This window comes from Pseudomonas crudilactis (assembly GCF_013433315.1).
Taxonomy (GTDB): domain Bacteria; phylum Pseudomonadota; class Gammaproteobacteria; order Pseudomonadales; family Pseudomonadaceae; genus Aquipseudomonas; species Aquipseudomonas crudilactis.
Genome location: NZ_WXVV01000008.1, coordinates 1 through 57,671, shown reverse-complemented (window position 1 = coordinate 57,671; position 57,671 = coordinate 1). Strand labels below are relative to the sequence as shown.

The following is a 57,671-nucleotide window of genomic DNA, read 5'->3' as shown; positions in this document are numbered from 1 at the left end:
GCTAAAAAATGAGCTATCTTCATGATGTTGCGGTAAAAATTAATTCTTTTTGTTATTTACACAAAGTTAGGTACATACGACAATATCGAAATTTTTTTGTGAATTCTGGGTGCGGAGCGTTGAGTTTTAGCCCAATTCAGAGTTTGAAAAGGGAGTTCGGCGAAGATATAGCTTCTGCGACGGATATCTCTACAAAGTGGAAGAGGTGTTGAAAGGAATGCAGTCTAAAAAAATGATTGCTATAGATCTATTTTGTGGCGCTGGTGGACTAACAGTTGGCTTGAAAGATGCTGGTTTTAATGTTGTAGCTGGTGTTGAATTTAACCCGGTTGCGGCTGAGTCCTACCGGTTGAATCATATGGAGCATCTTCTATATGAGCGGGATATTCGAGGTTTGAGCCCTTTTGATGTAATGAATGATCTGAGTATTAAGCCGGGTGAGTTAGATTTACTTGCAGGGTGCCCTCCATGTCAAGGTTTCTCCTCGCATAGGACTCGAAATAAATCAAGTTCAGTGGTGGACGAAAGAAATGACCTGGTTTTCGAATTTATGAAGTTTGTAAGTGCGATGTTGCCCAAGACTATCATGATGGAAAATGTTCCGGGGCTGGCCAAAGATAATCGCATTGAGCAAGTAAAGAATCAGCTTGAAAAGCTTAATTACTTTATCGACGACAAGACAGTTCAGGTTAAAGACGCTGCATCATTCGGTGTTCCTCAAAGACGTAAACGAATGATTCTAAAAGCATCTTTATTAGGTTGTATCGACGATCCAATTGAAAGCGCCGATGTGGCGACAGTAAGGAGTGCTATCGGGGGGATGAGACCGCCAGGTGATACGGGGGATTATCTACATGATTTGCCTGTAAAAAGAACAGACAAAATCAATAAAATGATAAGTTTAATTCCAGTTGATGGTGGTTCCAGAACGGATCTTCCAATTGAGTATTGGCTTCCCTGTCACATTAGAAAGCCTGATGGCTATTTAGATGTTTATGGTCGAATGGCATGGAATACAGTTTCCCCGACAATTACAGGGGGATGCATCAGCCCATCAAAAGGCAGGTTTATCCATCCTGACCAAAATAGAGCGATAACATTAAGGGAAGCGGCACTACTTCAAACATTTCCTCCTAAATATAGGTTTTCTATGTCGAGGGGAAAAGACGCTGTTGCCCTAATGATAGGGAATGCATTGCCGCCAGAATTTATTAAAAGACACGCAGTAGAATTCAGAAAGCATCTAAGCTTATTTAACTAGGGATGGGGCTGAAATGACCAGTAGTTTTGAAATGAAATTTGACCCGAAAACCATTGAGCACCTTGGCGTAAGGATGTATTCGACGCTTCCACCTGCTCTGGCAGAGCTGATATCTAACGCCTATGACGCTGATGCCTCGACGGTTAGCTTGAAGTTTCATGAGAATAATGGTCGGCCCGTTTCTATTAATGTCATCGATGATGGTCATGGTATGTCATCGTCAGATATCCAAAATAAGTTTCTAGTGATTGGTCGAAATAGAAGAAAGGATGAAGGAGATGAGCCAACCAAGATTTTCTCAAGATTGCCAACGGGAAAAAAAGGTCTAGGAAAGTTGGCGTTGTTTGGGTTGGCCAAAGTCATTACTGTAGATACTGTGAATAATGGTAAAAGAAATAGGTTTGTTCTTGATTGGGATGCGTTGATGAGTGCTGAGGGAAGTTACAACCCTATAGCGGAAATTACCGATGAGCCTACTGATAAACAAAACGGTACAGTAATTAAGCTTTCTAAACTAAAACGTCAGTCTGCTTTTGATGTTGAGGGGTTGGCGGACAGTCTTTCAAAGATATTCATCGTTGATAGTACCTTTAATATTGTCTTGCAGAACTCTAATGGTGAGAGTTTGCTAGTAAACAATGAGCGTCGTTATGCCCAGCTAAATAAACAGTTTGAGTGGGATGTTGATGAGCTTGTTGATGAGGACAGTTTTTACAAGGGGAAGGTTTCGGGAAAGCTATATACAGGTGAAACTCCTATTAAGCCAAACTCTGGGCTCAGGGGAGTCTCAGTCTTTTCTCGGGGTAAATTGGTAAATGCACCCGAGTTTTTTTCAAATAGTACATCTAGTCATTTCTTCCAGTATTTGACTGGTTGGATTCAAGCGGATTTCATTGATTTACTGTCTGAGGATGTTATCTCTACCAATCGGCAGTCGATTAATTGGGATAATGAGGAAATGCAGGAGTTTCGTGAGTTTTTGTCAAATTTGATCTCAAAAGTTAATGCTAGTTGGCGGGATCAGAGAAAAGACAAAAAAGATGAGGATCTGAAAAAAGTTACAGGGATTGATACTAGGAAATGGATCTCAACAATGCCTGCAGATATTCAGTCCCATGCGTCAAAAATTTTGGAATCTCTCAGTGGCGAAGATGCTTTTAGTAAGTTTACTCCAGTGATTGAAGCTCTGCACAAGATCATTCCTGAGTATCCTCAATTACATTGGCGGCATTTAAATGAAAAATTGAGAGAAAGGATAAAGAGCTATTACGAAAATAAACAATACGGTGATGCAGCAGATCAGAGTGTAAAAATCTACTGTGAGCATATTCGGGAGTTGACGGGAATTCTCGAGGATGGAACTGATTTGACAGGTAAGGCATTTTCTGCGAAGTCGCCCCCTTTTCTCCAGATAGGTGATATCTCGACAGTTACTGGTGTTAACTTGCAGAACGGTCAAGACTTTCTTTCGAGAGGTCTTATTACAGGGTTTAGAAATCCGGTGGCTCACGCGCCGTTGGATGCCATCGTTCCAAAGGTTTTCACTGAGTTGGATTGTTTGAATATTTTGAGTTTGACATCTTATTTGTTAGAGAGGGTTGATCGGGCAAAGCTTGTAAAATCCTAATTTTTACTTTCGGACGAAGAAATATTCGTCCGATTTTTTATAAGTTTTTCCAAAAAATATTTTGATTTTTATCGGTACGCTGGAGGTGCTGTGTCGGTTTTTCTATCAGAATTTTTACCGGGGTTTTCGGCAACTGTACTTGGAATTGTCCTTGGGTTTCCTGTTGCGCTGTACGTTAATTATAGATTAACAGTTTTTCAGAATGGCCAAGAGAAGGCCCGTGAATTTCGACTTAGAGCGGATCTGGTGGGAGTGATTGTGCGGTCTCTTGCTTACAATGAAACAATTTTGGGGAGAATGGCTGAGCTATGTGCCGAGGAAAAGGCTATGCGAAATCCAGATCTGCAATTAACTACGTGGGAAATAATTGGTCATTCGTTCTCTAGCCTGTGCAGAGAGCCAGAACTTCTACAGCTTCTCTCGCATCATTGGTTGCGATTGCAAAAATTAGATCAAATGAACAGAGAGATGTTCGATAGGGCGGTCGGGGTTACTGCTGAGTTTGAAGGTGAGGGTATGGCAAGCGCAATTTGGGGGGAGTTCTATGTTCTATCAAGTAGCCTTCAGGCTCATTCACGGATTTTGCTAGATCGTTTAGCGGCAAATGGTGAGGAATAATTTTATTTTTGTGCTTTAGTTATTTAGTTTGTTTATTTCCTTCATGGCAATGTTTAGTCGGATTTCAATGCGACATAAATATGCTTTCAGATGGGATAGTTTTTTTTCAAGAGTCTTAATATCCAGGTTTTGATCGTTCTGAATTATTTTCTGTGCGGATTTTTTTATTGAATTCAACTCTGATATGAGCGTTTTTATTTTCAGTTTTGCTTCGGTGATATCTCTTTTTGCTAGGTGTTGGGCCTTCAATACTATGCCGCTGGCAATTAAGCTGCCTCCCGCTGCAACAACTGTATAGCTGATGAGGCTAGATGATAGTTTGAGATTGCCAAATATTTCTACCATTGTTGAATTTTGAGAGTATACGTCGAAAGCATAGGCCATATACCCGCCAGCGATGGCTAGAATAAGTCCAAATATGCTTAGGTATAGCGGCTTTCTATAAAGCGATCCACTTAGAATCCCCCACGTGCCAATCGTGAAAGTTAATATTGAAATAATTGCGAAGGCTAACATTTTTTAACTTAATAAATGATAAGGAAAAAGAGCCGCCATTCGGCAGCTCTATTTTGTATCGTGTCAATCCCAGCTCAACGCCCCACCAGTCTGATACTCAATAACCCGAGTCTCAAAGAAATTCTTCTCTTTCTTCAAGTCCATAATCTCGCTCATCCAAGGGAACGGGTTAGTCGTCCCTGGATACTCTTCTTTCAAACCAATCTGCGACAAACGACGGTTAGCGATGAACTTCAGGTAGTCCTCCATCATCGCCGCGTTCATACCCAACACCCCGCGAGGCATGGTGTCACGCGCGTATTCGATCTCCAGCTGCGTACCCTGCAGAATCATTTGGGTCGCTTCTTCCTTCATTTCGGCATCCCACAAATGCGGGTTTTCGATTTTGATCTGGTTGATCACGTCGATGCCGAAGTTCAGGTGCATGGATTCGTCGCGCAGGATGTACTGGAACTGCTCGGCGACGCCGGTCATTTTGTTGCGGCGGCCCATGGACAGGATCTGGGTGAAGCCGCAGTAGAAGAAGATGCCTTCCAGAACGCAGTAGTAGGCGATCAGGTTGCGCAGCAGTTCTTTGTCGGTGTCCGGGGTGCCGGTTTCGAACTTCGGATCGGAGATCGAGCGGGTGTACTTCAGGCCCCAGGCGGCTTTTTTAGCGACCGATGGGATCTCGTGGTACATGTTGAAGATTTCGCCTTCATCCATGGCCAGCGATTCGATGCAGTACTGGTAGGCGTGGGTGTGGATCGCTTCTTCGAAAGCCTGGCGCAGGATGTACTGGCGGCATTCCGGGTTGGTGATCAGGCGGTACACGGCCAGTACCAGGTTGTTGGCAACCAGGGAGTCGGCGGTGGAGAAGAAACCGAGGTTGCGCATGACGATGCGGCGCTCGTCGTCGGTCAGGCCTTCCGGGTCTTTCCAGAGGGCGATGTCGGCGGTCATGTTGACTTCTTGCGGCATCCAGTGGTTTGCGCAACCGTCCAGGTATTTCTGCCAGGCCCAGTCGTACTTGAATGGCACGAGTTGGTTGAGGTCGGCGCGGCAGTTGATCATGCGCTTTTCGTCAACGGCGACACGGGCGGAGGCGCCTTCGAGTTCGGCGAGGCCTTCGGCGACGTCGAGGGAGTTCAGTGCAGCCTTGGCGCGGGCGACAGCGGCCGAGTCGTCGGCGGTCACGGCGCGAGCTTCGATCGCGGCGGCACCGCCAGCGTTGTCGAGGCGGTCCATGTTGGCTTCAGTAGCGTGGCCGGCGTTGGCGCCTTTCACGGTTGCTACTTCACTGTCTTCTTTGTCGAATTCGTCCCAGCTCAGCATGACGTGTCGTCTCCTGCGTGAGGGCCTGTGCCCGTGTGAAACCTGATTGGTTGGTTTTTCACACGGTCGTACAGACCGCGTTGGATGTCGTTTTTTGCAGCGATGCACGCAGGCAAATAAACAGAAATTTTGACGGGTTCCGAGAGCCTCTGATGGGCGCAATCAGCGTTGAACGCTGCTGCGGGGCTTCAGAATGGCTTTTGCTCCCTGTAAGGGAATATTGCTGACCCGTATGGGGCGGCATTATAGGGAAAAAAACACGGCTGTGCTGAGGCGAATCCGCGCATGGAGCGGTCGAGGAGGGTGGTTTTTCGATGAGAGTGAGGGTTTACAGGGCTTTGCCAGGGATAGATTTTTTTTCGCAAAAATCTCGCAATTGTCGATTTGCTCAAAAAACGAACAAAAAAACCGGTTTTTCACTACATCTAGTGTTTTGCAAGCATTTTTGCCGGCTTCAAACACAACTGAGCCCGACCGAAGTCGGGCTGGAATCGACCCTCAATGAAGCGCTGAGAGATCCAATTCGGTGCAGTCTCGAATCATCAATTGGTGCAGCCGTTGCCCATGACGCTGTAACGCAGGATGTGGCGCTGGCCCTTGGAGTCGTCGTACTCCATTTTTGCCGGTACTACTTCGCAGACGTTGGGAATTTCACTCATCGATACAACGTTGGCGATGTCCAGGTGAGTGGAGTAAGTGTATTCCTCGATCACCGGTTGTTGCTGTGCGACATCAGTCGGGACCTCGTCTGCCATGGCGGTTGCGCACAGACTGCTGAGGGCCAGAACCAATAAAGCTTTCATTTCAAATTTACCTTTTTGAGGTCGAGTGGGGTCACGCAACCTTTATGGGGTTGCGTGTGTAACTTCATCGTTTGCAGTTATTACTTGGAGAGCTGGATTAACGGCCTTCGTGGGGGCTGTATCGTTGTTAATCGCGTTTGCCTTGTCGGCGAGGTGAATTTTAGGGGGATGGAGCGGGGGTAAACAGAGCGGGTTTTGATAAACACCTTTGGCAGATTTGGTAACAATCCCTTGAGATGGGGATTGATAACCGGGTGTTTTGTCTGTGGGACCGAGTTGTCTGAATCGCTTGCAGGCAAGCTCCCACAGGGTTGTGGGATGTCTGAATAAATGGCGTGGGGCCTGCGTTTGGGGTATCTGGATGTTTTGTAGGGGCTTGTTACTACCATCGTCGAATGGTTCTATGGCCCCCGCCCCGTTACAACAGGGTCATACAAAAACAACTATTACACCGAGGTAGGAAAGATGAGTGCGGCTTCTCTGTATCCCGTTCGTCCCGAGGTTCTGGCTAACACGCTGACTGACGAGGCGACCTACAAAGCCATGTACCAGCAGTCGGTCGTCAACCCTGACGGCTTCTGGCGCGAGCAAGCCAAGCGTCTCGACTGGATCAAACCTTTCACCACGGTGAAACAGACGTCGTTCGACGATCACCATGTCGACATCAAGTGGTTTGCCGACGGCACCCTGAACGTTTCCTACAACTGCCTCGACCGTCATCTGGCCGAGCGCGGCGATCAAGTCGCGATCATCTGGGAAGGCGACGATCCTTCCGAAAGCCGCAACATCACTTACCGCGAACTGCACGAACAAGTGTGCAAACTGGCCAACGCCCTGCGCGGTCAGGACGTGCACCGCGGCGATGTGGTGACCATTTATATGCCGATGATTCCCGAAGCCGTGGTCGCCATGCTGGCCTGCACCCGGATCGGCGCGATTCACTCGGTGGTGTTCGGTGGTTTCTCGCCGGAAGCCCTGGCCGGTCGCATCATCGACTGCAAATCGAAAGTGGTGATCACCGCTGACGAAGGTATCCGCGCTGGCAAGAAGATTTCCCTCAAGGCCAACGTCGACGACGCGCTGACCAATCCGGAAACCAGCAGCATCCAGAAAGTGATCGTGTGCAAGCGCACCGGTGGCGACATCAAGTGGAACCAGCATCGCGACATCTGGTACGAAGATCTGATGAAAGTGGCGGGCACCGTTTGTGCGCCAAAAGAGATGGGCGCGGAAGAAGCGCTGTTCATCCTTTATACCTCCGGTTCGACCGGCAAGCCGAAGGGCGTGCAACACACCACCGGGGGTTATTTGCTGTATGCGGCGATGACCCACGAGCGCGTGTTCGACTACCGCCCGGGCGAAGTCTACTGGTGCACCGCCGACGTCGGCTGGGTCACCGGCCACAGCTACATCGTCTACGGCCCGCTGGCCAATGGCGCGACCACGCTGCTGTTCGAAGGCGTGCCGAACTATCCGGACATCACCCGGGTGGCGAAGATCGTCGACAAGCACAAGGTCAACATCCTCTACACCGCACCGACCGCGATCCGCGCGATGATGGCTTCGGGTCAAGCCGCGGTTGAAGGCGCTGATGGCAGCAGCTTGCGTCTGCTCGGGTCGGTCGGTGAGCCGATCAACCCGGAAGCCTGGGACTGGTACTACAAGAATGTCGGCAAGTCGCGTTGCCCGATCGTTGATACCTGGTGGCAGACCGAAACCGGCGGCAACATGATGAGCCCGTTGCCGGGTGCTCACGCGCTGAAGCCGGGTTCGGCGGCACGTCCGTTCTTTGGTGTGGTGCCGGCGCTGGTCGACAACCTCGGTAACATCATCGAGGGCGAGGCTGAAGGCAATCTGGTGATTCTCGATTCGTGGCCAGGTCAGGCGCGCACGCTGTATGGCGACCATGATCGTTTCGTCGATACCTACTTCAAGACCTTCCGTGGCATGTACTTCACCGGTGACGGCGCGCGCCGTGATGCCGATGGTTACTACTGGATCACCGGGCGTGTCGATGACGTGCTCAACGTGTCCGGCCACCGTATGGGCACGGCCGAGATCGAGAGCGCGATGGTGGCGCATCCGAAAGTTGCCGAGGCGGCGGTGGTGGGTGTGCCGCATGACATCAAGGGGCAGGGCATTTATGTCTATGTCACGTTGAAGAATGGCGAGGAGCCGACCGAGCAACTGCGTCTGGAGTTGAAGAACTGGGTGCGCAAGGAGATCGGGCCGATTGCTTCGCCGGACGTGATCCAGTGGGCACCGGGGCTGCCGAAGACCCGTTCGGGCAAGATCATGCGCCGGATTCTGCGCAAGATTGCTACGGCGGAATACGATGGCTTGGGGGATATCTCGACGCTGGCGGATCCTGGTGTGGTGCAGCATTTGATTGATACGCACAAGACCATGAATGTGGCTTAAGCGTTAGAAGCATAGGAGCCCTGTCCGGTTTTGCCGGGCGGGGCTTTTTTGTGTCTGGAGGTTTTGTGGTGACTGGGCGGGCCTCTTCGCGAGCAAGCTCGCTCCCACAGTTTGACCGAGTACCTTCAGACAAAATGCAGATCCCTGTGGGAGCGAGCTTGCTCGCGAAAGCAATTTGTCAGACGCCGGTGTAGTCCCTCGTCGGAACCCAGATCCACCCAACCAATAATTATCGATCTCCCCCGTAAGACATTTCCCGCTGTTACCCGCTGCCTTTCACGTAACCGAATGTGTAACCGCCCGCCTCGCGACGGGGCAAAGGGAAACGCATCGCCCCGTTTTAGAGCCTTAAAAGCCCCGGTGAAAAATAAGACACCACGCTGCGCTTGCCGGATTAGAAGGGTTTGCGAATAATAGGCCCGCAATTTGCAACATGGATCGGTTCACTGTCTTTCGCTCCTGCATGAAATTGCAGGGCTGTCAATGTGCCAAAGTCGCTTTCTCTGTGCATCTGTAATTAGTTGTCGCATTGAAGAAATATCGGCTTCGGGCCTGTCGTTAGAATGCCGATCACTCGCTCATCGTGGCCGAGGTTGAAATCTCTGACGGTTTCAATCGGAAATTTCCCACCGATGCAGCAACCGATTTCCTGATTCACCCATTCGCATATTGGGCTGTCGCTCACTCTGCCGTTTTTGCCCTTTACCGATGGAGTCCCAAGATGAAGAAACTTGTGCTGCTTGGCGCCCTGGCACTGTCCGTGCTGTCGCTGAATGCCTTCGCTGACGAAAAACCTCTGAAGATCGGTATCGAAGCGGCTTACCCTCCGTTCGCTTCTAAAGCACCGGATGGCAGCATCGTTGGTTTCGACTACGACATCGGCAACGCTCTGTGCGAGCAGATGCAGGTCAAGTGTGTGTGGGTCGAGCAAGAGTTCGACGGTCTGATCCCAGCACTGAAAGTGCGCAAGATCGACGCGATCCTGTCGTCCATGTCGATCACCGAAGATCGCAAGAAGTCGGTCGACTTCACCAACAAGTACTACAACACCCCGGCACGCCTGGTCATGAAGGCCGGCACTCAGGTCAGCGAAGGTCTGGCTGAGCTGAAGGGCAAGAACATCGGCGTACAACGTGGTTCGATCCACGAGCGTTTCGCCCGCGAAGTTCTGGCTCCGCTGGGCGCCGAGATCAAGCCGTACGGCTCGCAGAACGAAATCTACCTCGACGTGGCCGCCGGTCGCCTCGACGGTACCGTGGCTGACGCCACCCTGCTGCAAGACGGTTTCCTCAACACCGACGCCGGCAAAGGCTTCGCGTTCGCAGGTCCTGCGTTCACCGACGTCAAATACTTCGGCGACGGCGTAGGCATCGCAGTGCGTAAGGGCGATGCCCTGAAAGACAAGATCAACGCTGCCATCGCGGCCATCCGCGAAAACGGCAAATACAAGGCAATCCAGGACAAGTACTTCGCCTTCGATATCTACGGCAAGTAATACGTCTCTGCGACAAGTCCGAAATGGCGCAAGCAACAGGATCTCTGCGGTTTGCGCCATTTTTTCATCCCAACTTTCGAGGACCTGAATCATGTTGAAAGGCTACGGGGCTGTCATCCTCGATGGCGCATGGCTGACGCTTCAGCTCGCCTTGTCGTCCATGGCTCTGGCCATCGTTCTCGGGCTGATCGGTGTCGCGTTGCGCCTGTCGCCAGTGCGATGGCTGGCCTGGCTGGGCGATCTGTATTCCACGGTGATTCGCGGGATTCCCGATCTGGTGCTGATCCTGCTGATCTTCTACGGCGGTCAGGACTTGCTCAACCGCGTCGCACCGATGCTCGGCTATGACGACTACATCGACCTGAATCCATTGGCCGCCGGTATCGGCACCCTCGGTTTCATCTTCGGTGCGTACCTGTCGGAAACCTTCCGTGGCGCGTTCATGGCCATTCCCAAAGGTCAGGCCGAAGCCGGCATGGCGTACGGCATGAGCAGTTTTCAGGTGTTCTTCCGGGTGATGGTGCCGCAGATGATTCGCCTGGCGATTCCGGGCTTCACCAACAACTGGCTGGTACTCACCAAGGCGACCGCGCTGATTTCCGTGGTCGGTCTGCAAGACATGATGTTCAAGGCCAAGCAGGCGGCAGATGCCACCCGCGAGCCTTTCACCTTCTTCCTCGCAGTGGCGGCGATGTACCTGGTGATCACCAGTGTTTCGTTGCTGATCCTGCGTCAACTTGAGAAGCGCTACTCGGTAGGCGTAAGGGCGGCTGATCTATGATCTTCGACTACAACGTCATTTGGGAGGCCATGCCGCTGTACCTCGGCGGCCTGCTGACCACCCTCAAACTGCTCGCGCTGTCGCTGTTTTTCGGTCTGCTCGCGGCCCTGCCGCTGGGGCTGATGCGCGTCTCGAAGAACCCGGTCGTCAACGGCGCCGCGTGGCTTTACACCTACGTGATCCGTGGCACGCCGATGCTGGTGCAACTGTTCCTGATCTACTACGGTCTGGCGCAGTTCGAAGCGGTCCGCGAAAGCTTCCTGTGGCCGTGGCTGTCCAGCGCAACGTTCTGTGCCTGCCTGGCCTTCGCGGTCAACACCAGCGCCTATACCGCGGAAATCATCGCCGGCAGCCTCAAGGCTACGCCGAACGGTGAGATCGAGGCGGCCAAGGCCATGGGCATGTCGCGCTTCAAACTGTACAAACGCATCCTGCTGCCATCGGCCCTGCGCCGGGCACTGCCTCAGTACAGCAACGAAGTGATCATGATGCTGCAGACCACCAGTCTGGCGTCCATCGTGACGTTGATCGACATCACTGGCGCGGCACGTACCGTCAACGCGCAGTTCTATCTGCCGTTCGAGGCGTACATCACCGCTGGCGTGTTCTACCTGTGCCTGACGTTCATTCTGGTCAAGCTGTTCAAACTGGCCGAGCGTCGCTGGTTGAGCTACCTGGCCCCGCGGAAGCATTGATATGGAACGCATCGACCACGTATTGCCGTGGAGCCACTTGGGCAGCGAGCGCAAGATTTCGGTCTTTCGCTTCGGCCATGGCGAGCGCAAGGCCTACATTCAGGCCAGCCTCCATGCTGACGAATTGCCGGGCATGCGCACCGCTTGGGAGCTGAAAAAGCGCCTCGGCGAACTCGAAGCCAAAGGCTTGCTCAACGGTGTCATCGAACTGGTGCCGGTCGCCAACCCGTTGGGTCTCGGGCAATTGCTGCAAGGCAATCACCAGGGCCGTTTCGAGGCGGGTAGCGGCAAGAATTTCAACCGCGACTTCGTCGAACTGAGCGCGCCGGTTGCAGCCGCTTTGGCCGACAGCCTCGGTGATGATCCGCACGCCAATGTGCGCCTGATTCGTCAGGCGATGGCTGATCATCTGGCCGCGTTGCCGGAGGCGAGCAGCCAGTTGCAAGGCATGCAGCGTGTGTTGCTCAGCCATGCTTGCACCGCCGATGTGGTGCTCGACTTGCACTGCGATGCCGAAGCCGCGCTGCACATGTACGCGTTGCCGCAGCACTGGCCGCAGTGGCGTTCGCTGGCCGCGCACCTGAATGTGAAGGTGGGGCTGCTCGCGGAAGATTCCGGCGGCAGCTCGTTCGATGAAGCCTGCTCGCTGCCGTGGCTGCGTCTGTCGCGGCAGTTCCCCGATGCGCAGATTCCGTTGGCATGTCTGGCGACCACCATTGAGTTGGGCGGTCAGGCCGACACTGGTCGCGCCGAAGCCGAGGCGTATGCTGAAGGCATTCTCGCCTTCCTCGCTGAGCAAGGTTTGATTACCGGCGAGTGGCCGAATCCAGCACACGAAGCCTGTGAAGGCATGCCGTTCGAAGGCACCGAGTTGCTGTTCGCGCCGCATCCGGGCGTCGTGAGTTTTCTGCGCAAGCCCGGCGAGTGGGTCGAGGCGGGCGACGAGATTTTTGAAGTGATTGATCCTCTGTCCGATCGGGTCAGCACGGTGTGTGCTGGTACCTCCGGGGTGCTGTTTGCCATTGAACGGCTGCGTTATGCCCAACCCGGTTTCTGGCTGGCCAAGGTGGCGGGGCGCGAAGCGCTGCGTCACGGGCGCTTGCTCAACGACTGACTGACTGTTTTTGTGAGAACCGACCGCATGTACAAACTTGAAGTCCAAGACCTGCATAAACGCTATGGCAGTCACGAAGTGCTCAAGGGCGTGTCCCTGAAAGCGGCAGCCGGCGATGTGATCAGCATCATCGGCTCCAGTGGCTCCGGCAAAAGTACTTTCCTGCGCTGCATCAACCTGCTCGAGCAGCCGCACGCGGGCAAGATTCTGCTCAATAACGAAGAGCTGAAACTGGTGGCGAACAAGGACGGCGCGCTGAAAGCCGCTGATCCGAAGCAGCTGCAACGCATGCGTTCGCGCCTGTCGATGGTGTTCCAGCATTTCAACCTGTGGTCGCACATGACTGCTATTGAAAACATCATGGAAGCGCCGGTTCACGTGCTCGGCGTACCCAAGTACGAAGCGCGCGAAAAAGCCGAGTACTACCTGAACAAGGTCGGCGTGGCCCATCGTAAAGACGCCTTCCCGGGGCACATGTCCGGTGGCGAGCAGCAGCGCGTGGCGATCGCTCGTGCACTGGCGATGGAGCCAGAGGTGATGCTGTTCGACGAACCGACCTCGGCGCTCGACCCGGAACTGGTGGGCGACGTGCTGAAAGTCATGCAAGCGCTGGCTCAGGAAGGTCGCACCATGGTTGTGGTAACCCACGAAATGGGCTTCGCCCGTGAAGTGTCGAACCAGTTGGTGTTCCTGCACAAAGGTGTGGTGGAAGAAAGCGGCAACCCGCGTGAAGTGCTGGTTAATCCGCAATCGGAACGTTTGCAACAATTCCTCTCGGGCAGCCTCAAGTAATCGCTGCCGTTATGCACCAGATTAGGTCATGCTTCGCGACCTAGAGACTGACCAAAATCCCCTGTGGGAGCGAGCTTGCTCGCGAAAGCGGTAGTTCAGATAGCAACGATGTTGACTGATACACCGCCTTCGCGAGCAAGCTCGCTCCCACAATGGATCTCGGTTGGTTTCAAGATTTGTGTTCATTTACGGGCTAGCATTGGCCCATGCCTTCATCACTGTTCTTCGCTTCGGATTGCCCGCCCATGACTGCCCATCGAATTGGTTTCCTGATTTGGCCCAGCACTAAAGCGTTGACGCTGGCGCTGGCGGAGGAAGCCTTGCGTGTTGCTCAGCGGGTGCACCCGGACGTGGTTTACGAACTGTCGTTCCTGCAAGCAGAACCTCCGACCGAAGGTGCCTGGCAACTGCCCGGTGAAGCGTGGGCGGGCAAGCTCGAAAACTTCCAGAAACTGTTCCTGCTCGCTGACGAACCGCCGACCACACTGGCGCCGGCACTCAGCAGTGCGCTCAAGCAACTGGTACGCGCAGGTACGGTCATCGGTGGTCTGTCCGCAGGTGTTTATCCGTTGGCGCAACTCGGTTTGCTCGACGGTTATCGCGCCGCCGTGCACTGGCGCTGGCAGGACGATTTCGCCGAACGCTTCCCGAAAGTCATCGCCACCAGCCATCTGTTCGACTGGGATCGCGATCGCCTGACCGCGTGTGGCGGCATGTCCGTGCTCGATCTGTTGCTGGCGGTGCTGGCTCGCGATCACGGTGCAGAACTGGCCGGCGCGGTCTCGGAAGAGCTGGTCGTTGAACGCATCCGCGAGGGTGGTGAGCGTCAGCGCATCCCGTTGCAGAACCGTCTCGGTTCCAGTCATCCGAAGCTCACCCAGGCGGTGTTGCTGATGGAAGCCAATATCGAAGAACCGCTGACCACCGACGAAATCGCCCAACACGTGTGCGTATCCCGTCGTCAGTTGGAACGGATCTTCAAGCAATACCTCAACCGTGTGCCGAGCCAGTACTACCTGGAACTGCGCCTGAACAAGGCCCGGCAGATGTTGATGCAGACCAGCAAGTCGATCATCCAGATCGGCCTGTCTTGTGGTTTCTCTTCGGGGCCGCATTTCTCCAGCGCCTATCGCAATTTCTTCGGTGCCACGCCGCGGGAAGATCGCAACCAGCGGCGCAGCAGCAGCCCGTTCGAGTTGTCGTCGGTGCCGCCTGAGCGCGGCTAACCCTTAGTCGACGACGAGGTCAGCGGAGCTTCCCGAAGAGTCGATGTACGGCCTGGCTTCGGCGCCACTGGAAAACGAGTCGTCTTCGAACGCGTCGAATTCCTGTCGGGTTCTTCGCGTCAGCGCCAATCGCGCAGCCCTTCTGCTGTGGTAAACATTGAGGGTTTGCTGACTGGTCGGGGATAGCGGATTGCCGTTGAAGTCGAAATCGGTAGTGTCGGCGTCCATGATTTCGATGGGCAATTCGCTGATGCCGTTGTTGCCCAGGTTGGCATTATCAAGGCGCGCGCTACTGAATAAACCCGGCGGTATGTCTGTCAGTCCCGTGTTGTTCAGATCCAGTCTGGCCAGTGCGGTCATCTGACTGAGGTCGGGGACTCGGCCCAGCGTGTTGTTTCTCAAGTTGAGTCGATTGAGATTGATCATGTTGCGCAATGCATTCGCGGTGTCCTCGGTAAGGGTGACACGGCAGTCGATCAGGCTCAGTTCCGTCAGGTTTTCCATGGCTGCAACCGCGTAGGGAATGTCCCCCAGTTGGTAGCCTTCTATGGCAAGTGCGTGCAGGTTGGCAAAACGCTCGAGGAATCGACCGAGACGAGGCGATGTGAAGCTGCTGCTCGTCAGGTTCAGTGCAAGTATGTGGCTGAAGTCAGCGGACAGCGTCGGCAGCTCACCGATGATCGGCAGGTTCGAGGTGAAACTGATTTCGCTTTGACCCGCGGTGACGATTCGGCGCCAGCAATACTCCAGGCTTGTCTTGAATTGTTCCCGGCGTTCGCGCTCCTGCAGCAAGGTTTCGGGGGGCAGCGGGGCATTGCTGACGGGATCGACTGGAGTCTGTGTGGTCCAGGTTTCGAGATCACTGATCAGGGACGTCAGCTCGCCGCGCCGGCGTATCAGTTCAAGGTGCCCGTCGGCCAGTGTGCCGGGCAGGCTGTAAACCAGTTCGTCGAGCCGCGAATCGGTCAGATGCGGATACAACTCGCGGGCCAACAGGCTGTTTTCCTGCGGGACGGAAACGCCAAAATTAATGCCCTGTGCTTGCCAGTGGGTTTTTATCCGCTCGCGTATGGCCGGCAACAGTGGGTTCTGATTCAAGTCAAAACCATTGCTGGCGTCCGGGGACAGCTGAAAAAGTGCCTCTGGCAGCACGCTGATGCGGTTTTGATGAAGGATCGCGGTTTCCAGTACCGGCAATTCGAGCAGGCCGGGGGGAATCTGCTCGATCCCGGTTCTGGAGAGATCGATGAACGTCAGTGCTCTCAATGCAGAAACGTCAGGGGCGTCACCCAGTGGGTTGTTGTACATATCCAGCATGGTCAGTCGGGACAGCGAGGACAACGCAGCTTGCCCGGCTTCTTCCAGAGCAACGCCACAGTTGCTCAATACCAGTGTTTTCAGTTTGGGCATGCGAGACAGGGCTTGGGGTACTTGACCCAAGGCAAAACCGCGCATTTCCAGTGCCTCAAGTCCGCTAAAGCAGCTCAGGAACCCCTCGGTGCCGGACAGCGCTTCGTTGCCCTGCAAGGTTAGTTGGGTGACATGGCTGAAGTCGGCCGCCAGCGTCGGCAGATCGCCGATCACCCGCAGATTGGCGTCGAACGCATTGAGCCTGAGTTCTGTTTTGCTGTTTTGTCGACTACGCCAGAAGTGTTCCAGTTGCCGACTGAACGCTCGGCGCTCAAACCGTTGCGTGGCTCGGTCAGCCGCGATCATGTTCAGCCCCAAAGGGCCTGCCGGAGCACGGTCGGACCATTCGGCAAGGTCGCTGACCATCTGCGTGATTTCCATCTCCCAGTGCGCCAGTTGAGCGCTGCCGTCTGCCAGTGTTCCGGGCAATTCATAGATCACATGAGTGATATCTTCGATGTCCAGGTCAGGAAACAATTCCTTTGCGGTGGTGATGTCGGCGAGATCGGGAAGTACGCCGAAGTCGTAACCAATGGCCGCGTAGTGCGCCTTGATACGGTCACGCGTAGTGGTGGACAACGGGTTTGTGGCCAGATTGATGCCGTCAGCCAGATCGATGTCCATCATGAAAAAGGATTCCGGCAGATCCGTGATCGCGTTGTCGTTGAGCAGCGCAGTGCGCAGGTTGGAGTGAGTGGCCAGGCCATTGGGCACGTTGGCCAGGCCGGTGTTGATCAAGCGAATATCATTGAGCATCGGCAGCCCCGCCAGATCGGGAATCTGCACCAGCGTGTTATGGCTCAGATTCAGCCGTTCAAGTTCACTCAACGATTGCAGCAACGTCTGGGCTTCAGGTGTGAAGGTGATACCGCAACCGGACAGTGTCAGCTCCCTGAGCTCTGACAGGCGCGCAAGGTTGGCCGGGATCTGCCCCAGTGCGAAGTTGCGCATTTCCAGAACGTGCAGGTTGGGAAACCGGTCAATGAAGGAGGCGATCTCACCAATGGCTGGCGTGCCTATCAGGTTCAGCGTTGACACATGGCTGAAGTCCGCCGTCAGCCGTGGCATGTTTCCGCTGAAGGCCAGATTGGTAAAGAAATGATCCTCGCGCATGCTCGATGTGCTCGATCGGCTCTGCCAGAAATTTTGCAGTCGTTGAGCGAATTCCGATCGTGCCGTGTAGTTGTTGTACATCTCGATGGCATCGATCGCCGCACCGGTCACGGGATCGTGTTGCGGTACCTGAAGGGCCCATGCGCGAAGGTCGCGTTTGAGCCCTTCCAGCTCTGTTTTCCAGGTGTAGAGCTGAGTCCTGCCGTCTGCCAGGGTGCCGGGCAGGTCATAGATCACTTCACTGGCCTCGACGGTGTCGAGCGCCGGGAACAGTTCGCGCGCCAGGGTGATGTCTGCAGGATTCGCGAGTACGTCGAAATCCTGCCCGGTTCGGCGGTAGTAGGTTTTTATCCGCTCACGGGTGGCCAGCGAGAGTTGCGGATTATCGGCCAGATCAATGCCGTCGCTGCGGTCGGCCGGGAGATCGAACAGGGCGTCGGGCATTTCGCTGATGTTGTTTTCGCTGAACAGTGCCGATCTCAGGCGGGGATGGTCGGTGATGCCGGGTGGAAGCTCGCGCAGGCCTGTATCGGAGACGTCCAGATATTTGAGCGAGGGCAGCAGATTCAGATCAAAAAGGGTTCCGAGGGGGTTGCCGCGCAATTCGAGTGTCTGCAACTGGTTCATGGCGGTCAGCGCTGCCTGATTTTGCGGGGTGTTCACCACCCCGCAATCCTTCAGCCGCAATATGACCAGTTGCTGCGCATCGATGGAGGACAATGTGCCGGATTCCAGGTCAAAAAAACTCAGTTCCAGCTGGGTCAGATTCTGAAAACGTTGCAGGAAGGGCTGCAGGGCCGAAACGTTCTTGTTGCCATCGAGCAACAATTCGCCAACGTGAGCGAAGTCTGCTTCGAGCACCGGCATATCGCCGATGAACTCGATGCTCGCTTGCAGACGACTGTTGCGCAGGCTCGGGGCTGCCGGAGATCTTTCGCGCCAGAACTGTTCCAGTTTGATGCTGAATCCTTGTCGGGCCAGGCGCTCATTTACCCGCTCGCTCATGGTCAACGCCAGGCCGGTTTCGGGGTGAACGTCAGGAACGCCATTGGTCCATTGCGCGAGGTCGTTTTGCATCTGGTGGAGTTCGGTTTCCCAGCGGGCGAGCCGGGCGCGGCCGTCAACCAGTGTTCCGGGCAATCGATAGAGCAGTTCAGTGGCGCGCTCGGTGTCGAGTACGGGAAAGAGGTTCATGGCCCGATTCAAATCGGCTCGTTCCGGCAAGATGCCGAAGTGTTTTGAGGTTCGCTGGTAGTAGATTTTCGCCCGCTCGCGGCTGACGGCAGACAAGGGATTGTTGGCAAAGCTGAAGCCATCGCTCAACACCGCAGACAGCTCGAAATAAGCCTCGGGAATGTCGACGATCCGATTGCTGTCGAACCTGCCGGTAGCCAGTCGTGGATGATTGAGCAGACCGTCCGGCAGCGTGGTGATGTTCGTGTTGTCGAGATTGATGTAGCGCAATGAAGGTATGGCGTGCACATCGGGCGTGGCGCCCAGTCGGTTGCCCTGCAGGTCCAGCACCTGCAGTTCGGACAGCGGCGAAAACAGCGAGCGGCTGTCGGCCGGCAGCGCTATGCCGCAGTTACGCACGGTCAGATTTCGCAGGCTCGACATCGTGCTGATGGCGGGCGGCAGGTTCGGCACGTTCAGGTTCTGGATGTCCAGATACATCAGTCGCGGGAATCGCTGCAGAAACCCGTCGACGGCACCGGTGCGGGCGCTGCCGTTGATGCTCAGCAAGATGACATGGCTGAAATCGGCGTTCAGCACCGGCAGATCGCCAATGATCGGGTCCCTGATCTGCAGGATGTAACCGGCAGAGCTGCGTAACTCTCTGCGCCAGCAGCGTTCGAGGTCGATCCTCAGATTCGTTCGGCTTTGCCTTGCCGCTCGCCGTTCAATCGCCGTCAAAGGAAGGCCGGTGGCGGGGTTGTTCGCCGGCACCTGCTGCTCCCACAGGCGCAGATCATCTTGAAGCTGGCCGAGTTCGCCTCTCAGGCGCGCCAGTTCGTTTCTGATGGCGACCCGATCCTGGTTGAAACTGAGCGCAAAGTCCTCGGCCTCCTGGGCGGTGTAGCCGCGATAGATCACCTGAACAGGTTCCAGCGGAGCGGGTTCTGCGAGGCCGCCGGGCGGCAGATAGGCTTCAGGCAGACCAAACGTTGGCTGATGACCGCCGCGTCCCACCAGGCGCAGGGTTTCCAGTTGTGTCTCTGGCGCGGGGGGCAGTGCAATCGCCACGCGCAGATTCGCGCGATCGAGCGGTCGGGCACGTATTGCACTTTTCAATTGTGGCGCCTGGTCAATCTGCAGGTTCAGCGCCTGGCGTTCAGTGTCCGGCAGGGCGTAGAGGATGCTCGAGTAAATATCCGCGACCGCGTGCAATTGCTGGCCGCGGTCATCGAACGGCTGGTAGCGACCATCGGTCTGCCTGACCAGGACTTTTTGCGACGGGGCATCGACACGCCCGGTGCTGTCGAGCAGTGCGCCTGCGTAGTGCTTATCGCGGATCTCGAGGCGCACGTCACCGCTCCAGCCGGGCAAGTTCCTGAGGCTGTGCAGGACCAGCGTGTCGGTGTCCGGATTGCTCATCGAGTCCAGCTCCAGTCCTTCATAAGCGCGGGTGATGCGTACTTGGGCAGTGGCGATCTGGATCAGGTCTTGCTGACGCTGTGGCAACTGACCTTCGCTGATCTGCAGCAGCTCATCGCCGGTGGCGCTGTTGAGCAGTTCCTGGGTGACGGGCAGGGGCAGTGTCGATTGATGTTGCGTGATGCAGGTGATCAATGGGTCTTCGGGTGTTTCGATGGCCTGGTAGCGAGCATCGAACAACACCCCGCGCTGCGCTTTGGCGACTTGCAGCAGTTGCTGGCGCAAATTGCGGGTGCGCACCTCCAGCGACAGATCCGGCCCGGCGAATGTTTCGCCCGATAACGCTTTGGCATCCTGTTCGTTGAGCGTTTGCAGCAGCGTTTTGAGAACGTCGCCGTCGCGCAGATTGTTCAAGTGAATATCGGTCAGTGGCAAGGTCTCGTCGGCTGTAGACTGCCAAATGACGAGACCTTGCTGATCGGTCAGGCGCAGGCGTTTGCCGGCAGGCCAGCGACCGTATTCACTGAGCAGTTGCAACTGTGTCAGCGGGTCGGCGGTACGTTGCTGTTCAGGCAGTTCGCTGGCCATCTGTTCGATGAACAGTTGAAGATCCTGGTCGATCCTGAAGCGTGTAATGCTGTCGGCCAGCAATGGCGGCAACGGCGCCTGATCGACATGCATCAGGCGCAGGGCGTCATGGTCAACGCCGCTGACCTGAAGGATGCGCTCGCGTTGAGCGGGAGTGAACGCTTCGACCGTGTGGCCGATTCGTCGCAATGCCGTAGGCGGATCCCACTCCAGCGGCTGTTCGAGCTCGGTATGCCACGCGCCGTCGCCGTTATGGCGAAGTAGCGGTTTGTAGGCATCGGGGCGGGTGGGATGGTCAATTCGATACTGGCCGGGAATCTGGCTTTCGGTCACGGCGAAATGTGCTTCATCCAGTGACAGCACTTGCTTCCCTTGATGCTGATGCAACCCGAGTCCATTCGGCGTGGACGAGTGGTCAGGTGCGGTTTTTTGTTCGTAGCGGGCCAGATCCGGTGCCCAATAGCGGGTTTGGCCGTCGGGCATCTTCACCGGTTTGAAGCGGTCGATGAAGGCGACAATTTCTTTGGGCAACACATTGCGAAACTCGCTCACGGCAATGCCGCCACCGACGGCAAATGCGCCGAGCTGGACCGCCGACTCCAGGCAACCGAACAGATGTTCCGCCGCTTCCGTGTTTTGGCCGTGTGCCCATTCGACGATGCCTTCAAACACTTCGTCGAGAAACTGATAGGCCATGTACGCCATCATCAGTTCTCCCAGATACGGCACGAACGGCGCAATGATGAACGCAGCGGTCTGTATAACGGCCGAAGCGATGCCGACGAACGAATCCCATAGCGCCCAGCGCGCTTTTGAATCCACCGCAGCGGTGGCGACGGCAATGACTGCGGCGTCGTTAAGGATCTTGTTCAACTTGCCTTGATAGAGGTGTTCCCATAATTCGCCGCTGATCGGTGTCGGGTTCAATTGAAGTTTCGGTTTGTCCAACGGTTCGTCTCGCCAGGGCGCTTCAGAACTGCCGGCTTGCGGTGGGTGCCACGTGACCCGGCTCAGCCGCGCGTTCAGGCTGGAGAAAAAAAAGCCGCGCTGTTCATGATTGATGAAACGACTGAAGAAGTTCTGGTAGTCGGCGGAGCGCAACTGGCGGGTCAGCTCGACTTCAAAGGCTGCCGATGAGACGTACTCCTTGATTGGGTGCTCGGGGTCGTTCGGCACATAGACCACCACTCGGGCCGCACTGCGCGGCTCATAGGTTGGCGGCGCAAAAAGCACAATGTCGGCCAGCGGCGCGGCCATCATCGTCAGGCTGTGGCATAACACGGAATGGCCGTTGATCCGCATATGCGGGATGCCATCGACCAATGCGCTGATCGTGCGAAACCAGCTGTCACTGATGTCGCCGCTCATGCGCGCAAATTGCAGGGCGGCTTTCAGTCCGGCCTGCTGGCTTTTGTCGACTTGCTGGCGCAAGGCCGCAGCGGTTTGCCCGTCGCTGATTCCGAGGTTGTCTTCCAGATAGGTCATGTATTGCGCGCCGATATCCAGCGTGCGACAGAGCTGGGTGAACGCCGGGATGCTCATCTGTTGCTTGATCCCGGGCAGGGTGTCGAACACGTCACTCAGCGAGGGTTGAGCGGGGAGCGTCGAGTCGACACCCTCCTCACCGAGGGGGCGGCCATTCCGGGTGGGGAAGGTGATGTAGGTGGAGTCGGCCTCGTAGGCATCGTCCACGGTTTCCTTTTCCTCGAAGTTATGCAAAGCGGCGTCCAGCAACGACACTTTCCAGGTACGGGCGCCGGTCCTGATCGAAAACACCGGGGTGGTCACCGGGATGTACAGGTGCAGGAACGTGGTTCTGACATCCAGATCCAGATTGAACCGGGCCTTGAGCGCGGCTTTGAGCAATGGCTCGGCGAAGGCTCGGGCATCCTGCAAGTGGGCCAGCCGTTGGTCGACAGCGTTTTGTGCCGACCAGTGGGCTGCATTGAGTGCCTTAAGCGCCTGATGCTGAGCGACCGGCAAAGTCTGCAGTTTGGGCGGCATCACCGGAAGTGTGTTCTTGAGGGCGTTGCGTCGGGTTGGCGAGGCGTTGCCCAGCCATTCGGGCAGGCTGTCTTTCAGATGCAGGTAATGAGCATCGGGCTGTCGGGAGTCGACGATTTGGCGGGGGGTGGCGTGCTGCTCTGCGGTCGGGTACATCGGGCCAATCCTTGGCGGTGGAAAGTGCCAAGCAAAACAGAGCAACGCACAGCGAGTGCGGTACATATTTATACCGGTGAAAAGGTATTGAGTTGATATCCTTCCCGACCTGCCGCAAATCGGCAGCGCCAGTTTAAACTGCGCCTTTGCGACGCTATATGTCGCATTGCCGTAAACCCGTGAAAATCCGGGGTTTGCGCTATAAGAAGTTGTCGCTTGGCGACAAGGCCGGGCAGAAAACTGTCCTTACAATCCCCCCATCGCTCGCCAGTTTCAGGCGGGTGGCCCTCATCAGGAGACTCCGATGTCCGTTGAGCACGCTGCGGTACAACGCGCCGATTTCGACCAGGTAATGGTTCCCAACTACGCGCCTGCCGCTTTTATTCCGGTGCGTGGCGCCGGTTCCCGCGTCTGGGATCAGGCCGGCCGCGAGCTGATCGACTTCGCCGGCGGGATTGCCGTTAACGTATTGGGCCACGCGCACCCGGCGCTGGTCGGTGCACTGACCGAGCAAGCGAACAAGCTGTGGCACGTGTCCAACGTGTTCACCAACGAACCAGCGCTGCGCCTGGCGCACAAGCTGATCGACGCCACATTCGCCGAGCGCGTGTTCTTCTGCAACTCGGGCGCCGAAGCCAACGAGGCCGCGTTCAAGCTGGCCCGTCGTGTGGCGTTCGACCGTTTCGGCACTGAGAAATACGAAATCATTGCCGCGCTGAACAGCTTCCACGGCCGTACCCTGTTCACCGTCAACGTCGGTGGTCAGTCGAAGTACTCCGACGGTTTCGGCCCGAAAATCACCGGCATCACCCACGTGCCTTACAACGACCTGGCCGCGCTGAAAGCCGCCGTTTCCGACAAGACCTGTGCGGTCGTGCTGGAACCGATCCAGGGTGAAGGCGGCGTACTGCCGGCCGAACTGGCTTACCTGCAAGGTGCCCGCGAACTGTGCGACGCGAACGACGCGCTGCTGGTGTTCGACGAAGTGCAGACCGGCATGGGCCGCAGCGGCAAGCTGTTCGCCTACCAGCATTACGGCGTGACCCCGGACATCCTCACCAGCGCCAAGAGCCTAGGCGGCGGTTTCCCGATCGCAGCGATGCTGACCACCGAAGCGCTGGCCAAACATCTGGTCGTCGGTACTCACGGCACCACGTACGGCGGCAACCCGCTGGCGTGCGCGGTCGCTGAAGCGGTAATCGACGTGATCAACACCCCTGAAGTGCTGAACGGCGTGAACGCCAAGCACGACAAGTTCAAGGCGCGCCTTGAGCAGATCGGCGAAAAATACGGCCTGTTCACTCAGGTGCGTGGCCTCGGTCTGCTGATCGGTTGTGTGCTGAGCGATGCCTGGAAAGGCAAAGCCAAAGACATCTTCAACGCCGCTGAAAAAGAAGGCCTGATGATTCTGCAGGCCGGCCCGGACGTGATCCGTTTCGCCCCGAGCCTGGTAGTGGAAGACGCCGATATCGATGCCGGTCTCGACCGCTTCGAACGCGCTGCTGCAGCACTGACGCAAGCCTGATAGACCCTTCGGCGCCTGGAGCTTTTCAGGCGTCGATCAAAATTTTATGCCGGACCAGATCAACTGTAGGAGTGAGCCTGCTCGCGATTGCGGTATGTCAGTCAACTCATTGGTTTCTGACAGACAGCAATCGCGAGCAGGCTCACTCCTACATTGATCTCCATGTAGGCCCGGTTATTTCTTCTGTGGATTGATAAGAGAAAAGGAGTGACACCATGCTGGTGATGCGCCCCGCGCAAATGGCTGATCTGGGCGAGGTACAGCGTCTGGCTGCGGACAGCCCGATTGGTGTCACTTCCTTGCCGGATGACGTGGAACGTCTGAGCGACAAGATCGCGGCGAGCGAAGCTTCGTTTGCCGCCGAAGTGAGCTTCAACGGTGAAGAGAGTTACTTCTTCGTCCTCGAAGATTCCGCCACCGGCAAACTGGTCGGTTGCTCGGCCATCGTCGCTTCGGCCGGTTATTCGGAACCGTTCTACAGCTTCCGCAATGAGACGTTCGTGCATGCCTCCCGTGAGCTGAAGATCCACAACAAGATCCACGTGCTCTCGCAGTGCCACGACCTGACCGGCAACAGCTTGCTGACCAGTTTCTACGTGCAGCGCGAGTTGGTCGGTTCGCCGTGGTCCGAGCTCAACTCCCGCGGTCGTCTGTTGTTCGTTGCCAGCCACCCGGAGCGTTTTGCCGATTCGGTGGTGACCGAGATCGTCGGTTACAGCGATGAGAACGGCGACTCGCCATTCTGGGATGCGATCGGTCGCAACTTCTTCGACCTCAATTACGCCGAAGCCGAGCGTCTGTGTGGGCTGAAAAGCCGTACGTTCCTCGCCGAATTGATGCCGCATTACCCGATCTACGTACCGCTGCTGCCGGACTCCGCCCAAGAGGCGATGGGCCAGGTGCACCCGCGTGCGCAGATCACCTTCGACATCCTGATGCGCGAAGGCTTCGAGACCGATCACTACATCGACATTTTCGACGGTGGCCCGACCCTGCATGCACGTGTTTCGGGGATCCGTTCGATCGCCCAGAGCCGTGTGGTGCCAGTGAAGATCGGCGAGCCGGTGAAAGGTGCCGGTCGCCAGTATCTGGTGGCCAATGCGCAGTTGCAGGATTACCGCGCGGTGCTGCTGGAGCTGGATTACGCGCCGGGCAAACCGGTGACTCTGGATCTGGAAGCGGCCGAAGCCCTGGGCGTCGGTGAAGGTGCCAGCGTGCGCCTGGTGGCGGTTTAACGCCTTAGCGAGTTTCACGGGTGGCGAAAGCGGCCCGTTTGAGGAGATAGCATGATTGTTCGTCCCGTACGCAGCAGCGATTTAGCCGCTCTGATCGACCTGGCCCGCAGCACCGGCACCGGCCTGACCACATTGCCGGCCAACGAAGAACGTCTGGCCCATCGGGTCGGCTGGGCCGAGAAGACCTTTCGCGGCGAAGCCGGTCGTGGCGATGCGGACTACCTGTTCGTGCTTGAAGACGATGACGGCCGCGTGGTGGGGATTTCCGCCATTGCTGGCGCGGTCGGCATGCGTGAGCCTTGGTACAACTTCCGTGTCGGCCTCACTGTCAGCGCTTCGCAAGAGCTGAACATCTATCGCGAGATTCCGACGCTGTTTCTGGCCAACGACCTGACCGGTAATTCCGAATTGTGCTCGCTGTTCCTGCACGCCGATTACCGCAGCGGTCTGAACGGTCGCATGCTGTCGAAGGCGCGGATGTTGTTCATTGCCGAATTCCCGGAATTGTTCGGCAACAAGATCATTGCCGAGATGCGCGGCGTCTCCGATGACGCCGGCCGTTCGCCGTTCTGGGAAAGTCTGGGTCGGCACTTCTTCAAAATGGAATTCAGCCAGGCCGATTACCTCACCGGTGTCGGCAACAAGGCGTTCATCGCTGAACTGATGCCGAAATTTCCGCTGTACACCTGCTTCCTCTCCGAAGGCGCGCGCAGTGTCATCGGTCAGGTTCACCCGGACACCGAGCCAGCCCTGGCGATGCTCAAGGGCGAAGGTTTCAGCTATCAGGGCTACGTCGACATCTTCGACGCCGGCCCTGCGATCGAATGCGAAACCGGCAAGATCCGCGCGGTGCGTGACAGTGAAGCGCTGGTGCTGGCCGTCGGCACACCGGGCGACGACGCGACGCCGTTCATCATCCATAACCGCAAGCGCGAAGACTGCCGCATCACCGCTGCGCCGGCGCGTCTCGCTGCCGGCACGCTGGTGGTTGATCCGCAGACCGCCAAACGTCTTCAACTCAACGCTGGCGACCAAGTGCGCGCCGTAGCGTTGTCCGCTGCACGGGAGTCGAAATAATGAATTCGCTATACATCGCAGGTGAGTGGCTGGCCGGTCAGGGCGAAGCTTTTCAATCGCTGAATCCGGTGACCCAGCAAGTGCTGTGGTCGGGGGAGGGCGCCACCACTGCTCAGGTTGAGTCGGCTGTGCAGGCTGCGCGTCAGGCGTTTCCGGAGTGGGCGCGTCGTTCGCTGGACGAGCGCATCACTGTGCTTGAAGCGTTCGCCGCTGCGCTGAAAAACCACGCTGACGAACTGGCTCGTACCATCGGTGAAGAGACCGGCAAACCGTTGTGGGAATCCGCGACCGAAGTCACCAGCATGGTCAACAAGATCGCTATTTCGGTGCAGAGCTACCGCGAGCGTACCGGCGAGAAGAGTGGCCCGTTGGGCGACGCCACCGCCGTATTGCGCCACAAGCCACACGGCGTGGTTGCGGTGTTCGGCCCTTACAACTTCCCCGGTCACTTGCCGAACGGTCATATCGTGCCGGCGTTGCTGGCCGGTAACAGTGTGCTGTTCAAGCCGAGCGAACTGACCCCGAAAGTCGCCGAGCTGACGGTGAAGTGCTGGATCGAAGCGGGTCTGCCGGCAGGCGTTTTGAACCTGCTGCAAGGCGCTCGCGAAACCGGCATCGCGCTGGCGGCGAATCCGGGCATCGACGGTCTGTTCTTCACCGGTTCGAGCCGCACCGGCAATCATCTGCACCAGCAATTTGCCGGTCGTCCGGACAAGATTCTGGCGCTGGAAATGGGCGGCAACAATCCGCTGGTGGTCGATCAGGTCGCGGATCTGGATGCGGCGGTTTACACGATCATTCAGTCGGCGTTCATCTCTGCCGGCCAGCGTTGCACCTGTGCACGCCGTCTGCTGGTGCCGCAAGGCGCGTGGGGCGACAGCCTGTTGAAGCGTCTGGTGGAAGTCAGCGCGACTATTGAAGTCGGCGCGTTCGATCAACAACCGGCGCCGTTCATGGGTTCGGTGATTTCCCTTGGCGCGGCGAAAGCGCTGATGGACGCTCAAGCACATCTGTTGGCCAATGGCGCGGTGTCGTTGCTGGCGATGACTCAGCCACAGGCACAAGCCGCGTTGCTGACCCCGGGCATTCTCGATGTGACGGCGGTTGCTGAGCGTCCGGACGAAGAACTGTTTGGCCCGTTACTGCAAGTAATCCGCTATACCGATTTCGAAGCGGCGATCACTGAGGCGAACGACACTGCGTATGGTCTGGCCGCTGGTTTGTTGTCGGATTCCGAGGCGCGTTATCAGCAGTTCTGGCTGGAAAGCCGCGCCGGCATCGTCAACTGGAACAAACAGCTGACCGGTGCTGCGAGCAGCGCGCCGTTCGGCGGTGTGGGTGCTTCGGGCAACCATCGCGCCAGCGCCTATTACGCAGCGGATTACTGCGCGTACCCGGTGGCGTCGCTGGAAACCCCGAGCCTGGTGTTGCCTGCCTCTCTGACACCCGGCGTGAAGATGGCGTGATGCCCCTTCGCGAGCAGGCTCGCTCCTACATTGGAATGCATTTCCCTGTGGGAGCGAGCTTGCTCGCGAAGGCCGCGCCTCGGTCGTACTGAATTGTTACCTGAAGCCTATAACAACAGATTCTCGTGGAGCCTCGCTGATGAAATCCTATGAAGTCAATTTTGACGGTCTAGTGGGGCCGACCCATAACTACGGTGGTCTGTCCTACGGCAACGTTGCCTCCCAGAGCAACAGCCAGCAATCCTCGAACCCGAAGGAAGCGGCGCTGCAAGGTCTGGCGAAGATGAAAGCGCTGATGGAGATGGGCTTTCAGCAAGGCGTGCTGGCGCCACAGGAACGTCCGGACGTGGCCGCTCTGCGCCGTCTGGGTTTCAGCGGCACCGACGCGCAAGTGATCGAGCGCGCCGCCAAAGAAGCCATGCCGCTGCTGGTCGCCAGTTGCTCGGCGTCGAGCATGTGGGTGGCCAACGCCGCCACGGTCAGCCCGAGTGCCGACACCGCAGACGGTCGCGTGCATTTCACCGCTGCCAACCTCAACTGCAAATATCACCGCAGCATCGAGCACCCGACCACCAGCCGCGTGCTCGGCGCAATGTTCGCCAATCAGCAACACTTTGCCCATCACGCCGCTCTGCCGGCAGTGGCGCAGTTCGGTGACGAAGGCGCGGCTAACCACACACGTTTCTGTCGTGAATATGGCGAGGCGGGCGTCGAGTTCTTCGTGTTCGGTCGCAGTGCCTTCGACAATCGTTTCCCAGCGCCGCAAAAGTACCCGGCGCGCCAGACCCTCGAAGCGTCGCAAGCGGTAGCGCGTCTGCACGGTCTGCGTGATGAAGGCGTGGTTTACGCTCAGCAGAACCCGAACGTGATCGATCAAGGCGTGTTCCACAACGACGTGATCGCCGTGGGTAACGGTGAGGTGCTGTTCTATCACGAGGATGCATTCCTCGACACCGAGTCGATGCTGGCCGAACTGCAAAGCAAACTGGCCAAGGTTGGCGGCAACTTCCAGTCCGTGTGTGTGCCGCGTTCGGCAGTCACCGTGGATGACGCCGTGCGCTCTTACCTGTTCAACAGCCAGTTGCTGTCGCGTCCTGATGGCTCGATGTTGCTGATCGTGCCGCAAGAGTGTCAGGCCAACGAGCGCGTCTGGGCTTACCTGCAAAGCTTGACCAGCTCCGGCGGTCTGATCCGCGAAGTAAAAGTCTTCGACCTCAAGCAAAGCATGCAGAACGGCGGTGGCCCGGCGTGCCTGCGTCTGCGCGTCGCGCTTAACGAAACCGAACTGGCGGCGGTCAACCCAGGCGTTATCATGACGCCACCGTTGTACGGTTCGTTGACCGCATGGGTTGAAAAGCACTACCGCGACCGCTTGAGCGAAACCGATCTGGCGGATCCGCAATTGCTGCTTGAATGCCGGACGGCACTGGATGAACTGACGCAAATCCTTAAACTGGGCGCGGTTTATCCATTCCAGATCAATTGATGGCCGGCGCGTCGCCTGATCGCGGCGCGCGGCTTGTCTCCCCAAGAGAGTAAAAACATGAGCGATTCCCTGCAGCTGATCCTTGAAGACACCGACGGCACGCAACTGCAAACCTCGTGCACCCGCGTCGCGGTCATGTGGCAAGGCAAAGAGCTGTGGATCCAGCAGGACGGCCGTGGCCAACTGCTGATCGGCGTGGACGTTGAAGAAGGTGACGCCGAGTACGCCAACCTGCTGCTGCGCCCATTGGCGACTAATCTGGTAAGTCTGCAACTGGAAATGGAACCGGCTGACGTCGGCGACGACGAAGACCACGTGCACGGCCCGGATTGCAACCACGACCACTAAGGAAACCGCTCTATGCTCGCCCTCGGCAAACTGCTTGAACTGACCCTCGCCGGCCGCGAACCGGCGGAGAAGACTCAACTGACTGTCGAAGGCGTGCGTATGCGCTGGTTGAGCGAAGGTGCGCTGGAAGTCCGGCCGCCCGAAGCACGCGACAATGGCCTGGACCTGCTGCTGTCGGCAGGCATCCACGGCAACGAAACAGCGCCGATCGAGTTGCTTGATCGGCTGCTGCACGACATCGCACGCGGCGATCTGAAACCGCGCGCACGTATTCTGTTCCTGTTCGGCAACCCGGAAGCGATTCGCAAAGGCGAGCGTTTCGTCGAGCAGGACGTCAATCGGCTGTTCAACGGCCGTCATGAACAAAGCAGTGGTTCGGAAGCGCTGCGTGCCTGTGAGCTGGAGCGGTTGGCGGCGAGCTTTTTCAGCAAGCCGGATCGTCAGCGTCTGCACTACGACCTGCACACCGCCATTCGCGGTTCGAAGATCGAACAGTTTGCGCTGTATCCGTGGAAGGAAGGCCGCCAGCATTCGCGCCTTGAGCTGGCGCGCCTGCGCGCTGCCGGGATGGAAGCGGTGCTGCTGCAGAACAAACCGTCGATCGTGTTCAGCTCGTATACCTACGACAAGCTCGGTGCCGAGGCTTTCACGCTGGAACTGGGCAAGGCGCGGCCGTTCGGGCAGAACGACGGGGTTAACGTCTCGCTGCTGGAAACCCGTCTGAAGCAGATCATTGAAGGCAACGAACCGGAGATGGCAGAGCAGGGGCTGGACGGTTTGCAGCTGTTCAGCGTCGCCCGGGAAATCATCAAGCACAGCGATGCGTTCCGCCTGAACCTGCCGCAGGACATCGAAAACTTTTCCGAATTGGAGGTGGGTTACGTGCTGGCCGAGGATCTGGCCAATACCCGCTGGATCATTGAGGAGGAGGGCGCACGCATCATCTTCCCTAATCCCAAGGTCAAGAACGGCTTGCGCGCAGGCATCCTGATCGTCCCGACCACCGACGAAAACCTCGCCTGACCCCAGTTTCGGTTTCGACATATAACCCTGTGGGAGCGAGCTTGCTCGCGAATGCAATCTGACATTCAACATTTGAGTTGGCTGTCAGTCCGCTTTCGCGAGCAAGCTCGCTCCCACAGTGGAAAGAGTGAGGCCCAAGGCCTCACCCATGGGCTATCAGACCGCTACAGCACGCGGCTCTGTACGACGCAACGCCCGAACTTTCTGCAGCGTATCCGCGCAAGTCCGCGCCGCTTCCTGACCCTTGTGCACAAAGTGCTCAAAGAAGAACTTCTGATGCTCGTCGCCAGCATGGAAGTGATGCGGCGTCAGGGATACCGAGAACACCGGCACTTCGGTTTCCAGCTGCACCTGCATCAGACCACTGACCACCGATTGGGCAACGAACTCGTGACGGTAGATGCCGCCATCCACCACCAAGGCTGCGGCGACGATGCCGGCATAACGACCGGTCTTGGCCAGCAACTTGGCGTGCAGAGGCATTTCAAAAGCGCCGCCGACTTCGAAGATGTCGATGTCCGATTCCTGATAACCCAGGGCAATCATTTCAGCGACGAAGCCTTTACGGCTCTGGTCGACGATTTCCTTGTGCCAGCAGGCCTGAATGAACGCGACGCGCTCGCCGTGAGGGTGTTTGCTTTTGCTGTCGATAGCGGTGGGTTGCATGTTCTGACTCCTGTTTGTGTGAAAAACAGGGCGTTATGAATCGAAAGGGATTCAAGGGTACGCACACGCACAACATCGCGCGGACGGCCCTTTGGCGTTAATCCCGTTCTCTCTTCATCCGGACTATGACCGTCGGCCTCGGGATCACACCGGGTCTGCTGACCTTGCCGCCGCTCACAACCGAAGTCGCATTCGTCGCCAAGCGCTCGCGGGCTATGCGCATTGCGCGCAATTACCGCCGGTGGGGAATTGCACCCCGCCCTGAGAACGTTTTCGCCGCCCTTTCTCGGGCAGCGCAGCGTTTTTAACACAGATTGTGGCTCTGTGCATTGCGCCTTTCTGATGATTGCCATCGAATTTTCTGGCGGTTCGAAACGATTTTTCCTTGCGCAAGGGTTGATTAATCCACGCGATGACCGCAGTAATTCCACTTCGTAAAGGGATTTCCCCTGCTGACTTGAGGCCAGGTTCATGAGCGTTATCGATCTTCGCAGCGACACCGTCACCCAACCGACTCCGGCCATGCTCGACGCGATGACAGCGGCGGACACCGGCGATGACGTGTACGGCGAAGATCCGACGGTCAATCGTCTGGAAGCAGAATTGGCCAAGCGTCTGGGGTTCGCCGCCGCGTTGTTCGTGCCGACGGGCACCATGAGCAACCTGTTGGGGTTGATGGCGCACTGCGAGCGCGGCGACGAATACGTCGTGGGTCAGCAGGCGCATACCTACAAGTACGAGGGCGGCGGCGCGGCGGTGCTCGGTTCGATCCAGCCGCAGCCGCTGGAAGTGCAGGCTGACGGTTCACTGGATCTGGATCAGGTCGCGGCAGCGATCAAACCGGACGACTTCCACTTCGCTCGCACTCGATTGCTGGCGCTGGAAAACACCATGCAGGGCAAAGTGCTGCCGCTGGAATATCTCGCCCGGGCGCGCCGCTTCACTCAAGACAATGGCTTGCAACTGCACCTCGATGGCGCGCGCCTGTACAACGCGGCGGTCAAGCTGGGTGTCGATGCCCGGGAAATCACTCAGTACTTTGATTCGGTATCGGTGTGCCTGTCCAAAGGTCTTGGCGCGCCGGTTGGCTCGGTGTTGTGTGGTTCTGAGCAACTGATCGGCAAGGCTCGCCGTCTGCGCAAAATGGTCGGCGGCGGCATGCGTCAGGCCGGAGTATTGGCGGCGGCGGGGCTGTATGCGCTGGATCACAACGTCGAGCGTCTGGCAGACGACCACGCCAATGCGCAATTGCTCGCCGAGGGCTTGCGTGAAGCGGGTTTCATCGTCGAACCGGTGCAAACCAACATGGTTTATGTGCAAATGGGCGACAAAGCCGAAGCGATCAAGGCCTTTGCCGGCGAACGCGGGATCAAGTTGAGCGCCGCCGCGCGTCTGCGCATGGTCACGCACATGGACGTCAATCGCTCGCAAATTGAGCAAGTGATCGCGACATTCGTCGAGTTTTCGCGCAAGTGACAGCGTTAGCCGTCCAATTGACCGTTTCTATCGTATAAACACGCTGTACCCCGCGCGCAGGGCCGATATAATGCGGCCCTTTGCCGTCGCTTCGTCTGTTGACGTTTCGAACAGGCCTTTGGCCGCAGCCTCCGTGGAAGAACCTAATGAAAAGCGCAGAAATCCGTGAAGCCTTCCTTCGCTTCTTCGAAGAGCAAGGCCACACCCGTGTAGCCTCCAGCTCTTTGATTCCGGGCAACGACCCAACCCTGCTGTTCACTAACGCGGGGATGAACCAGTTCAAGGACTGCTTCCTGGGCCAGGAAAAACGTGCGTACACCCGTGCGACCAGCAGCCAGAAATGCGTGCGTGCCGGTGGCAAGAACAGCGACCTGGAAAACGTCGGTTATACCGCTCGTCACCATACGTTCTTCGAAATGCTCGGTAACTTCAGCTTCGGTGACTATTTCAAGAAGGACGCGATTACCTACGCGTGGACCTTCCTGACCGGCGTTCTGCAACTGCCGAAGGAAAAACTCTGGGTCACCGTCTACGCCTCCGACGACGAAGCGTATGACATCTGGACCAAACAAATCGGTGTGCCGGTCGAGCGCATGATTCGCATCGGCGACAACAAAGGCGCGCCGTACGCCTCCGACAACTTCTGGACCATGGGCGATACCGGCCCGTGCGGCCCATGCACCGAGATTTTCTACGATCACGGCGACCACATCTGGGGCGGCCCACCGGGCTCGCCGGAAGAAGACGGCGACCGTTACATCGAGATCTGGAACAACGTGTTCATGCAGTTCAACCGCACCGCCGATGGCGTGTTGCATCCGTTGCCAGCACCGTCGGTCGACACCGGCATGGGTCTGGAGCGGATCAGTGCGGTGATGCAGCACGTCAATTCCAACTACGACATCGATCTGTTCAAGAACCTGCTGAAAGCTTCGGCTGAGGCAATCGGTTGCGAAAATGGCGATCAGTCTTCGCTGAAAGTGGTGTCCGACCACATCCGTTCGTGCGGTTTCCTGATCGCCGACGGCGTGTTGCCGTCCAACGAAGGTCGCGGTTATGTGCTGCGCCGGATCATTCGTCGCGCCTGCCGTCACGGTAACAAGCTGGGCGCCACCGGCAGCTTCTTCTACAAGATCGTTGCTGCACTGGTTGCCGAGATGGGCGAAGCCTTCCCGGAACTGAAGAAGCAGCAGAGCAACATCGAGCGCGTGCTCAAGGCTGAAGAAGAGCAGTTCTCCAAGACTCTGGAGCACGGCCTGAAGATTCTTGAGCAGGATCTGCTGGAACTCAAAGGCACCGTGGTGCCGGGCGACGTAGTGTTCAAACTCTACGACACCTACGGTTTCCCGATGGACCTGACCGCCGACATCGCCCGCGAGCGTAGCCTGACCGTCGACGAAGCCGGTTTCGAACGTGAGATGGAAGCTCAGCGTGTGCGTGCGCGTTCGGCCAGCTCGTTCGGTCTGGACTACAACACCTTGGTCAAGGTTGATGTGGCCACCGAGTTCACCGGTTACAAAGACACCAGCGGTTCGGCAAAAATCGTCGCTATCTATAAAGATGGCCAGTCGGTCGACGTCTTGAATGAAGGCGAAGAGGCGGTGATCGTGCTGAACCAGACGCCGTTCTACGCTGAATCCGGCGGCCAGATCGGCGACTGTGGTTATCTGCAGGCCGGCAGCGCACGTTTCGACGTACGTGACACCACCAAGACCGGCGGCGCGTTCCTGCACCACGGTGTGCTGGATTCGGGCAGCCTGACCATCGGCGCGCCAGTGGAAACTCACGTTGATGCCGAAGTACGTCACGCCACTTCGTTGAACCACTCGGCCACCCACTTGCTGCACGCTGCTTTGCGTCAGGTGCTGGGCGAACACGTTCAGCAGAAAGGTTCGTTGGTGGATAGCCAGCGCCTGCGTTTCGACTTCAGCCATTTTGAAGCGATCAAGCCTGAGCAGATCAAAGCGCTGGAAGAAATCGTCAACGCCGAGATTCGCAAGAACTCCGCCGTTGAAACCGAAGAAACCGACATCGAAACCGCGAAGAACAAAGGCGCGATGGCGCTGTTCGGCGAGAAGTACGGCGACAACGTGCGCGTGCTGAGCATGGGCGGCGATTTCTCCGTCGAGCTGTGCGGCGGTATCCACGCCAACCGTACCGGCGACATCGGCCTGCTGAAAATCATCAGCGAAGGCGGTGTGGCATCGGGCGTGCGTCGTATCGAGGCGGTCACTGGTGCTGCGGCACTGGCGTACTTGAATGCGGCAGAAGAACAACTCAAGGAAGCGGCCAGCCTGGTCAAGGGCAGCCGCGACAACCTGATCGACAAGCTGTCGGCTGTGCTGGAGCGCAACCGCCAACTGGAGAAGCAACTCGAACAGTTGCAAGCCAAGGCGGCGAGCGCGGCGGGCGACGATCTGTCGTCCTCGGCACTGGACGTCAAGGGCGTGAAGGTTTTGGCCGCACGTCTGGATGGTCAGGATGCCAAGGCGCTGCTGGCGCTGGTAGATCAGTTGAAGAACAAACTCGGCCGCGCAGTGATCCTGCTCGGCAGTGTCCATGAGGAAAAGGTCGTTCTGGTTGCAGGCGTAACCAAGGACCTGACTGGCCAACTCAAAGCCGGTGATTTGATGAAACAGGCTGCTGCGGCAGTGGGCGGGAAGGGCGGTGGTCGTCCGGACATGGCGCAGGGCGGCGGTGTTGATGCCGGCGCGCTGGATGGCGCATTGGCGCTGACCGTTCCATTCGTCGAGCAGGGTTTATAAGACAGTCCGTGCGGCCCGCAGTCTAGTGGCGGGCCGGGCGGCTGTTCGAGTAATTATTGGGCGCCCTTCATGGGCAGAGGCGGCTTTGAAATGGCTTTGATCGTACAGAAATTTGGAGGCACCTCGGTCGGCACTGTCGAGAGAATCGAGCAGGTCGCCGACAAGGTTAAGAAATTCCGCGATGCCGGCGATGACCTGGTGGTCGTGCTGTCTGCAATGAGCGGCGAAACCAACCGTCTGATCGATCTGGCCAAGCAAATCAGTGGCGACGGCCAGCCGGTTCCACGTGAGCTGGACGTGATCGTGTCCACGGGTGAGCAGGTGACGATTGCCCTGTTGGCCATGGCGCTGATCAAGCGCGGTGTGCCAGCGGTGTCGTACACCGGTAATCAGGTGCGGATCCTGACCGACAGTGCGCACAATAAAGCGCGTATCTTGCAGATTGATGACCAGAAGATTCGTGGTGATCTGAAAGCGGGTCGCGTGGTGGTTGTCGCCGGTTTCCAGGGCGTCGACGAGCACGGCAACATCACCACCCTCGGTCGTGGCGGTTCGGATACCACCGGCGTGGCACTGGCGGCAGCGTTGAAAGCTGACGAATGCCAGATATACACCGACGTTGATGGTGTTTACACCACCGACCCGCGCGTTGTACCGGTCGCTCAGCGCCTGGACAAGATCACCTTTGAAGAGATGCTGGAAATGGCCAGCCTCGGTTCCAAGGTGTTGCAGATCCGTGCGGTTGAATTCGCCGGCAAGTACAACGTTCCGCTGCGCGTACTGCACAGCTTCAAGGAGGGTCCGGGCACCCTCATTACTATTGATGAAGAGGAAACCATGGAACAGCCGATCATTTCCGGCATCGCTTTCAACCGCGATGAAGCCAAGCTGACCATCCGTGGCGTGCCAGACACCCCGGGCGTGGCGTTCAAGATTCTCGGCCCGATCAGTGCCGCGAACATCGAAGTCGACATGATCGTGCAGAACGTTGCGCACGATAACACCACCGACTTCACCTTCACCGTGCACCGCAACGACTACCAGGCCGCACAGACCGTGCTGGAAAACACTGCTCGCGAGATCGGTGCCCGTGAAGTGGTTGGCGACACCAAGATTGCCAAGGTCTCGATCGTCGGCGTCGGCATGCGTTCCCACGCAGGCGTGGCCAGCCGCATGTTCGAATCCCTGGCTAAAGAAAGCATCAACATCCAGATGATCTCGACCTCGGAAATCAAGGTTTCCGTGGTGATTGAAGAGAAGTACCTGGAACTGGCCGTGCGCGCCCTGCACACGGCTTTCGAACTGGATGCTCCAGCCCGTCAGGGCGAGTAAATTCCGTTTCTTGAAGGGCGCGGTCTGACCGCGCCCTTTATTTTTTGAATGGCGCGAGCCCTGAACTGTTCTTTTGCTCGCGCTGGTCAATACTCAGGCATGTAGGGCTACGATCGCTCCGGTTGTAGGTCGGGTGCCTTTTTTTTGCAGACTGTTGTCCCTGAAGTGAATTGCGTAAGGAGAAAGGTATGCTGATTCTGACTCGTCGGTGCGCAGAAAGCCTGATTATCGGTGATGGCGAAATCACCGTGACCGTGCTCGGCGTTAAAGGAAACCAAGTGCGTATCGGCGTCAACGCCCCGAAAGAGGTTGCCGTGCACCGTGAGGAAATTTACCTGCGTATAAAGAAAGAGAAGGACGAAGAACCAAGCCATTAATTTTTATCGATTTTTATGTTTGCAAACGGGGAAAAGGTTGGTTAAGATACGCCCCGTGTTGCGGAGAGCTGGCCGAGTGGCCGAAGGCGCTCCCCTGCTAAGGGAGTACACCTCAAAAGGGTGTCGGGGGTTCGAATCCCCCGTTCTCCGCCATTATTTGCTTAGTACGTCGTAATCTGGCTTTTTCTGTAAGTTGTTGAAATTAATAGAAAAAGTGGTTGGAATAGAGATTAGACGGGCTATAATGCGGCGCAACAAATGCACTCGTAGCTCAGCTGGATAGAGTACTCGGCTACGAACCGAGCGGTCACAGGTTCGAATCCTGTCGAGTGCACCATTTAAGAGTTAGTTACAGCAATGTAAATAACTTGGCTTCAACCAGGTGTGATCTGGTCTAACAAACACAAATGCACTCGTAGCTCAGCTGGATAGAGTACTCGGCTACGAACCGAGCGGTCACAGGTTCGAATCCTGTCGAGTGCACCATTTAAGAGTTAGTTGCAGCGATGCAGATAACTTGGCTTCATCCAGTTGTGGTCTGGGCTAAAAACACAAAATGCACTCGTAGCTCAGCTGGATAGAGTACTCGGCTACGAACCGAGCGGTCACAGGTTCGAATCCTGTCGAGTGCACCATATACCGAAAAGCCCGCGTTTAACGCGGGCTTTTTGCTGTCCGGGATTTGGCTTTTCCTTTCACGCAGCCCCTCTCATCAAAATCGACTTGAGCACTTCTGCCTCGCTTGAGGTCATAGCGATAGCTCGTCGTCGATGTCCGAATATTCACCTTGTCCGGCTTGCCCAGCGCGCTTTCGACATCCTGCTGGCTCATTCCGGCAATCACGCGTTGATTGATGATCGCTTCGCGACGTTGTCTGGCATCGATCAGGTTTCCACACGGGTCTTCGGCGGTGCCAACAACGCCAGGTTCGCGTCCTTTGATTTTCATGCCGGATATTTCTTCGTGGTTGTGTTCCGGCATCACTGCCACAACTGACCCGGGCATATAAGGATGGACTTCCTGCACGGACAGCTGTTCGCCGCTCGCGCAGCTCATGCTGGTGAAGGTGATGCTGCCGTCGGTAGCTTCGCAGCGATGAAGGGTGGTAGCGCCCCCGGCAGGCGGGAGGAAAAGCAGGCAGGTGAGTAATAAAGGCAGCGCTGATTTCAATGGCATTCGACGTCCTCCATGACGATCTACGCTGAAGGGTAGTCGCTACATTTTTCATTGCCGGTGTGTTTTCTTTTCAGGATGAGTCGTCGCATTTGCAAGGATCAGGACAGTGCTCAGGTTTGTTTCGCAAGCGCTTGTTTCGGCCGTGATTTTTTAACGTTTAAAACCGTCAGGCGGTGTATCATTGCGCCCGTCAGCCCCGCCGGGGCTTGTGGAAAACCTCCATGGACTTACCCAGTAGTTACTCAGTACCCCGTTTCACCAATCATGAATTGACTGATTGATCCTTCCGGCGTGCCCCGCTGCTGGGAGTGGAGTTCGCCTATGTCTGAAATCGAAGTAAAGAAAACACAGGAAAGCCTGCAGGATCGACTGGCGCAAGTCGTCGAGCTGCTGCAGCGTCAGCGCGTCGTTGAAGACCTGACTCATCGCCAGGAAGGCGCGCATCACGACCGGGTTGAAAACCTGGTTCACCGGCAAAATCTCGTCGAGTTGCAACGCAAGCTCGATGATCTGCACTCCGCCGACGTCGCCTACATTCTTGAAGCCTTGCCGCTGGACGATCGTCTGACGCTCTGGCAACTGGTCAAGGCCGATCGCGACGGCGACATTCTTCTCGAAGTATCCGATTCGGTTCGTGAAACGCTGATCGCCGACATGGACGATCACGAGCTCCTGGCTGCCGCCAAGGACATGGACGCCGACGAACTTGCTGACCTGGCCTCCGAGCTGCCGCGAGACGTCGTCCATGAGCTGATGGAGAGCCTCGATAACCAGCAGCGCGAACGTGTCCGTTCGGCCTTGTCGTATGACGAGGAGCAGGTCGGTGCGCTGATGGACTTCGAGATGGTGACGATCCGTGAGGATGTCAGTCTCGAAGTGGTTCTGCGTTATCTGCGGCGTCTCAAAGAGCTACCCGGTCATACCGACAAGCTGTTCGTAGTTGATTACGACGGTGTGCTCAAAGGCGTGCTGCCGATCAAGCGTTTGCTGGTCAACGACCCGGAGAAGCAGGTGGCCGATGTCATGGCCAGCGATCCGGTGAGTTTTCACCCGGACGAAGACGCCTACGACGCCGCTCAGGCGTTCGAACGTTACGACTTGATCTCGGCCCCGGTGGTCGACAAGAACGGCAAGCTGATCGGCCGTCTGACCATCGATGAAATGGTCGACTTGATCCGTGAGGAGAGTGAAAGCGAAGTCCTCAACATGGCGGGTCTGCGTGAAGAGGAAGATATTTTCGCTTCAGTATGGAAATCCTTGCGCAACCGTTGGGCGTGGCTGGCGATCAATCTGATCACCGCGTTCGTCGCGTCACGTGTGATTGGCCTGTTTGAAGGCTCGATCGAGAAGCTGGTAGCGCTCGCCGCATTGATGCCCATTGTGGCGGGTATTGGCGGTAACTCCGGTAACCAGACGATCACCATGATTGTTCGCGCCATGGCGCTCGACCAGGTCAGCACCGGTAATACTTCACGTCTGATGCGTAAGGAACTGGCAGTCGGGTTGATCAACGGTCTGGTCTGGGGTGGCGTGATCGGCGTGGTCGCTTATCTGCTTTACGGCAGTTGGTCGCTGGGCGTGGTCATGACGGCCGCGATGACGCTCAACCTGTTGCTCGCGGCGTTGATGGGGGTGTTGATCCCGATGACTCTGGCCAAGATGGGCCGCGACCCGGCCATGGGTGCCAGCGTGATGATCACGGCAATGACCGACAGTGGTGGCTTCTTCATCTTCCTGGGGTTGGCGACAATCTTCCTGCTCTGATCCGCTTAAATGAAAAGCCCGCCGATTGGCGGGCTTTTTTATGCGTGTAGCTTTATCTGTGCAGCCCTCAAATCGCAGGCAAAAAAAAGCCAGCAATCATGCTGGCTTGAGGTGTTCGGTACGGCTCAGGACGCGTCTGCGGCCATTTCAGCGTCGTGGGCGATCAAGGACACCAACGCGTTCTGCTGACGGTGGGACAGCTGACGGAAGCGTTGCAGCAGCTCGCGCTCGTGAAGCGACAGCTCCGGGCTGTCCAGGCGCATGCTCAGCTCTTCGCCCAATGCACCTTCCTGAATAAGACTCTGCTCAAGGCGCGCAATGATCTCGGAGTTCATGCTGCGATGATGATTGCGAGCCACCTCGGCAATGCGTTCACGCATTCCGTCTGGCAGACGTACGACGAACTTGTCAGCCGTACGGCTGGAATAAATTGCCTGTTTCAATGGGCGCATATATTTAACCGGTTAGTTCAGGGGAGCGGTTCTCGGGATTGGCCGCAGGATGTGTGGTAGGACAAGCATCCGCGCCAAATGGTTCAACCTGAATTGTTAAGAGGCCGGCATCATGCCTCAAAATTGCCAGATCATTGGCGTCAATTCTGTGACAAATATTGATCCGGGTAAAGGCGTAATGCCAGCACCAATTATCAGAAATGCGGACTGGTTGGAAAACTTTACCTTGGCCGGCATCTCTGACCGCTTCTTCATGCAGATCAATTGATGTCCGAAGACCTCGGAACGTGCATGCTATGCGGGTTTCATTCCTTTGTTCCTTACCTGTACAGGATAGTGGCAATTTGCCGATTTACTAGGGGCAGACACGTCCCCGAGGGCTTTTTCAGGATGGATGGCAGGCTTATTTATCTGATGGGACCGTCCGGTTCAGGCAAGGACAGCCTGATCGAGGCCGCGCGTGAGCCATTGCGGGCGAGGCATTGCGAGATCATGCGTCGGGTGATTACCCGATCAGCGGAGTCGGTGGGTGAGGATGCCATCGGCGTCACGCCTGAAGAGTTCGAACGACGTCAGTGCGCCGGCGAGTTTTCCCTGGCGTGGCAAGCCAATGGCCTGGCCTATGGCATTCCCGGAGAAATGGACGAATGGTTGCGTGCGGGGCGCGATGTGCTGGTGAACGGCTCGCGCGCCAATCTGCGTCAGGCGATGGAAAGCTACCCGACGCTGTTGCCGGTTCTGCTGACAGTCAAGGATGAGGTCTTGCGCGAACGCTTGTTGCGCCGTGGGCGAGAGACGCTGGAGCAGATCGACGCCAGGCTCGCGCGCAACGCGCTCTTCAAGGACAGGCGATCAAGCGACGCACCGGTGCACTTGATCGATAACTCCGGCGACCTGACGGCCGCCGTTCATCAATTGCTTGAGCTGATCCGACTCAACGCAACACCGGATCAAACTTGATCCGGCGGCCGGCAACCAGTGCCAATACGAACAACACCGCAAACACACCACAGCCAATCAACGGCAGGGTGATTTCGGTTTCCTCGAACAGCGCAAAATGCACAACGCCACTCAATAAGGCGAGGATCAGAAATCCTGCAGCTGACTTGGACATGCTGTACTCCTGAAGATATTTCAAAAAACCAGACGTTCGCCAGCGTCCGCCGGCAGTGCCTGCCCAGGTTCACTGACGGTTTTACGGGTGATGCCGCCCTGATCATTCAGCACTGCCAACTGCGGCGCCTTCTGCACCTGCAAGTAATGCGGCATGCGCTGCGCCACCGATTCCGGCGCAGCACCCTGTGGGGCAAAGTGGAAACCCAGCAGAACCGCCAAGGCGGCTGCGTTTGCGAGCAAGAGGGTGCTGTTCATGGGGCGCTGCTCCGATTGTTCTTCTATGGAACAGGCAAAGCAGCTGTCGTGCCAACAGTCTAACCGCTGTTAAGTCCTTTAAAAACAAGCATTTGGAAGGGTTTTTCTAAGGCGTCGGGTTGCAATCTGCAATGATGGCTTTTTGGGGGAGTGCAAAATGCACGGTAAATCTTCCCACAGCATTGCAGGACGCCTGCCTACACTTAAAAAGCCCTACGGATGACATGACAAATCAGGGCCCGGCCGTTAACATGCACGCCGTCCGTCGCGCCGTCTCTGGCCTCGACAACTCAGTGTCTCAGTAGCTCAATTGGATAGAGCATCCCCCTCCTAAGGGGAAGGTTGGCAGTTCGAACCTGCCCTGGGACACCATCATTCAGAGCATTGCAAATGCTCGCAAAAAAGCCCCGTGCAGAACGATCTGCCGGGGCTTTTTTATTTCAATCATCGCTGGCTAGTTTGCCGCGCCACCCTCAGCCTTGCCTATCGAAGTACTGATTTGGGTGATGTGGCGGCGGCCATTGACCGTGTAACTTTGTGCCTGTTCTTCAGACCCCGGTTTACGCAGGGTCAGTTGAGCAAACAGCCCGTCTTTTTCATCGTAGGTGCCATACCAGTTGATCAGTCTGGCGATAAAGCAGTCATCGCCAAGGATCACCGGAACATCAGCGACCGGTTCAATCGCGTAATAACTTGCACCGTAACTGTAATAGTCCTCGTCCCCGGGACCTGACGGAGGGATTGGGCAGATCGGTTTGGAACTCGTTGTTTCGTTCTTGCCTACCTTGGTCAGGCCTTGCATGAGCGCCTTTTGCACCGCAGGTTCAAGTTCATAGGCCGTCGGATTGTCCTGATTCGCCTGCGTGCGAGGCACGTTCAGTTGATAACGATACTGCACCGTTATCGTCGGGACCTGACGGTTGATCTGCAGGGGATTGAGCAGATAGACCTTATCAACACCATAGGCGCTGTCTCGGTAGGCGGCGTAGATTTTTCCATGCACTTTGATCCAGTTGACCGCTTGGTTGGCGCCGCGATCATTGGTGTAGAAAAGGGTTGTCTCGGCGTTGGCTTCGGGAGCCGCTTCGGCGCCCCGTCTGGTGAACCTGTTGCCCATGCCGCGCCAGGTTTCGGTATACGAGAACAACCCTGTACCGCCGGAATACGTTTCAACGATCAGGTCGCGCAGCCCATCGCCATCCAGATCAGTGAGGATATAAGTCGTCTGGCCTGTGTCGGCGGCCCCGGTGATGTTGGACGCAGTTAATGCCTTCCATTCATCCTGACTCACCCCATTCGGAATCGTCTCGGGAAAGTGTGTTTGCTCATCGTCATCGGGGATTCCGGCAAACGACGTTTTATCGAGGCCTACCGTGAATGCATCAAGGGTCTTTTCCAGGGCAAACTCGGGATCAACCTTGCGCGCTGCCTCAATACGCTGCTGCAGTTGCGCCATCACCTGTTTGTCCATCTCGTCGGGCGAATACGCCAGCGTATCGATCCATTGCGCTTGCAGCGATTCAAGGCGTTCGCGATAACGCTGATTCAGGCAGCTGACATCTTCAGCACATTGGTTGCGGTCCTTTAGCCAAAGGCGTTGAGTGCTTTTCAGCTCGGCCTTTTTATCTGGCATGGACCTCATGAGTTTGCTGTAGGTAGCGCCCATCTGCGTATCCAGCGCATACAACCCTTTATCCGCACAAACAGCGTTCTCAACTGCACTCACCGCTTTCGCACAATCCATTCCAGCCGCCATTGCCTGCTGGAAAAACAGCAGCGCACAGGCGGACACGATGCAACGTCCTTTGATGTACACGAGAGCAACCTTGTAGTGGAAAGCCAAGAAGCTGCGCAGAGTAATCGCAGAACGAGGAATCTTGAAGCGCCGGCTTCAGAGAACGCCACTGGTGGCCGATAACCCACTCGGTGACTTAAAAGTCGCGCGAAATCGCTTGATAGCATTTGGCCGCCAGCTATCATCTGCGCGCCTGAAATTGCCGCGATTCATCCTCTTCAATTGCCTGGAAATCTTCGATGCTGTCGTATCACCAAAAGAGTTTTCTGATCGTCGATGATTTCTCGGATTTCCGCAGTTCCGTGCGTTCGATGCTGCGCGAACTTGGGGTCAAGGACGTCGACACTGCGGATACCGGTGAGCAGGCGCTGAAGATGTGTGCGCAGAAGTCCTACGATTTCATCCTGCAGGATTTCCATCTCGGCGACGGCAAGAAGAACGGCCAGCAGGTGCTCGAAGACCTGATGCTGGAAAAGCTGATCAGCCATGAAGCGGTGTTCGTCATGGTCACTGCCGAGACCAGTCAGGCGATGGTGCTCAGTGCGCTGGAGCACGAGCCGGATGCGTACCTGACCAAACCGTTCAACCGTTCCGGGCTGGCGCAGCGCCTGGAGCGTCTGGAGCAGCGCAAGACGTTGCTCAAACCGATTCTGCAAGCCCTTGATCGCGGCAAACCGGTCGAGGTGCTCAATGCCTGTATTGCCCTGTGCAAGCAGGACATTCGTTATTCGCCGCTGTGCCTGCGCTACCGCGCTGATGCGCTGCGCGACATGAACCAGAACGAAGCGCTGGAACGGCTTTACGACAGCATCATCGCCGACCGGCCGTTGCCATGGGCGTTCGCCGGACTAGGCAAGTTGCTGTTCAAGCGCGGTCAGGTGGCGCAAGCCAAAGGCGTTTATGAGAAAGCGCTGAAGGTGTTCCCGATGATGCCGTCGTTGTACGACGGTATGGCCGACGTGCTGGTTGCCGAAGGCGACACCAAAGGCGCGCAGCAGGTGCTGGAAGAGGCGATTCGCTTGTCGCCGCTGGCCGTGCGTCGTCAGGCCTTGCTCGGCAAACTGGCGATGACCAACGAGGATTTCGACACCGCTTCGCGCGCCTATCGTCAAGCGGTGTCGCAAGGCGCGCAGTCACGCTTCAAGGATCCGGAAAGCAACCTCGGTCTCGCCCATGCGCTGATCAGCAAGGGCAGTGAGCGCGGTCTCGACACGCGCACGCGGCTGGAGATCAACACCACCCTCAGCGCCGTGGCCAAAGAGAACCCGACCGATCCGGGCCTGCAGATTCGTGCACGCCTGATGAAGGCAACCAGCCTGCTGCTCAACGATGCCGAGACTGCCGACAAGCTCACCGAGCAAGCCATGATGCGCCTCGACGGTATGGAGCAATTCATGAGTCCGGAGGCGGCGCTGTTGGTCGCCAAACAGTTGCAGATGCTTGGTCAGGCCGAGGCGGGCACTTCGATGCTCAAGAGCTGTGCGGAAATCTACGGCGACGATCCGGCGGTGATGAAAGACATCGCCAAGCTCACCGATGATCCGACGATCCTCAGTTCCAGCAACGCCGCCGCCGACCTCAACCGTCAGGGCGTGCGTGTGTACAAGACCGGCAATCTGGTGGAGGCCCGCGAGGTGTTCCGCAAGGCGCTGAAGATGCAACCGAAGAACATCAGTATCGCGCTGAACATGGCCCAGTCGCTGCTCCACGGCACCGACACCAGTGTGCCGTCGGCGGAGCTGGAAGAATGTCGGGCCTGCCTGAAAATGGTTGGCCTGATGCCCGACACCGACGCGCGTTTTGCGCGTTATCAGAAGCTGAAAAGCAAGGCGTTTGGCGAATGAACCAAGACGAGCAATCTCTGGATTTTTCCACGGTGATCGCCTCCACCGTCCACGACATGAAGAACTCGCTGGCCATGCTCATGCAGGCCCACAGCCAATGGCTGGCGCGGTTGCCGCAAGAGCTGCGCGAAGGCACGGAGCCGGGCGTGATCGACTTCGAGTTCGCCCACCTCAACGGCATGCTGGTGCAGTTGCTCGGGTTGTACAAACTCGGCGTCAACCAGCTGCCGCTGCAACCGGCCTATCACGAACTCGACGATTTCATCGAGGCGCAACTGGCGGCGCATCAAGAAGTATTTGCCAGTCGTGGGATCATCGCCACCTATGAAGTCGACCCGCTGAGCCCGCTGGGTTTCTTCGATCGCGAGCTGATCGCTTCGGTGCTGGGCAACTGCATCAACAATGCGATTCGTTATGCGCGCGAATCGTTGCTGATCACCGTCAGCGACGAAGCCGGGCAACTGGTGCTGAGCATCAATGATGACGGCGACGGCTATCCGGTCGAGATGCTCGAACGTCAGGCCGATTATGTGCAGGGCATCAATCACAGCAGCGGCAGCACTGGGCTTGGCCTGTACTTCGCCAATCGCATCGCCGCGCTGCATCAGCGTAATGGCGTCGAAGGTCGCACCGAAATCAGCAACGGCGGACCGCTCGGCGGCGGGGTGTTCAGCCTTTATCTGCCGTGACACGGGTTTTTGTTTGACGCTGCTTGATATTCCGAACAGCCGGAGCCTATTTTGTACGGGTCGCCGTTCGCGGCTCGCACAATAACAAGGATTGCGTCATGACAACCGATGGCCAGCGTTCACTCGCGCAGCGACTGACGGGCATTGATGAGATTGAATGTGTCACGCCGGATTTGAACGGCGTACCACGGGGCAAGGTGATGACCGCCGAGGGTTTTCTCGAAGGGCGGCGTCTGCAACTGGCGCGGGGTGTGCTGCTGCAATGCATCATGGGCGGTTACCCTGCCGCGCGGTTTTACGGCAGTGATGACGGCGATCTTGCGCTGATTGCCGAACCGACCCAGATCCATCGTTTGCCATGGAGTGACGACCCGCGTGCCTTGGCCATTTGCGACGCCGATGAACTGACCGGCGAAAGCTCCAATCTGTCGACCCGGGGGCAACTCAAAGCGGTCATCGCTCGGTATGCGGCACGCGGTCTGGCGCCGGTGGTGGCCACAGAACTGGAATTCTTCGTGTTCGCGCCGAACAGCGATCCGACTCAGCCGTTCCGTCCACCGGTTGGCCTCGATGGTCGTCGCGAGGATGGCCAGTCGGCGTTCAGCGTCAGTTCCAATAACGGTCTGCGGCCGTTCTTCAATGAAGTCTATAAATGCATGGCGGCCCTCGGCCTGCCGCGCGATACCTTCATGCATGAGATGGGCGTCAGCCAGTTCGAGATCAATCTGCTGCACGGCGATCCGCTGTTGCTCGCCGACCAGACATTCCTGTTCAAGCACCTGCTCAAGGAAGTCGCGCTCAAGCACGGCCTGAGCGTGGTGTGCATGGCCAAGCCGCTGGCGCACACGCCGGGCAGTTCGATGCACATTCACCAGAGCATCGTCGACAGCCGCAGCGGCAAGAATGTCTTCAGTGACGAGCAGGGTGAGCCGACGGCGATGTTCCGCCACTTCATTGGTGGGCAGCAGGCAGGCATGGCTGATTTCACCGCGTTGTTTGCCCCAAACGTGAACTCCTATCAGCGTCTGTGCCATCCGTACGCATCACCGAATAACGCGTGCTGGTCCCATGACAACCGTGCGGCGGGTCTGCGAATTCCGGCGAGTTCGCCGGTTGCTCGACGGGTCGAGAACCGCTTGCCGGGTGCCGATGCCAACCCGTATCTGGCAATCGCTGCCAGTCTGGCCGCCGGTTTGCATGGCATCGAGCACGAGTTGGAACCGACCGAGGCGATACAGGGCGAGTTCGAGGTGCCGGACAATCTTTCGCTGCCGTGTACCTTACACGCCGCGCTCGAACGTCTGAAACGTAGCCAATTGGCGAGGGAACTGTTCGGACAGGAGTTCATCGAAGGCTACATCGCTTCGAAGACCATGGAGTTGACCAGCTTCTTTGATGAAATCACTCCCTGGGAACGGCGTGTTCTAGCAGCCCAGGCCTGACGAACTGTCGCCATCGGGCTATCGTTTGATAGCCCGGTATTTACTGCAAGGAGCCGCTCGGAACGCCGATGCGCCAAATCTGGAAATCCTTTCGAGCGCTGTATTTCGCCTCGCTGATGATGTTGATCGGCTCGGGCCTTCTATCCACTTATCTGGCCTTGCGTCTGGCCGCTGACAACGTCGACGGCCTCTGGGTCGGTGCGCTGATGGCGGCCAACTATTTCGGCCTGGTGCTGGGCGGCAAGATCGGTCACCGGCTGATCGCCCGGGTCGGGCATATCCGTGCTTATTCAGCGTGTGCCGGGATCGTCGGTGCGGCGGTGCTTGGCCATGGTCTGGTCGATTGGCTGCCGGCGTGGCTGGTGCTGCGGACCATCGTCGGTCTGGGCATGATGTGCCAATACATGGTGATCGAGAGCTGGCTCAACGAGCAGGCGGACGCCAATCAGCGTGGCCTGGTGTTCAGCGGTTACATGATCGCTTCATACCTTGGTCTGGTGCTCGGTCAACTGATTCTGGTCATGCACCCGGGCTTGGGTCTTGAACTGCTGATGCTGGTCGCGCTGTGCTTCGCGCTGTGTCTGGTGCCTGTGACATTGACTCGAAGGATTCACCCGGCGCCGCTGCATCCGGCGCCGATGGAGCCGCGCTTCTTTATCAAGCGGGTGCCGCAGTCGTTGAGTACGGTGCTGGGCGCTGGTTTGATCATCGGCTCGTTCTACGGTCTGGCGCCGTTGTATGCCTCGCAACAGGGGCTGTCGACCGAGCAGGTCGGTCTGTTCATGGGTAGCTGCATCTTTGCCGGTTTGCTGGTGCAGTGGCCGTTGGGCTGGCTGTCTGACCGCTATGACCGGGCGCTGCTGATTCGCTGCTTTGCCGGGTTCCTGGCGGTGGCGGCATTGCCGTTGGCGGTGTTGCCGCAGGTGCCGCTTGAGGTGCTGTTCGGGGTTGGCTTTCTCTGTTCGCTGGTGCAGTTCTGTCTGTATCCACTGGCGGTGGCATTCTCCAATGACCACGTGGAAGGGGATCGCCGGGTGTCGCTGACAGCAATGTTGTTGGTGACCTATGGGGTCGGCGCGAGCATCGGGCCGTTGCTGGCGGGTGTGCTGATGAAGCTGTTCGGCAGCCAGAGCCTGTATGCGTTCTTCAGCTTCTTCGCGCTGGTGCTGGTGTGGCGGATCCGGCCGAAAGCCGTGACCAATCTGCATCAGGTCGACGACGCGCCGCTGCATCACGTGGCCATGCCGGACAGCATGTCCAGCTCGCCACTGGTGGCTGCCCTCGACCCTCGGGTCGACGAGCAGGTGGTGCAGGAGCAGATGGTGCAGGACCCTGTGCAGACGCCGGCAAATCCCGAGCCTGAACCTGCTACTCAGGCAGAGCCTGCGGCAGAAGTCGAACCGGATACCGATAATCCTGCGCCTGATCTCAGCGGTGGCAGACCCTGAACTGAACAAAACACAGCGCGCGTAAAAAAGGGCAGCCCCGCTAGGGACTGCCCTTTTTATTGTCGCTAAGAATCACATATCGTCTTTATCGAAACGGCGTGCTTCACGTTGCAACTGATAAACGAAACGCTCAACGTTGCGCGCGGCCTGACCACTGATGTTGTGGAAGCGCAGGCCGGCAAAGGTGATGTTGAGTTTTTCTTCGAAGTGCAGATAGCGCAGTTCGACGGAGGTCGGCTGGTTGCCGAACAGCGGCGGGGCGATCAGACGGTCATAGACCTGACCCAATTGCAGACGATCAGTGATATCGCCTTCGAAGCGCAGCTTGCAGCCGGTCGCGGAGATATCCAGCAGTTTGCCGTTGATCGGCGCCTTGAGCTTTTCGCCGCCCAGTTCAACGCTGACCAGATCAGTCAGTTTCAGCGCGGCGCGGAAAGCATTGCGGCGCTGGTGGTAAACCACTTCGGTCGGCAGTTCGCCGGTGTAGAAACGATCACCTTCGGACTCTTCGATGTTCAGTGTGCCGGTGCATTCCCAGGCAATGCGCACACCGTCATGAAAACCTTCGACCTTGAACGGCTCGCCGGCCAGCAGAAAGCGTTCGCCATCACGCGGGATCATCTCGTCCAGTGCGATCGAAGCGCTGTCGCGGTCAACTTTGATCAGGTAGCTCTGGAAGCGCTGGCTGCGCTCATGAAAGGTGATGATCAGCGGATCGTGGCTTTCTTGCAGCTGGCGCAGGTTGCTGGAGATTTCCAGTGGCGTGGTAAGCACCTTAGGGGGCTGCGGAGCATCATCCGCGCTGAGGGCGTTGGACACGGTTTATCAATCTCCAGACAAAATATGACGACTAGCCAGCATTTTGCCAGCATGTTCCGCGGGTTGATAGAGCTGGCGCATCAACGGCTCATGCCTGGCTGAGCGGACGCGGTGTGGCGGGTTTGGCAAAAGTACCGCTGGCGTTATACAGCGCCGGCGCTTCACCACCCGTGAGGATCTTCAGCTGATTGGCCGTGGCGGCCTGCTGGATCTGGATCGACTGACCATTCTTGAGGTTGGCGGCCTGGCATTGAGCGATCAGATCGGTCAATGCGTCGCCTTGCGTCAACAACTGCTCGCCAATGCTCGACTGGCCAGCCAATTGCTCAAGACCTGTACGATCAGTCGGCAGATTGAGGCTGGCGAGGATTTCACTGCGCTTGCGGCCATGCTGTTCAAGCAGAATGATCAACGCCTGTTTGTGCGCCAGAATTTCTTCCAGCAGGGGCATGTCGCGACCGTGCAACGCGAGGGATTCGGTTTGCAACAACTCCAGCAATTGTTGAGCTGGAGCAAAGTCGTCGTTGATCAATTGCAATAAATTAGTGTCGTGCATGGCTGGCCTTGGGTTTTAAGCGTCCAAAAGCCTGGCGCAGGCAAAGGCCTAGCGCTGGGCTTCGAAGTTGAGCAGTTTGCTGGCTACACGGTTGCTGTCGACTTTATAGCTGCCATCGGCAATCGCGGCTTTCAACTCGGCCACACGGGCTTTGTCGACAGCAGGTTGATCGCGCAGCTTGTCAGTGACCTTCTGCAACTGTTGAGCCTCATTGCTGAGGTGTACCGATTCCCCGCTTTTTGCGGTACTGGCCTGTTCGGCCGGGGTATTCAGCGGCGCGGAGGTGCCGGTTTCGGCGGTTTCCTTGGCGTTGCTGGTACGTGTACTGCCCGTAAGTGACGAGGAGCTGTTCAAACGGCTGAAATCGATGACCATGATAAAAACCTCTGGGAATTTGGACGCTTGCCATGTTTTCGGCCATCCCCTGGAAAACTTTAGGCACATTTACAATGAGCCTTGCATGCGCCGGCGCGTGTCCTGCTGCGGCACAGTTTAGGGAACAGCCGAGGTCAGCGCCAGTTTTCTACATCGCCACTTCCACTTGGCCCGGCGCGGTGACTTGCGCCTTGATGACCCGTTGCGAGTTGAGGTTTTTCACGCGGATCTGCTCTTTCAAACCGCCATTGGCCAGCGCTTCACCGGGCATGCGCACGGCGAGCGTGCCGCTGCGGGCGGTGATGACCACTTGATCACCTTTGCGAATGACTTCCGCCTGTTCCAGATGAACCAGGGTAATGACCTGATCGGCTACCGTTGGTCGGGTCAATTTCTGCCCGATCGCTTCGTCTACCGAGGTCAGAAAGCCTTGGTTGATCGTGCTCACGTCGCGCTCACGCAGGGTCACGTCCTGTGGTTCGATAATCCCTGCGCGTTTCAGCGGTCGCGTGGTGGTCACAATCTCGCGAAACAGGCGGACTTGAGCGGGCACGAACACGGTCCATGGCGAGGCGCCTTCGCAGCGAACCTTCACGGTAACCCGGCCCAGCGGGCGTGCCGGACTCTCCAGCGTGGCTGTCAATTCCTTGTCGCACATAGGCATGCGCATACGGGGGTCGAGCTGGTTTACTTCGATTTCGTAGCGGCCTTCCGTTTGACTGGTAGCCAGATAGTCTTCTACGGTGAACTCAAGAAAGCCCTGAGTGACGCCGATAAGCATGTCAGGCAAGGTAACCGCATCAGCAATGGCAGGGCTGCCAGCGAAAAAGCAGCAGACGGCTGACATCGCGCAAAGGCTTTTGCGAGCGCGGGAGGTCAGGTGTCGGAAAAATGTCGTTTGAGCGTTCATACGAGTTAAAAAGCAAGCGCCGTGCCGTTTAGCAATGAATGTGCGTCGCAACAACACTTGGCGTTGGTGTAGGAGTCTGGGCATGGCTGGTGTAATGGATTCGGTGAACCAGCGCACGCAACTGGTAGGGCAGAATCGCCTGGAGCTGTTGTTGTTCCGTCTTGACGGTCAGCAGCTCTATGGAATCAACGTGTTCAAGGTACGGGAAGTGTTGCAATGCCCGTCGCTGACGTTGATGCCCAAGTCCAGTCCTGTCGTGTGCGGGGTGGCAAATATCCGGGGGGCAACCATTCCGATCCTTGATCTGGCAATGGCCACCGGTTCCGGAGCGTTGAAAGACAAGAACAACCCGTTCGTGATCATCACGGAGTACAACACCAAGACCCAGGGTTTCCTGGTCCGCTCGGTGGAGCGCATCGTCAACATGAACTGGGAAGAGATTCATCCACCGCCCAAGGGCACGGGTCGCGATCACTACCTGACCGCTGTGACTCGAGTGGACAATCAGTTAGTCGAAATCATCGACGTCGAGAAAGTGCTGGCGGAAGTTGCGCCGACACCGGAAGCGATTTCGGTGGGCGTGGTCGATGTCGAGACCCAGACCAAGGCACTGTCGTTGCGTGTCTTGACGGTCGATGACTCGTCGGTGGCGCGCAAGCAGGTCACGCGTTGTCTACAGACGATCGGTGTCGAAGTGGTGGCGCTGAACGACGGCAAGCAGGCGCTGGATTACCTGCGCAAGCTGGTCGATGAAGGCAAGAAGCCGGAAGAAGAGTTCCTGATGATGATTTCCGACATCGAGATGCCGGAGATGGACGGGTACACCCTGACGGCGGAAATCCGCGGCGACGCGCGCATGCAAAAGCTTCACATCATCCTGCATACTTCGTTGTCCGGGGTATTCAATCAGGCGATGGTCAAGAAAGTCGGTGCCGATGACTTTTTAGCCAAATTCCGCCCTGATGACCTGGCATCCCGGGTAGTCGACCGGATCAAAGCAGCAGATATCAGCTAGGGGCGTTTTGTCCCTGGCAGTCAACACGATTTAAGAGGCGGCATCATTGTCTACGGGTAATTTGGATTTCGAACAGTTCCGGGTCTTCCTGGAAAAAGCCTGTGGCATTTTGCTCGGTGAAAACAAGCAGTACCTGGTCTCGAGCCGTCTCAACAAACTGATGGAGCAGCAAGGCATCAAATCCCTGGGTGAGCTGGTTCAGCGCATCCAGACCCAGCCGCGCAGCGGTTTGCGCGAGCAGGTGGTCGATGCCATGACGACCAACGAAACCTTGTGGTTTCGTGATACCTATCCGTTTGAAGTCTTGAAGAACAAGGTGCTGCCTGAAGCGATCAAGGCCAGCCCCAACCAGCGTCTGCGGATCTGGTCGGCGGCGTGCTCGTCGGGCCAGGAACCGTACTCGCTGTCGATGTCGATCGACGAGTTCGAGCGCACCAACCTCGGTCAGTTGAAGATGGGCGTGCAGATCGTTGCCACTGATCTGTCTGGCCTGATGCTGACCAACTGCAAGACCGGCGAGTACGACAGCCTGGCGATCGGTCGTGGTTTGTCGCCGGAACGTTTGCAGCGTTACTTCGACCCGAAAGGGCCGGGGCGCTGGGTGATCAAGGCGCCGATCAAGAATCGCGTGGAGTTCCGCTCGTTCAACCTGCTCGACAGCTATGCCGCGCTGGGCAAGTTTGACATCGTGTTCTGCCGCAACGTGTTGATCTACTTCTCTGCCGAAGTGAAGAAAGACATCCTGTTGCGCATTCACAGCACGTTGAAGCCGGGCGGTTATCTGTTCCTTGGCGCTTCCGAAGCGCTGAACGGGTTGCCGGACCATTACCAGATGGTGCAGTGCAGCCCGGGGATCATTTACCAGGCGAAGTGATTGCATCGGCAACATAAAAAACGGCAGGCCCGCAAAGGCCTGCCGTTTTTTTATGCCCGAAGAAATTCTCCTTAACACCAAAAATCCCTGTGGGAGCGAGCTTGCTCGCGAAGAGGCCGTCACATTCTGCATTTGCATCGGCTGACACACCGCCTTCGCGAGCAAGCTCGCTCCCACAGTTGTCCGGCGGTGATAGTGATGGGACGGCAAGCGGCAGAAAAGCGGCATCCGGCGGAAACCGGTTGCCGCTTTTCTGGCATTGCCGCTTTGCCGACTTCCGGCAAAGCCCCGGTTTATGGGGGTTTTGTGGCTTGGCACGGCGCTTGCTAAAGCTCAGTTACGAAAAACCGGTCACCTGAAGGTTCCCGACATGAGCATCAGCTTCGATAAAGCGCTCGGCATTCACGAAAAGGCATTGGGCTTCCGCGCCCAGCGTGCCGAAGTGCTGGCCAACAACATCGCCAACGCCGATACCCCGAACTACAAGGCGCGGGATCTGGACTTCTCCAAAGTGCTTGAAGCACAGACCCAGAAAAACGCCAACGGCACCATCGCCCTGAACATGACCAACAGCCGTCACATCGAAGCTGAAGGCCTGGGCAACGGCGACGAATCGCTGATGTATCGCACGCCGATGCAACCTTCGATCGACCAGAACACCGTGGACGCCCAACTGGAACAGTCGAACTACGCGGAAAACGCCGTCGGCTTCCAGGCCAGCTTCACCCTGCTCAACAGCAAATTCAAAGGGCTGGTGTCAGCCCTGCGCGGAGAGTAATCCATGTCCCTGTCCAGCGTTTTCAACATTGCCGGCAGCGGCATGAGCGCACAGACCACGCGTCTGAACACCGTTGCGTCGAACATCGCCAACGCCGAAACCGTCTCGTCGAGCATCGACCAGACCTACCGCGCCCGTCACCCGGTATTCGCCACCATGTTCCAGGGCGGCCAGAACAGCGGCAGCAACTCGCTGTTCCAGAGCCAGGACGCGGCGGGTCAAGGCGTACAAGTGCTCGGTGTGGTCGAAGATCAAAGCAACCTCGAAGCGCGCTACGAGCCGAATCATCCGGCGGCTGACGCCAAAGGCTATGTCTACTACCCGAACGTCAACGTGGTGGAAGAAATGGCTGACATGATTTCCGCGAGCCGTTCGTTCCAGACCAACGCCGAAATGATGAACACCGCCAAAACCATGATGCAGAAGGTACTGACCCTCGGTCAGTAATAAGGGGCGACTGCCATGAGTGTTTCCGATACCACCAGCAGCTTGAGCATGAACGACATCCTGGCCAACTCGTCGAAGAAGGCCAGCAGTTCGACGACCGGCGGCATCGCCTCGGCGACCAACAGCGCCACCGGCGGCCAGGCCCTGGGCAAGGACGCGTTCCTGCAATTGCTGGTCACCCAGCTGAAAAACCAGAACCCGCTCGATCCGCAGGACAACAGCGCATTCGTTGCCCAGTTGGCGCAGTTCAGTAGCCTGGAAGGCATCACTACGCTGAACTCCACCGTGAGTGGCCTTGCTGGCAACTACAACTCGTCGCAAGCCTTGCAGGCATCGTCGCTGGTGGGCCGCAACGTCATCGTGCAGACCAACTCGGTTCAGCTCGACGATCCGAGCAAAGGCATGACCGGTTCGGTCACCGTGCCGTCGTCGATCGCCGGCGGCACCGTGAGCATTACCGACAGCAGCGGCACGGTGGTTCGCACCATCGATCTGGGCAGTCGTGCCGCAGGCGCCGCGAGCTTCACCTGGGACGGCAAGGACAAGGACGGCAATGTGGTCAAGACCGGTACCTATACCGTCAAGGCCAACGCATCGATCAATGGTACCTCGACCGATATGGCGACCTACCTGCCGGCCACGGTCACCAGCGTGACGATCAGCCAGACCGGCGGCGAACTGATGCTCAACCTGTCCGGCAAGGGCACCGTTGCCCTGTCCAAAGTACAAACCATTGGTATATAGAGCCGACTAACCGGCACAAAGGAGTGGAATATGTCTTTCAATATCGGCCTTAGCGGTCTCTATGCAGCCAACAAACAACTGGACGTGACCGGCAACAACATCGCCAACGTTGCAACCGCCGGTTTCAAATCGTCCCGTGCAGAATTCGAAGACGTCTACTCGGCCACTCGCCTGGGTAGCGGCAGCAAAGTGATCGGCAACGGCGTGCGCCTGGCCAACGTGTCCCAGCAGTTCACCCAGGGTGACATCAACAACACCGGTAACGTGTTGGACATGGGCATCAACGGTTCGGGCTTCTTCACCATGAGCAACAATGGCTCGGTGTCCTACACCCGTGCCGGTACGTTCAAGGTCGACAACGCCGGTTACATCACCAACACCGACTACACCTCGCGCCTGCAGGGTTACGGTGTTGACGCCAATGGCAAGATCATCAACGGCGTGTTGACCGACCTGAAGATTGATACCTCGAACCTGGCGCCGAAATCGACTTCCCTGGTGACGTCGAGCATCAACTTGAACTCGACTGCGCCGGTGATCGTTGATACCGGCACCAACGCCGTCAAGTTCGACCCAAGCAAGCTTGAGACGTACACGAAGAGCTTCAGCACTCCGATATACGACTCGCAGGGCAACTCGCACGTCATGGATCAGTACATGGTGAAAACCGGCCAAAACACTTGGAAGGTTTACACCCTGGTGGACGGGCGTAATCCGGATGCAACCGGTAGCAATCCACTCACGACGCCTCCAACTGCTTCGACACTGACGTTTGACAGTTCGGGCAATCTGACTCAGGTCAGCACACCTAACCCGGCGGATCCGGCCAATCCGATCATCAGCAGCGACTTGAAGCTGGCCAATTGGAAGCCGGGCAACGTGGTCAACGGTAACTTTGTACCTAACGGCGCAGCAGCCAACACGGCTGGCGTGACCATCTCCATGTCCAAGACCACTCAGTACAACGCTGACACCGCGCGTTCGATCCCGACTCAGGACGGTTACGCCACTGGCCAGATCACCAACCTGACCATCGACGGCACCGGTACGTTGTTCGCCAACTTCAGCAACAACCAGAGCAAGGCCATCGGCCAGGTTGCGCTGGCCAGCTTCACCAACGAACAAGGCCTGCAGGCTATCGGTGGCACCAGCTGGAAAGAGACGTTCGCTTCGGGTATCCCGGGCTACGACGCTCCGGAAACCGGTACTTTGGGTTCGATTGCTTCCAACTCGCTGGAAGAGTCGAACGTCAACCTGACCAACGAGCTGGTGGACCTGATCAAAGGCCAGAGCAACTATCAGGCGAACGCCAAGACCATCTCCACTCAGAGCACCATCATGCAGACCATCATTCAGATGACTTGATGTGATCTGAGAGCTGCACTGAAAACCGACGCCAGAGCGTCGGTTTTTTTATGCGCGTTGCTAAATTTACATTCACCATTGAACCGTTTGTCGGAATTTATGGTTCGGAAGTTGCAACCCCGTCCAGTAGAGGACCTTCGCGTCAAAACTTTGCACAACCTGCTTCATTGAGCCAGGACACTGTATGGCCATATGGAAATCAGGAAGCTTCTACCTAGTTTCAACGTAGTTTCCAACACAAAAACACAAGGATGATGTAATGGCGATAATTAACGGGACCACTGGTGCAGATAATCTGCTCGGCACTGCGGGCGATGATCAGATAAGCGGTTTGGCTGGCAATGATGTCTTGAATGGCGGGGACGGTAATGATCTATTGATCGGCGGCGATGGCGCCGACCAACTGATTGGTGGTGCCGGCTTCGATATCGCCAGCTATGAGGATGTGCCCAACAGCGTTGCAGTTACCCTGAACCTGAAGACTGGTGTACACACCGGTTTT

General features: G+C 57.1%; 49 protein-coding genes, 5 tRNA genes and 1 riboswitch. Of the genes, 40 read left to right on the top strand and 14 right to left on the bottom strand.

The features are described 5' to 3' along the window. Positions 1–196 precede the first annotated feature (196 nt). The 3 genes from GTU76_RS10710 (at position 197) to GTU76_RS10700 (ending at position 3,506) form a co-directional block, all read left to right on the top strand. Positions 197–1,261, top strand: a complete 1,065-nt coding sequence (locus tag GTU76_RS10710) for a DNA cytosine methyltransferase (protein WP_343057482.1) — start codon at positions 197–199, stop codon at positions 1,259–1,261. Between the two features lie 13 nt (positions 1,262–1,274). Then, positions 1,275–2,888 carry a TIGR02391 family protein gene (locus tag GTU76_RS10705; RefSeq protein WP_180698590.1) on the top strand — a complete coding sequence of 538 codons (1,614 nt, stop codon included), beginning with the start codon at positions 1,275–1,277 and terminating at the stop codon, positions 2,886–2,888. 90 nt (positions 2,889–2,978) lie between these two features. Continuing rightward, a complete protein-coding gene (locus tag GTU76_RS10700) occupies positions 2,979–3,506 on the top strand; it encodes a hypothetical protein (protein WP_180698589.1) in 528 nt (175 codons plus the stop codon). Between the two features lie 15 nt (positions 3,507–3,521). On the opposite strand, the gene GTU76_RS10695 is transcribed toward GTU76_RS10700, so the two are convergent. The 3 genes from GTU76_RS10695 to GTU76_RS10685 all read right to left on the bottom strand — a co-directional run bounded on the left by GTU76_RS10695 (position 3,522) and on the right by GTU76_RS10685 (position 6,139). Beyond that, complete coding sequence (locus tag GTU76_RS10695) at positions 3,522–4,022, bottom strand: hypothetical protein (protein ID WP_180698588.1); 501 nt, start codon at positions 4,020–4,022, stop codon at positions 3,522–3,524. A gap of 63 nt (positions 4,023–4,085) precedes the next feature. Then, complete coding sequence (locus GTU76_RS10690; protein ID WP_008084848.1) at positions 4,086–5,336, bottom strand: ribonucleotide-diphosphate reductase subunit beta; 1,251 nt, start codon at positions 5,334–5,336, stop codon at positions 4,086–4,088. A 542-nt stretch (positions 5,337–5,878) separates the two neighbouring features. Continuing rightward, the gene (locus tag GTU76_RS10685) at positions 5,879–6,139 is read right to left on the bottom strand and encodes a DUF2790 domain-containing protein (protein WP_008084846.1); all 261 of its coding nucleotides are present in this window, start codon (positions 6,137–6,139) and stop codon (positions 5,879–5,881) included. Positions 6,140–6,604: 465 nt separating this feature from the next. On the opposite strand from GTU76_RS10685, the gene acs reads away from it, so the two are divergent. From acs to argR, 7 genes are all read left to right on the top strand, one after another. Then, positions 6,605–8,560, top strand: coding sequence for an acetate--CoA ligase (gene acs, locus GTU76_RS10680; RefSeq protein WP_007912698.1), 1,956 nt, complete (start codon positions 6,605–6,607; stop codon positions 8,558–8,560). Positions 8,561–9,281: 721 nt separating this feature from the next. Continuing rightward, positions 9,282–10,055, top strand: coding sequence for an ABC transporter substrate-binding protein (locus tag GTU76_RS10675; protein WP_122598705.1), 774 nt, complete (start codon positions 9,282–9,284; stop codon positions 10,053–10,055). Positions 10,056–10,146: 91 nt separating this feature from the next. After that, positions 10,147–10,836, top strand: a complete 690-nt coding sequence (locus GTU76_RS10670) for an ABC transporter permease (RefSeq protein ID WP_007912702.1) — start codon at positions 10,147–10,149, stop codon at positions 10,834–10,836. Next, positions 10,833–11,531 carry an ABC transporter permease gene (locus tag GTU76_RS10665; RefSeq protein WP_007912703.1) on the top strand — a complete coding sequence of 233 codons (699 nt, stop codon included), beginning with the start codon at positions 10,833–10,835 and terminating at the stop codon, positions 11,529–11,531. Before GTU76_RS10670 ends, GTU76_RS10665 begins: the two co-directional genes overlap by 4 nt. 1 nt (position 11,532) lies before the next feature. After that, on the top strand, positions 11,533–12,645 hold the full coding sequence (locus GTU76_RS10660; protein WP_180698587.1) for a M14 family metallopeptidase: 1,113 nt from the start codon (positions 11,533–11,535) through the stop codon (positions 12,643–12,645). Positions 12,646–12,672: 27 nt separating this feature from the next. Then, entirely contained in the window at positions 12,673–13,437 is a 765-nt protein-coding gene (locus tag GTU76_RS10655) for an ABC transporter ATP-binding protein (protein WP_007912705.1), read from the top strand. A 245-nt stretch (positions 13,438–13,682) separates the two neighbouring features. Then, the gene (argR, locus tag GTU76_RS10650; RefSeq protein ID WP_175553434.1) at positions 13,683–14,663 is read left to right on the top strand and encodes a transcriptional regulator ArgR; all 981 of its coding nucleotides are present in this window, start codon (positions 13,683–13,685) and stop codon (positions 14,661–14,663) included. Positions 14,664–14,666: 3 nt separating this feature from the next. Here the strand turns inward: argR and GTU76_RS10645 are convergent, their stop codons facing one another. Beyond that, positions 14,667–22,529 carry a dermonecrotic toxin domain-containing protein gene (locus tag GTU76_RS10645; protein ID WP_180698586.1) on the bottom strand — a complete coding sequence of 2,621 codons (7,863 nt, stop codon included), beginning with the start codon at positions 22,527–22,529 and terminating at the stop codon, positions 14,667–14,669. A gap of 304 nt (positions 22,530–22,833) precedes the next feature. Between GTU76_RS10645 and GTU76_RS10640 the strand changes: the two genes are divergently transcribed. The 7 genes from GTU76_RS10640 (at position 22,834) to astE (ending at position 30,689) form a co-directional block, all read left to right on the top strand. Continuing rightward, entirely contained in the window at positions 22,834–24,054 is a 1,221-nt protein-coding gene (locus GTU76_RS10640; protein WP_180698585.1) for an aspartate aminotransferase family protein, read from the top strand. 215 nt (positions 24,055–24,269) lie between these two features. Next, positions 24,270–25,289 (top strand): arginine/ornithine succinyltransferase subunit alpha, encoded by a 1,020-nt coding sequence (aruF, locus tag GTU76_RS10635; protein WP_016983955.1) that lies wholly within the window; start codon positions 24,270–24,272, stop codon positions 25,287–25,289. Between the two features lie 51 nt (positions 25,290–25,340). Next, entirely contained in the window at positions 25,341–26,366 is a 1,026-nt protein-coding gene (gene astA / locus GTU76_RS10630; protein ID WP_008077921.1) for an arginine N-succinyltransferase, read from the top strand. Then, a complete protein-coding gene (astD, locus tag GTU76_RS10625; RefSeq protein WP_180698660.1) occupies positions 26,363–27,832 on the top strand; it encodes a succinylglutamate-semialdehyde dehydrogenase in 1,470 nt (489 codons plus the stop codon). Before astA ends, astD begins: the two co-directional genes overlap by 4 nt. Positions 27,833–27,971: 139 nt before the next feature. Beyond that, positions 27,972–29,318 (top strand): N-succinylarginine dihydrolase, encoded by a 1,347-nt coding sequence (gene astB / locus GTU76_RS10620; protein WP_016983957.1) that lies wholly within the window; start codon positions 27,972–27,974, stop codon positions 29,316–29,318. A gap of 57 nt (positions 29,319–29,375) precedes the next feature. Continuing rightward, positions 29,376–29,666: a hypothetical protein gene (locus tag GTU76_RS10615; RefSeq protein ID WP_016983958.1), complete on the top strand. Its 291-nt coding sequence runs from the start codon at positions 29,376–29,378 to the stop codon at positions 29,664–29,666. Between the two features lie 12 nt (positions 29,667–29,678). Continuing rightward, positions 29,679–30,689, top strand: a complete 1,011-nt coding sequence (gene astE / locus GTU76_RS10610) for a succinylglutamate desuccinylase (protein ID WP_180698584.1) — start codon at positions 29,679–29,681, stop codon at positions 30,687–30,689. Between the two features lie 156 nt (positions 30,690–30,845). Here astE and GTU76_RS10605 read toward each other — a convergent pair whose 3' ends face one another. Beyond that, positions 30,846–31,355, bottom strand: coding sequence for a 6,7-dimethyl-8-ribityllumazine synthase (locus GTU76_RS10605; protein ID WP_016983960.1), 510 nt, complete (start codon positions 31,353–31,355; stop codon positions 30,846–30,848). A 101-nt stretch (positions 31,356–31,456) separates the two neighbouring features. Further along, a riboswitch (FMN riboswitch) is annotated at positions 31,457–31,628 on the bottom strand. Between the two features lie 198 nt (positions 31,629–31,826). Between GTU76_RS10605 and ltaE the strand changes: the two genes are divergently transcribed. The 8 genes from ltaE (at position 31,827) to GTU76_RS10565 (ending at position 37,940) form a co-directional block, all read left to right on the top strand. Then, on the top strand, positions 31,827–32,831 hold the full coding sequence (gene ltaE, locus GTU76_RS10600; RefSeq protein ID WP_180698583.1) for a low-specificity L-threonine aldolase: 1,005 nt from the start codon (positions 31,827–31,829) through the stop codon (positions 32,829–32,831). Between the two features lie 146 nt (positions 32,832–32,977). Next, positions 32,978–35,596 carry an alanine--tRNA ligase gene (gene alaS / locus GTU76_RS10595; RefSeq protein ID WP_180698582.1) on the top strand — a complete coding sequence of 873 codons (2,619 nt, stop codon included), beginning with the start codon at positions 32,978–32,980 and terminating at the stop codon, positions 35,594–35,596. Between the two features lie 90 nt (positions 35,597–35,686). Next, on the top strand, positions 35,687–36,928 hold the full coding sequence (locus GTU76_RS10590; protein ID WP_008086083.1) for an aspartate kinase: 1,242 nt from the start codon (positions 35,687–35,689) through the stop codon (positions 36,926–36,928). A gap of 188 nt (positions 36,929–37,116) precedes the next feature. Beyond that, a complete protein-coding gene (gene csrA, locus GTU76_RS10585; RefSeq protein WP_002554426.1) occupies positions 37,117–37,305 on the top strand; it encodes a carbon storage regulator CsrA in 189 nt (62 codons plus the stop codon). 62 nt (positions 37,306–37,367) lie between these two features. Next, positions 37,368–37,458 (top strand) — tRNA-Ser (locus GTU76_RS10580). A gap of 107 nt (positions 37,459–37,565) precedes the next feature. After that, positions 37,566–37,642, top strand: a tRNA-Arg gene (locus GTU76_RS10575). Positions 37,643–37,714: 72 nt separating this feature from the next. Continuing rightward, positions 37,715–37,791, top strand: a tRNA-Arg gene (locus GTU76_RS10570). Positions 37,792–37,863: 72 nt separating this feature from the next. Continuing rightward, a tRNA-Arg gene (locus GTU76_RS10565) sits at positions 37,864–37,940 on the top strand. A gap of 19 nt (positions 37,941–37,959) precedes the next feature. Here GTU76_RS10565 and GTU76_RS10560 read toward each other — a convergent pair. Next, complete coding sequence (locus GTU76_RS10560) at positions 37,960–38,481, bottom strand: cell envelope protein SmpA (protein WP_180698581.1); 522 nt, start codon at positions 38,479–38,481, stop codon at positions 37,960–37,962. Between the two features lie 321 nt (positions 38,482–38,802). Between GTU76_RS10560 and mgtE the strand changes: the two genes are divergently transcribed. Beyond that, positions 38,803–40,245 carry a magnesium transporter gene (mgtE, locus tag GTU76_RS10555; protein WP_016983964.1) on the top strand — a complete coding sequence of 481 codons (1,443 nt, stop codon included), beginning with the start codon at positions 38,803–38,805 and terminating at the stop codon, positions 40,243–40,245. Between the two features lie 125 nt (positions 40,246–40,370). Here the strand turns inward: mgtE and GTU76_RS10550 are convergent, their stop codons facing one another. After that, entirely contained in the window at positions 40,371–40,697 is a 327-nt protein-coding gene (locus tag GTU76_RS10550) for an Arc family DNA-binding protein (protein ID WP_003178899.1), read from the bottom strand. A 112-nt stretch (positions 40,698–40,809) separates the two neighbouring features. Between GTU76_RS10550 and GTU76_RS10545 the strand changes: the two genes are divergently transcribed. Beyond that, positions 40,810–40,965 carry a hypothetical protein gene (locus GTU76_RS10545; protein WP_180698580.1) on the top strand — a complete coding sequence of 52 codons (156 nt, stop codon included), beginning with the start codon at positions 40,810–40,812 and terminating at the stop codon, positions 40,963–40,965. A 122-nt stretch (positions 40,966–41,087) separates the two neighbouring features. Continuing rightward, positions 41,088–41,657: a phosphonate metabolism protein/1,5-bisphosphokinase (PRPP-forming) PhnN gene (gene phnN / locus GTU76_RS10540; protein ID WP_016983965.1), complete on the top strand. Its 570-nt coding sequence runs from the start codon at positions 41,088–41,090 to the stop codon at positions 41,655–41,657. Here the strand turns inward: phnN and GTU76_RS10535 are convergent. Both GTU76_RS10535 and GTU76_RS10530 read right to left on the bottom strand, forming a co-directional pair. Continuing rightward, on the bottom strand, positions 41,632–41,811 hold the full coding sequence (locus GTU76_RS10535; RefSeq protein WP_016983966.1) for a PA3371 family protein: 180 nt from the start codon (positions 41,809–41,811) through the stop codon (positions 41,632–41,634). The genes phnN and GTU76_RS10535 overlap by 26 nt on opposite strands. Positions 41,812–41,831: 20 nt before the next feature. Further along, positions 41,832–42,068: a hypothetical protein gene (locus GTU76_RS10530; protein ID WP_016983967.1), complete on the bottom strand. Its 237-nt coding sequence runs from the start codon at positions 42,066–42,068 to the stop codon at positions 41,832–41,834. 295 nt (positions 42,069–42,363) lie between these two features. Here GTU76_RS10530 and GTU76_RS10525 point away from each other — a divergent pair. Further along, positions 42,364–42,440: transfer RNA gene (locus tag GTU76_RS10525), tRNA-Arg, on the top strand. A gap of 82 nt (positions 42,441–42,522) precedes the next feature. On the opposite strand, the gene GTU76_RS10520 is transcribed toward GTU76_RS10525, so the two are convergent. Continuing rightward, a complete protein-coding gene (locus GTU76_RS10520) occupies positions 42,523–43,884 on the bottom strand; it encodes a lysozyme inhibitor LprI family protein (RefSeq protein WP_180698579.1) in 1,362 nt (453 codons plus the stop codon). Positions 43,885–44,102: 218 nt separating this feature from the next. On the opposite strand from GTU76_RS10520, the gene GTU76_RS10515 reads away from it, so the two are divergent. The 4 genes from GTU76_RS10515 (at position 44,103) to GTU76_RS10500 (ending at position 49,286) form a co-directional block, all read left to right on the top strand. Then, a complete protein-coding gene (locus tag GTU76_RS10515) occupies positions 44,103–45,707 on the top strand; it encodes a tetratricopeptide repeat-containing response regulator (protein WP_016983969.1) in 1,605 nt (534 codons plus the stop codon). After that, positions 45,704–46,396: a sensor histidine kinase gene (locus GTU76_RS10510; RefSeq protein ID WP_180698578.1), complete on the top strand. Its 693-nt coding sequence runs from the start codon at positions 45,704–45,706 to the stop codon at positions 46,394–46,396. Before GTU76_RS10515 ends, GTU76_RS10510 begins: the two co-directional genes overlap by 4 nt. A gap of 200 nt (positions 46,397–46,596) precedes the next feature. Further along, the gene (locus GTU76_RS10505) at positions 46,597–47,838 is read left to right on the top strand and encodes a glutamine synthetase family protein (RefSeq protein ID WP_175555657.1); all 1,242 of its coding nucleotides are present in this window, start codon (positions 46,597–46,599) and stop codon (positions 47,836–47,838) included. A gap of 68 nt (positions 47,839–47,906) precedes the next feature. Continuing rightward, positions 47,907–49,286 carry an MFS transporter gene (locus GTU76_RS10500; protein ID WP_175553462.1) on the top strand — a complete coding sequence of 460 codons (1,380 nt, stop codon included), beginning with the start codon at positions 47,907–47,909 and terminating at the stop codon, positions 49,284–49,286. A 72-nt stretch (positions 49,287–49,358) separates the two neighbouring features. Here GTU76_RS10500 and GTU76_RS10495 read toward each other — a convergent pair whose 3' ends face one another. From GTU76_RS10495 to flgA, 4 genes are all read right to left on the bottom strand, one after another. After that, on the bottom strand, positions 49,359–50,105 hold the full coding sequence (locus GTU76_RS10495; protein WP_095123064.1) for a flagellar brake protein: 747 nt from the start codon (positions 50,103–50,105) through the stop codon (positions 49,359–49,361). An 88-nt stretch (positions 50,106–50,193) separates the two neighbouring features. Further along, complete coding sequence (locus tag GTU76_RS10490; protein ID WP_095123062.1) at positions 50,194–50,661, bottom strand: flagella synthesis protein FlgN; 468 nt, start codon at positions 50,659–50,661, stop codon at positions 50,194–50,196. Between the two features lie 48 nt (positions 50,662–50,709). After that, a complete protein-coding gene (gene flgM / locus GTU76_RS10485) occupies positions 50,710–51,036 on the bottom strand; it encodes a flagellar biosynthesis anti-sigma factor FlgM (protein WP_007960324.1) in 327 nt (108 codons plus the stop codon). Positions 51,037–51,184: 148 nt separating this feature from the next. Continuing rightward, positions 51,185–51,946, bottom strand: coding sequence for a flagellar basal body P-ring formation chaperone FlgA (flgA, locus tag GTU76_RS10480; RefSeq protein WP_026000512.1), 762 nt, complete (start codon positions 51,944–51,946; stop codon positions 51,185–51,187). Between the two features lie 82 nt (positions 51,947–52,028). Between flgA and GTU76_RS10475 the strand changes: the two genes are divergently transcribed. The 7 genes from GTU76_RS10475 to GTU76_RS30250 form a co-directional block, all read left to right on the top strand. Then, positions 52,029–52,961 carry a chemotaxis protein CheV gene (locus GTU76_RS10475; RefSeq protein WP_007917585.1) on the top strand — a complete coding sequence of 311 codons (933 nt, stop codon included), beginning with the start codon at positions 52,029–52,031 and terminating at the stop codon, positions 52,959–52,961. 46 nt (positions 52,962–53,007) lie between these two features. Continuing rightward, complete coding sequence (cheR, locus tag GTU76_RS10470; RefSeq protein WP_016983976.1) at positions 53,008–53,835, top strand: protein-glutamate O-methyltransferase CheR; 828 nt, start codon at positions 53,008–53,010, stop codon at positions 53,833–53,835. A 370-nt stretch (positions 53,836–54,205) separates the two neighbouring features. Then, a complete protein-coding gene (gene flgB / locus GTU76_RS10465; protein WP_007917581.1) occupies positions 54,206–54,613 on the top strand; it encodes a flagellar basal body rod protein FlgB in 408 nt (135 codons plus the stop codon). A gap of 3 nt (positions 54,614–54,616) precedes the next feature. Then, positions 54,617–55,060 (top strand): flagellar basal body rod protein FlgC, encoded by a 444-nt coding sequence (flgC, locus tag GTU76_RS10460; RefSeq protein WP_003227217.1) that lies wholly within the window; start codon positions 54,617–54,619, stop codon positions 55,058–55,060. A 15-nt stretch (positions 55,061–55,075) separates the two neighbouring features. Beyond that, on the top strand, positions 55,076–55,804 hold the full coding sequence (gene flgD / locus GTU76_RS10455) for a flagellar hook assembly protein FlgD (RefSeq protein WP_175553464.1): 729 nt from the start codon (positions 55,076–55,078) through the stop codon (positions 55,802–55,804). Positions 55,805–55,834: 30 nt separating this feature from the next. Further along, a complete protein-coding gene (gene flgE / locus GTU76_RS10450; RefSeq protein ID WP_016983978.1) occupies positions 55,835–57,169 on the top strand; it encodes a flagellar hook protein FlgE in 1,335 nt (444 codons plus the stop codon). Positions 57,170–57,428: 259 nt separating this feature from the next. After that, positions 57,429–57,671, top strand: a 243-nt coding sequence (locus tag GTU76_RS30250; RefSeq protein ID WP_425503631.1) for a calcium-binding protein, incomplete at its 3' end; no start/stop codon positions are given.

Bases quoted from the DNA above. Each gene is read 5' to 3' on its own strand.
- GTU76_RS10705 (WP_180698590.1), top strand. From the start codon at position 1,275: ATGACCAGTAGTTTTGAAATGAAATTTGACCCGAAAACCATTGAGCAC.
- GTU76_RS10695 (WP_180698588.1), bottom strand. From the start codon at position 4,022: ATGTTAGCCTTCGCAATTATTTCAATATTAACTTTCACGATTGGCACG.
- GTU76_RS10690 (WP_008084848.1), bottom strand. From the start codon at position 5,336: ATGCTGAGCTGGGACGAATTCGACAAAGAAGACAGTGAAGTAGCAACC.
- GTU76_RS10685 (WP_008084846.1), bottom strand. From the start codon at position 6,139: ATGAAAGCTTTATTGGTTCTGGCCCTCAGCAGTCTGTGCGCAACCGCC.
- acs (WP_007912698.1), top strand. From the start codon at position 6,605: ATGAGTGCGGCTTCTCTGTATCCCGTTCGTCCCGAGGTTCTGGCTAAC.
- GTU76_RS10675 (WP_122598705.1), top strand. From the start codon at position 9,282: ATGAAGAAACTTGTGCTGCTTGGCGCCCTGGCACTGTCCGTGCTGTCG.
- GTU76_RS10670 (WP_007912702.1), top strand. From the start codon at position 10,147: ATGTTGAAAGGCTACGGGGCTGTCATCCTCGATGGCGCATGGCTGACG.
- GTU76_RS10665 (WP_007912703.1), top strand. From the start codon at position 10,833: ATGATCTTCGACTACAACGTCATTTGGGAGGCCATGCCGCTGTACCTC.
- GTU76_RS10660 (WP_180698587.1), top strand. From the start codon at position 11,533: ATGGAACGCATCGACCACGTATTGCCGTGGAGCCACTTGGGCAGCGAG.
- GTU76_RS10655 (WP_007912705.1), top strand. From the start codon at position 12,673: ATGTACAAACTTGAAGTCCAAGACCTGCATAAACGCTATGGCAGTCAC.
- argR (WP_175553434.1), top strand. From the start codon at position 13,683: ATGACTGCCCATCGAATTGGTTTCCTGATTTGGCCCAGCACTAAAGCG.
- GTU76_RS10645 (WP_180698586.1), bottom strand. From the start codon at position 22,529: ATGTACCCGACCGCAGAGCAGCACGCCACCCCCCGCCAAATCGTCGAC.
- GTU76_RS10640 (WP_180698585.1), top strand. From the start codon at position 22,834: ATGTCCGTTGAGCACGCTGCGGTACAACGCGCCGATTTCGACCAGGTA.
- aruF (WP_016983955.1), top strand. From the start codon at position 24,270: ATGCTGGTGATGCGCCCCGCGCAAATGGCTGATCTGGGCGAGGTACAG.
- astA (WP_008077921.1), top strand. From the start codon at position 25,341: ATGATTGTTCGTCCCGTACGCAGCAGCGATTTAGCCGCTCTGATCGAC.
- astB (WP_016983957.1), top strand. From the start codon at position 27,972: ATGAAATCCTATGAAGTCAATTTTGACGGTCTAGTGGGGCCGACCCAT.
- GTU76_RS10615 (WP_016983958.1), top strand. From the start codon at position 29,376: ATGAGCGATTCCCTGCAGCTGATCCTTGAAGACACCGACGGCACGCAA.
- astE (WP_180698584.1), top strand. From the start codon at position 29,679: ATGCTCGCCCTCGGCAAACTGCTTGAACTGACCCTCGCCGGCCGCGAA.
- GTU76_RS10605 (WP_016983960.1), bottom strand. From the start codon at position 31,355: ATGCAACCCACCGCTATCGACAGCAAAAGCAAACACCCTCACGGCGAG.
- ltaE (WP_180698583.1), top strand. From the start codon at position 31,827: ATGAGCGTTATCGATCTTCGCAGCGACACCGTCACCCAACCGACTCCG.
- alaS (WP_180698582.1), top strand. From the start codon at position 32,978: ATGAAAAGCGCAGAAATCCGTGAAGCCTTCCTTCGCTTCTTCGAAGAG.
- GTU76_RS10590 (WP_008086083.1), top strand. From the start codon at position 35,687: ATGGCTTTGATCGTACAGAAATTTGGAGGCACCTCGGTCGGCACTGTC.
- csrA (WP_002554426.1), top strand. From the start codon at position 37,117: ATGCTGATTCTGACTCGTCGGTGCGCAGAAAGCCTGATTATCGGTGAT.
- GTU76_RS10560 (WP_180698581.1), bottom strand. From the start codon at position 38,481: ATGCCATTGAAATCAGCGCTGCCTTTATTACTCACCTGCCTGCTTTTC.
- mgtE (WP_016983964.1), top strand. From the start codon at position 38,803: ATGTCTGAAATCGAAGTAAAGAAAACACAGGAAAGCCTGCAGGATCGA.
- GTU76_RS10550 (WP_003178899.1), bottom strand. From the start codon at position 40,697: ATGCGCCCATTGAAACAGGCAATTTATTCCAGCCGTACGGCTGACAAG.
- GTU76_RS10545 (WP_180698580.1), top strand. From the start codon at position 40,810: ATGCCTCAAAATTGCCAGATCATTGGCGTCAATTCTGTGACAAATATT.
- phnN (WP_016983965.1), top strand. From the start codon at position 41,088: ATGGATGGCAGGCTTATTTATCTGATGGGACCGTCCGGTTCAGGCAAG.
- GTU76_RS10535 (WP_016983966.1), bottom strand. From the start codon at position 41,811: ATGTCCAAGTCAGCTGCAGGATTTCTGATCCTCGCCTTATTGAGTGGC.
- GTU76_RS10530 (WP_016983967.1), bottom strand. From the start codon at position 42,068: ATGAACAGCACCCTCTTGCTCGCAAACGCAGCCGCCTTGGCGGTTCTG.
- GTU76_RS10515 (WP_016983969.1), top strand. From the start codon at position 44,103: ATGCTGTCGTATCACCAAAAGAGTTTTCTGATCGTCGATGATTTCTCG.
- GTU76_RS10510 (WP_180698578.1), top strand. From the start codon at position 45,704: ATGAACCAAGACGAGCAATCTCTGGATTTTTCCACGGTGATCGCCTCC.
- GTU76_RS10505 (WP_175555657.1), top strand. From the start codon at position 46,597: ATGACCGCCGAGGGTTTTCTCGAAGGGCGGCGTCTGCAACTGGCGCGG.
- GTU76_RS10500 (WP_175553462.1), top strand. From the start codon at position 47,907: ATGCGCCAAATCTGGAAATCCTTTCGAGCGCTGTATTTCGCCTCGCTG.
- GTU76_RS10490 (WP_095123062.1), bottom strand. From the start codon at position 50,661: ATGCACGACACTAATTTATTGCAATTGATCAACGACGACTTTGCTCCA.
- flgM (WP_007960324.1), bottom strand. From the start codon at position 51,036: ATGGTCATCGATTTCAGCCGTTTGAACAGCTCCTCGTCACTTACGGGC.
- flgA (WP_026000512.1), bottom strand. From the start codon at position 51,946: ATGAACGCTCAAACGACATTTTTCCGACACCTGACCTCCCGCGCTCGC.
- GTU76_RS10475 (WP_007917585.1), top strand. From the start codon at position 52,029: ATGGCTGGTGTAATGGATTCGGTGAACCAGCGCACGCAACTGGTAGGG.
- flgB (WP_007917581.1), top strand. From the start codon at position 54,206: ATGAGCATCAGCTTCGATAAAGCGCTCGGCATTCACGAAAAGGCATTG.
- flgC (WP_003227217.1), top strand. From the start codon at position 54,617: ATGTCCCTGTCCAGCGTTTTCAACATTGCCGGCAGCGGCATGAGCGCA.
- flgD (WP_175553464.1), top strand. From the start codon at position 55,076: ATGAGTGTTTCCGATACCACCAGCAGCTTGAGCATGAACGACATCCTG.
- flgE (WP_016983978.1), top strand. From the start codon at position 55,835: ATGTCTTTCAATATCGGCCTTAGCGGTCTCTATGCAGCCAACAAACAA.